Origin of the sequence: Kribbella monticola, from assembly GCF_003261635.1 — a bacterium.
GTDB lineage: Bacteria > Actinomycetota > Actinomycetes > Propionibacteriales > Kribbellaceae > Kribbella > Kribbella monticola.
This window is the reverse complement of the sequence record NZ_QFXK01000030.1, coordinates 342057-397743: the sequence shown is the minus strand read 5'-3', so window position 1 is coordinate 397743 and position 55687 is coordinate 342057. Positions and strand designations below refer to the sequence as shown.

Here is a 55687-nt window from a genome sequence, read left to right as displayed (position 1 = left end):
CGCCGCGACCGGTGAGTACGTGGACCTGATCAAGACCGGCATCATCGACCCGGCCAAGGTCACCCGCTCGGCGCTGCAGAACGCAGCCTCGATCGCGGCGCTGTTCCTGACCACCGAGGCCGTCATCGCCGACAAGCCGGAGAAGGCCTCGGCCGCTCCGGGTGGCGCGCCCGACATGGGCGGCATGGACTTCTGATTTCCTGAAGTCCCGCACGACAACGCAGTACAGCAAGAAGAAGGCGGTCCCGGCTCCGGCCGGGGCCGCCTTTGCGTCGCCCGGCCGGAGCCGGCCGGAGCCGGCCGGAGCTGGGCGGAGCTGGGCGGAGCTTCCCGCGCAGTCCTGACGATTAATCGCTGGACCTCGACCGCGGCAGGGCTCTAAGGTCTGCGACAGCGAGACGATCTCGAGCGGAAGGAGCGACCGATGAAGACCACTGTCTGCATTCCGGCGCGCCTGCCCCGCTCGTTCAGCTCGCACTGAGCGCGGCCGCCGCGCCTCCTTCTGGAGGATTCGTGAAGATCCGCACCACCGTCGAGGCCGACCTCGACTTCATTCGTACCGCGATCACCGAGCAGTCGATCAACACCGTCACCCCCGAGCGATTCAACGAGTACATCGTGTCCGGCTACTACCGGCACGAGTGGTCCTGGGTCGCCGAGCAGGACGGCGAGATCGTTGCCCTCGCCATCTGGTGGGGCATGCCGCAGGCCGAGCATCCGTACAGCATCGACGGCCTGTACGCCGTACCGGGTGTCGACCGTGTCGCTGTCTGGACCGAGCTGATCCGGGCCGGAGCGGCCAGTGTCCCCTCCGGCGGGGACGGACCGGAGTACCACCTCTTCCTTCCCAATGGCTGGCGCGACCAGGCCGACGTGGTGGAGGCGTTCGAGCCCCGGGCCGAGGCGGCCGCGCGGGCCGGGCTTTCCGAGCGCACCGAGCGACTGCGGTACGAATGGCTGCCGGAGTACGGACTGCCGGCGCGGTCGACCCGGCTACGGTTCGAGCCGGGCGACGACGAGGCGTTCCTGGCCGCCTTCCGCCAGGTGATCGAGGGCAGCCTCGATGCGGCGACCGCGCGCGAAGTCGCGAAGGTCGGCGTCGACGGGGCAGCCCGGCAGGACCTGGAGATCTACCAGGAGATGCCGGGGGAGCGTTCCTGGTGGCGCCTCGCGTACGACGAGGCCGGCGCGCTGGTGGGCTTCGGGTTGCCGTCGGCGAACAACGGCGGTCCGGTCGTCGGGTATCTCGGCGTCCTGCCCGAGCACCGCGGTCACCGCTACAGCGATGACCTGCTGGCCGAGATCACCCACCTGCTGGTGGAGACCGGAGCCGACCGGATCAGGGCCGACACCGACCTGACCAACAAGCCGATGGCGGCGAGCTTCGAGCGGACCGGCTACCGCAACCACGCCGTACGGATGGTGTTGTCGTACCCGATCGCCTGACCTGGCGGCCGTCTGCTCCTGGCCGGAAAGAACTTCTCGCCAGGGGCAGACGGCAGCCGATGTGACCCCTATGCTCCCTGACATGTCAGTCACCTCCGGTGATTACCGGAGTCAGGGGAGCCGCTGCGATGCGTGATATCGCGCTGATCCTGCACGTGGTCGCCGGAGTCGTCGCGCTCCTGTTCGGACCACTGGCCATCGTCTTCACCCTCCGTCTTCGCCGGCTCAACTGGGCCGGCGAGAGCTACCACTGGGCCGTCGCGCTGGTCTGCCTGTCGGCGCTGGTGATGGTGCCCTACGACTGGGCCAAGCTCTGGGTGTTCTGGCCGATCGCCGTCGCGACGTACCTCTTCGTGTACTTCGGTCAGCGGGCGGCCGAGGAAGCGGGCGGCCTCTGGTACCGAGGTGTGCTGCGCGGGTACGGCGGCGGCTGGATCGCCTTGTGGACAGCGTTCCTGGTGATCAACGTGCCGGACCACCCGTGGAGCTGGGCCGTTCCGCTCGTGGTCGGCTCGATCCTGGTCGAGTGGCTCTGTTTTCGCCCGGCGGCTGCCTGGACGAGCCAGTAGCTGAACTTGCCGCGAGTTACCGTCGGCTGTGGACTACTCGACGTTCGACGACTTTCTGGCTGTACCGCGCGTCAACAGCCTCGCCCTCTCACCCGACGGAAGCCGCCTGGTGGCGGCGATCGCGGAGTACGACAAAGACGCGAACAAGCTGGTCAGTGCCATCTGGGAGCTCGACCCCAACGGCAGCGCCGAGCCGCGCCGCTTGACGCATTCGGCGGAGGGTGAGAGCCAGCCGGTGTTCGAGCCGGACGGCTCACTCCTGTTCGTCTCCAGTCGCTCGAGCGACGACGGCCCTGCCCTGTGGCGGCTCCCGGTCAGCGGTGAAGCGACGAAGGTGGCCAGTACGCCGGGTGGCATCTCGGCGATCCGAGTGGCAGCCGACGCGGGGACCGCCGTGGTCACCACGAGCGTTATGCCCGGCGCCAAGGATGCCGCTGAGGACAAGGAACTTCGCAAGGCCCGCAAGGACGCCGGGGTCAGCGCGATCCTGCACACCACCTCGCCGGTTCGGTTCTGGGACAGCGAACTCGGCCCGGACGAGACCCGCCTGCAGGTCGTCGGCGAAGGCGGCGAGAAGGATCTGACGCCGGCTCCCGGAAGAGCACTCGACGATGCCGAGTTCACCGTGACACCGGACGGCAAGAGCGTGATCGCGAAGTGGCAGGTCGACCGGGTCGGCTGGCCACGGCCGGTGCTGGTCGCCATCGACACCGAGACGGGCGAGCGGCGTACGCTCGCCGACGCCGAGAACGCCGGCTTCTACGAACCGGCCGTCTCCCACGACGGCCGCTTCGTCGCCTTCACCCGCTGGGTCGACCAGACGCACGACAAGCCGTCGGTGGTCTCGCTGCTGGTGGCCGAGTTGGAGACCGGCGAGACCCGCGACCTGGTCACCGATCCCGACGGCTGGCCGGAGGCGCCCGCCTTCAGTGCCGACGATCGAAGCGTGTTCTTCATCGCCTTCGATCACGGTCACCGCTCGCTGTTCCGGGCCGACATCGCCACCGGCGAGGTCAGCCGGGTGACCACCGAGGGCACGTTCAGCGCAGTACAGGTCTCGCCGGACAACGCATCGCTGTTCGCCATCCGGGCCGCGACCGATGCGCCGCCGCATCCGGTCCGGATCGACCTGGCTTCCGGTGCTGTCACTCGGTTGCTTCCTGCGCCTGAGGCAGAGCTGCCGGGCACCCTTGAGCGAGTCGAGACCACCGCGGCCGACGGGACCACTATCGAAGCCTGGCTGATCCTGCCGCGCAACGCGTCCCCGGCCGAACCGGCTCCACTGCTGCTCTGGATCCACGGCGGCCCGCTGAGTTCCTGGGCCGGCTGGAGCTGGCGATGGAACCCCTGGTTGATGGCGACCAAGGGGTACGCCGTACTGATGCCTGATCCTGCCCTCTCACTCGGGTACGGCGCGCAGATGCTCAAGCGGGCCTGGGATCGCTGGGCCGCCTTGGTCTACGAGGACCTGATGGAGATCACCGACGCCATCGTCGCGCGGCCCGACATCGACGCTGATCGCACCGCCGCGATGGGCGCGTCTTTCGGCGGCTACATGGTGAACTGGATCGCCGGCCAGACCGACCGCTTCAAGTGCCTGATCACCATGGCGGGCAAGTGGAACACGGAGAACTTCTGGGCCACCAGCGACATGCCCGGCTACTTCCGCGCGGAATGGGGCCCGCAGGAGGACTTCCCGGACCGGTACGCCGAACGCTCACCCCGCCGCTTCCTCGACCGGATCACCACGCCCACCCTGATCATCCACGGCACCCTCGACCAACGCGTACCGATCAACCAGACCCTGCACATGTTCACGGACCTCCAGCTGTCCGGCGTCGAGTCGGCCTACCTCTCCTTCCCCGACGAAGCCCACTGGATCCTGAAACCCGGCAACGCCCGAATCTGGCACCAAACAGTCTGGTCCTGGCTAGCCAAACACCTCGACAAGCAGGAGTGGATCAAGCCACCCCTGCTCTGAGCCTGTGGTTCAAACAAGGGACAAGGCTTCAAGGAACAAGAAAACAAAAACGGAAAGATAAGAAAGAAAGATAAGGAGAGCGGCATCGCCCCGGATGGATCGCGCGGGACGACCTAGACTCGCGGCATGTCTGGCTACCTACAGGTCTCGACAGCGACGGCGACCCGTGAAGAAGCGGTACGGCTCGCGGGTTCGGCGGTCAGCGCCGGGCTTGCAGCAGGAGCCCAGGTCGTGGGGCCGGTCGTCTCGGTCTTTTGGCATGAAGGCCAGTACGGCGAGGGTGAGGAGTGGCAGGTGGTCTTGAAGACGACCGAGCATTGTTATGCCGAGCTCGAGGCCTATTTGTTGCAGAACCACTCGTGGGGCAATCCCGAAGTGAGCGCTACGCCGATCACCGCAGGCTCAGCCGGCTATCTGGACTGGCTCGATCGGACGACGAAGAATTAGCCGCGAGCCCGCTCGAGCACAGCCGCGACCTCAGGGCCCCCGAAATGGGACAGACGACTGAGAACACCCCGCAGGCGCTCGCCGGGTCGAACCGAACCGACACCCGAGGCGAGGTCGATAGCGTGCTCAGTGATGTATGCCGCCTGCTCAGGATCGTCGGCATCCATCAGTGCATGGGCAAGCCAGGTGCTGTAGAGGGCCTTGTCACGGGCGTGCGTGTCGTCGTACCGCGACAGGGCCTTGTTCAGCAGCGGAATCGCGCGAGCAGGCCGTAACCCTGGCTGAGGCAGGGCCAGCAGGCAATGCCCGCCACGCGCCCCGCCTCTCTACTTTTTTGTCCTTTCTTTTGTCTTTTGTTTTGTATTTCGTTGTTTTGTCTGTTGGGTGGTTCAGGCCTGGCCGGCTTGTTCTTCGGGGGTTGCCTTGCGGAGTACCAGGCGGGTCCAGGCGCCTACGTAGACGCGGTCGTCGCCGGTTAGTTCGTGGCGTTGGCCTGGGGGGATCGGGTCTTCGGGGAGGGGGTCGGAGGCTTGGCCGACGAAGGTGCCGTTGGAGGACTGGAGGTCCTCGACCCACCAGCGCTGGCCGTCGGTGGTGAGCTGGGCCTGGCGGCGGCTCACGCCGGTGTCGTCGCCGCAGTCGATCTCGGGGGTGATCCCGCGGCTCTTCGACGGCCTGCCGACCAGCACGCTCTTGGCCGTGATCGGGATGACCACCGGCAGCCCGGGGGAGGGGCAGGGGTCGTCGCTCTGCTGTACGGCGTACCAGTCGGGGTCGACCCAGCGTTCGACGACCCAGTCAGCTACCTCTTGCGGCGCGGGTGGCACTGGCGGCGGCGTACCGAGGTCGAGTGGCGAGGCCGGGCGCGGCATCGTGCCGGTGGTGAAGTCGTAGCCACAGTTCTCGCAGAACAAGGCGTCTGCGGCAGCCGGCTCGGAGCAGTTGGGGCACGCCTGGGTCGTCGCCGCCGGTGCCGCCACTGCGGGCGCCGGGACGGACGCTGCAGCCGGGGTGGCCGCGGCGCCGATCGGGAGTCCGCAGACGTCGCAGTAGTCGGTGGAGACGGACGGGTGTCCGCTCGGACAGGTGACTGAGCTCATTTCTTCACCCTGGTGGTCTTGGTGGACGCGGTGTCGAGTGCCATCTCGTCCGCTTTCTCGACGCTGCGCTTGAGTCGCACGGTGCCGGTGTCCTGATCGTCGATCTCGACCACCTTGCGCAGCCGCGAGGTGGCTTCCTCGTTGCCGGTCTGGGCGGCGAGCTGGACCGCGCGGCCGAGCTTGGTGGTCGCGGTCTCGGTGTCACCGGCGGCCTTCGCGGCCAGGCCTTCCTGGATCGCGTCGGCCAACTCCGTCTGGCCGGTGTAGTGCGCGACCTCCGGGCTGATCCGGGTGGTGAGCGCCTCGTCGTTGGACCACAGTGCTTTCACCAGGCCCTGCGCGACGACCTGGTCGCCGACCGCGAGCTGAACCCGGGCGGCGAGCTGCTCCTGCCCGATTCCCTTGGCAGCAAGGCGAATCGCAACGTGGTAGTCGCGCGACTCGTCACCCCAGGAGCCGGTCGGGTACGCACTGGTCAGCGCGTTCACCTCCGTACGCCGGGAGGTCAGATCGTCGACCGTCGGAGCGACTTGGCGCACGAACAGCACCTGTGCGCCCTGCGGAGCCCAGACCCGCATGTCGGCGCCGGCGACACCCTTGCTCATCGCCTGCTTGATCAGCTTGGAGAACTCCGCGGCGAGTTGGTCCGGCGCGGGGATGATGTCGACCGTGCCGAGCAGCGCGGTCGCGATCCGGCGTACCTCGGCGACCTGCCAGTTGACGCCGACACCGCGGCAGTCGCACTGGAACTGACCGGTGACGGCCTCGATCGTCGCGGACAGCACCTCGGGCGTCTCGTGCTGGTTCTCGCCGTCGGTGAGCAGGATCGCGTGCTTCTGCGTCAGCGACGGCACGGTCGCGAAGACCCGGGCGGCGAGCCGCAGCCAGGTGCCCATCGCCGTACCGCCGTCGGCGTAGAAGCGGGCGACGGCGTCCTTGGCGGCCTGCCGGGTGAACTGGTCCATCCTCACCATCACCGGCTCGGGTGACGGCGGGAAGGCGAGCTGGGCCCGGTCGTTGCCGGAGATGACGGCGAACCAGACGCCGTCGAGGATCTGGTCGAGCGCGGTCTGGGCGGCGTACGCCGCGGCCCGGATGCCCTCGGCGCCCATCGAACCGGACGTGTCGACGATGATGATCTCGCCGGCGTCACCGCTGCCGGACTGGCCGGCCGCACCCGCGCCGGTACAGGACACCGTGACGATCGCGTGCACGTCGGTGCCGCCGTCGGGCAGGAACTCGTTCTGGTACACGGTGGCGGAGAACTCGGCCATCTCAGGCGTCCTTTCTACAAAGCTGACGGGCGATCACAGACGAGCCAGTGCGACGGTGATGTTGTCCTGGCCGCCCTGGGCGTTCGCCCAGTCGACCAATGCGGACGCGGTGGCCAGAGGCTCGCCACGGTTGGCCGCAGCGGTCTGACGTACGAGGTCGGCCAGTGGTGCCGCCTCGGAGCAGTAGTTCCACAGGCCGTCGGAGCAGACCACGAGCCATCCCGGCCCGTCGACCTTGACGGTGGTGGTGCGGGGAGTGTGGTCCGGTGCGTCCTTGCCGAGCCAGCGGGTGATGGCGTGGGCCTGCGGACCGGTCTCGGCTTGCTGCCGCGGTACGCCGGTGGCGATGAGCTCGGCGGCCCAGGAGTCGTCCACCGTGAGCCCGACTGGCTCTGCGCTGTCCGGGAACCAGTACGCCCGGCTGTCGCCGACCACGCCGGCCACGAGCAGGTCGCCCTCGACTACGACGGCGACAAACGTGCAGGAAGCCGGATTTGGGCTATCCGGACTGGTGTTCGCCAGTACTGCGTCGTTCGCGGCGTCGGCAGCTGCCTTCAAGCGAGCCACCACTGCACTGTTCCGCGACGACTCGGTGCCCATCCCTTGCGCGTGACCAGCAGCCAGTACTTCGCGAGCGGCACGCGCTGCGGCGAGGCTGGCCACGTCGGAGTCCAGCGAGGAGCTCACGCCATCGCAGACGACGAGCTGTGCCCTGCTACCCGGCTCCGCGTCGGCGGAGACGGCCACGGCGTCCTCGTTGCGGCTGTGCCGGATACCGCGATCGCAGACGGCCGCGACCCACGGCGCCGGCTGCTCGCTGAAGTGGTCGCGCGGCTTGGCTGCCTTGGTCCCACAGGTCTGGCAGTAGCCGTCGTCGCCGACCACGCCGCCACAGGACCGGCAGGGCCCGGGCGCAGCCTCCGCCGAGCGTGCCGCGGAAGGGTTGAGCTCCACCGTCGGCTCGGTGTCGGTGTCGATCGCGGCCGTCGCCGGAGTGGCAGCAGGCGACAGCTCGGCCCCGCAGGCCTCGCAGTAGCGGTCGGCGGCGCCGATCGGCCCGCCACAGCTCGGGCAGGTCGTACTCGTCGTGCCGGTCGTCGAAGTCATCGCAGTGTCCATCCTCGAACCTCGTTGGCCTGGTCGACCAGGGCGATCCGTTCCTCCCGGCTGGGCGCTTGCCCGGCCAGCTCACGGTAGGCCGCCTCCAAGCCGTCCCGCAGTTCCGGTTCGGTGGCGGCCCGTCCGGCGATGTGTACGCCGGGCTGCGGGCCGTTGCCGAGGACCTCGTCCAGCGCGGTCCGGAACACGTTCGCCGACAACTGGGCCCGGTCGGCCGGGTCGATCGTCAGCGACTCGATACTGCCCATGGCCTCCGCGAGGGCGGGGAGTCCACGTCCTGATCCTGCCAGTAGACCAGCTCGCTGGCGACGAGCCCGGATGTACGCGCCGCTGGTCGGGGGTACCAGGTCGACTGCCGCGATGGCGCCGTCCAGGTCACCGCGGGCTGAGCGGATCGCGGCCAGGCCGAACGCGGACGGTGCGATGTAGTTGGCGTCGGTCCGGGCACAGGTGATGTAGAGCCCCTCGGCTACGTCGTACTCGCCACTGAGCTCGCAGGACAGGGCCAGCGCGAGCTTCGGTGCCAGCTCACCGGGAACCTGACCGTAGACAGCGTTGAACGCGGACTGGGCAGCAGCGTTGTCTCCACGGGCCAGCGCGACGAGTCCGGACATCCAGACCGCGCGCCACTCCCACGGGTCCTCCGCGAGCAGGTCCGACACCGCGGTGTCGACCATGTCGTACTGCCCGGACTCCAGCGCCGCCAGGGCGACCTCCAGCAGCACCTGCGGCGACTGCTCGGGTGCGTTGACCAGCAGCTCCAGTCGTGCGGCCGGGTCCGGCACGCTCACCGTCTTCAACCAGCCGGCCTGCTTGTCGGTCTCGTCCGGCAACAGCGAAGGCAGCCGCTGCCAAGGGGGAGCGGCCTCACCCAGCCCGCCGGCCAAGTCACCGGGGCTCCCGAACAGCAGTGACGACGCGGAGTGCTGTGCTGCTCCACTCTTCTGCTGCGAGGCGACCACCTCACGCAGTACGCCGAGCAGCTGGACCCGGAACTCGTCCGCGGACACGAAGCGGTCGGCCGGGTCCTTCGCGCACGCCTTCAGCAGCAGGCGGTACACCGAGTCGTGCTGCTGGAAGAGCGGGACGTCGGCCACCGGCGGCAGCGAGGACAGGTACGTCGACTGGTAGCCGCGGAACTCCATCGCCAGCACGGTCAGCGTGCGGCCGAGCGTGAAGATGTCCGAGGCGACCGACGTACCGACCTCGGGCACCTCCGGCGCCTGGTAGCCGACCGTGCCGTAGATGGCCGAGTCGGCGTCGTCGATACGGCGTACGCCGCCGAGGTCGATCAGCTTCACCGCGTCGCCGACCTGGATGATGTTGTCCGGCTTGAAGTCGCAGTACACCAGGCCGAGGTCGTGCAGGTAGGAGAACGCGGGCAGGATCTCCAGCATGTAGGCGATCGCCTGGTCGATCGGCAGCGCGTTGTACCGGCCGCCGTTGGCCTCCATCCGCTGCTTGAGCAGGGTTTTCAGCGATGTGCCGCCGACGTACTCCATCACGATGTAGCCGGCGCCGTCGTGGCTGACGAAGTTGTAGATCTCCACGATCAGCGGGTGCTCGACCCGGGCCAGGAACTGCTGCTCGGCGATCGCGGCCGCGACGGCGTCGGGGTCCTCGGAGTTCAGCAGGCCCTTGAGCACGACCCAGCGCTTCTGGACGTTGAGGTCACGGGCCAGATAGATCCAGCCGAAGCCGCCGTGCGCCAGCGCGCCGGCCACCTCGTACTGACCGCCGACCAGGTCGCCTTCCTTCAGCTTGGGCGAGAAGGAGAACGGACTGCGGCACTTCGGGCAGAAGCCCTCGGTGCGTCCCGGCTGATCGCCGCGGGACCGGCCGACCGGGTTGCCGCACTTCGGGCAGTTGCGGCGGTCTTCGGGGACCATCGGGTTCTTCAGGATCGCCTTGCTCGCGTCGATCGGCGGGATCGGCGGCACATGGGTCAGACCGGCACCCAGCCGAGCACCGCGCAGCCGGGTGGACGACGTACCGAGGCGGCGGGTCAGCTTCGAGCCGGCCTGAGTCGCGCGGGCAGAGCCGAGTGGGGTGGAGGCCAGCCGGTTGGAGGCGCGTGAGACGGTCGACGGGGAGCTGATCGGCTCGTGCGCCGGTGCAGCAGCGGCTCCTCCAGGAGTGCCGCAGACATCGCAGTAGCCATCGACGATCGTGCCGGAGCAGCCTGGCTGAGCACATGCGCCACTGGCTGGAGCACTGACCGCACTGACCGCGCTGGGCGCACTGGGCGCACTGGCTGGAGCCGCTGCGGCGGGTGAACCGCAGACGTCGCAGTAGCCGTCCACGATCGAGCCGGTACAGCCCGGCTGGGTGCAGGCGATGTTCGTCATGTCGTCCCTCCTGTGGCGCGACCGGAGTGCGGGTCGGCGGCAAGACTGGTGTCCAGATAGGTCTGGTAGGCCGCGACGAGCGCGCCGAGCCGGATGAGGTCCACTGGTTCGGTGTCGATCACGTCGTGGCCGCGCCGGTAGAGCTCGGCAAGGTCCTCGGTGGTTCCGCTGGTCCGGGCGACGCTGCCCGCCTTCACGCTGTACGCGTCCAGCCGCGCAGCCAGCTCGTCGCGGCGTTCCAGCGCGGCCCCATACGCCGACTGCGCCTGCCCGAGCGCACGTCGTACTGCGTCCAGCCGGGTCAGGTACTTCTCCAGCTCAGCAGGCGTATTCGGCACCGGCCCGAGCGCAGTGACATCCGGTACGCCGAGGCGCGGCGCGGGGGTGACCGCAGCGACGCACCGATCAGCCAGAGCCCGTACTGCGACGCCCTGCGCCTCCAGTTCGGTCCGTACTGCGCGGGCGCGGGCCACGTCGGCAGCGCGCTCTCGGCGGGTGGCGCCACCGACGATCAGGTCCCGTTCGGTGCGGGCGGCATCCATCTCGAGCGAGCCGATCAGGCCGCCGACATCGGCACCACGCTTGGCCCGCTCGGTCAGGTCGGTGACCCGGCGGTCCAGGTCGTGATGGGTCGCGATCGCCTCGTTCCGGCTGATCGCCGGCTCGTTCTTCACCAGGTCGCTGATCCGCTCCACCTGCGCGCGAAGCTGCCGCAACCGGGCGGCGAGATCCGCGTCGCCCGGCTCCAGCGCCAACCGGGCCCGCAGGGTAGCGGCCAGCGCGTCCGACAAAGTACACGCCTCAGGCAACGAAACCGCGAGCGAGCCGCTCGCGCCGCCGGTGTCCAGGCCACCCCAGATCAGCGTGGAGATCCGCTCGGTCTCGGTCGCGCCGACCCGGCCGGAGTCCCAGGTGACCAGGATGAGTTCGTACCGGTCCGACACCGCCTTCCAGACCGCCATCGCGAGCACCACGTCGGCGCTGAGCGCGTCGGCGTCCTCGGCCTGCAGGGCGGCCTGGTCGAGCTCGTCCAGTTCGGCCCGCCGGCGGTCCCGCCACGTCCCCAGGGCATCGAGGAACGTCAGCAGATCCTTCGCGGGGATGCTGCTGCCGATCCGCCCTGGCGGCGGAGGCGCGACTGCTGTCGGAGTACGAACTGTCATTCGGGGACTCGTCCGTAGACGGGCTTCGGCGGGGCGGGCGCGGGGCCGAGGTCGGCCGCGAACCACTTGTTGTACGACGCCTTCCAGCGACCGTCGGCTTTGATCTGCTCGAGCACGCCGTTGACGAACTGGACGAACTCCGGGTGCTTCTTGGACATCCCGAGGCCGTACGGCTCGTCACTGAACCGCTCGCCCTTGATCACCCGGGCATACGGGTCCTGCGCGGCGTCACCGGCGAGCACGGTGTCGTCGCCGCTGATGCCGAAGACCTTGCCCTGCTGGAAGAGCACCAGGCAGCCGCCGTCCGTGTCGGCGGTGACCGCCTTGAGGAGCCGGAAGTTCTTGCGCAGGTTCGTGTAACTGGTCGAGCCGGTCGGGGTACAGATCGCCGTGCCCGGGGGCAGGTCGTTGAGGCTCTTGGCATTCGAGCTCAACGGCACCAGCGACTTCTGGCCGGAGCGGTAGTACTCCGCGGAGAAGGCGATCTGGCTCCAGCGATCGCAGTTGATCGTCATGTTGCGGGCCACGATGTCGACCGAACCGTCGATCAGGACGGGCAGCCGCTGGGGACTGGAGATGACCCGGAGTTCGAGCTCGACGCCGAGGGCCTGGGCGACGGCCTTGACCATGTCGATGTCGAAGCCCTCGATGTCTCCGCTGATCGGGTTGCGGGAGCCGAGGTGCAGGCTGTCGGCCGAGACACCGGCGATCAGCCGGCCGCGCTGCTTGATCTGCGCCATGTACGAGCCGGCGGGGAACTGGCCCGGCGCGGGCAGCGGACCATCGGGAGCGTAGGAGGCCAACGCGTTGTCGCACTTCAGCGGCAGCGTGCCCGGCGCCGGAGGCGTTTCGACCGGAACCGGCTTGGTCGGCACCGGCGTCGCCTCGTAGTTGCTGGAGCCGCAGGCCGTCAGGGCGAACAGGGCAGCGGCCGCACCGGCCGCGATCAGCTGCTTCTTCATCGGTATTCCCCCAGTCGCTGCGACATGCCCCAGGCCACCAGCAGAGCGGCGACGATCCCGATCGGCAGGCCCAGCCAGCCGATCGGCGGCAGTCCGTGGCGGGCGTCGGACAGTTCGGTGCTGACCTTCGTGCTGGTCGCGCCCAGGCTGGCCGCCGACGCCTCGTCGAAGTCGCCGAAGATCGTGCCCGCATCGGTGCCGGTGTTCGTGCCGACCGACCTGGCCACCGCGTCGCCCCACTTGCCCTGTTTGGCGTCCAGATCGCGGATCGTCGCGTGGATGGCCTTGTACTGGGTCCAGGGCGTCTGCACCGCGGGGCTGGTCGCAGCGACGATCGCGAGCTGCTTGTCGACCTCGGCCGCGGACTTGGTCCAGGCGGTCTGGAAGGCTTCGCCCGAACCGCGGGCGATCAGGGTGAGGCTCTCGTTGGACTTGGCGTCGTACGCCGCGATCCGGGCTCGCGACAGCGCCAGCGTGTCGGCGTACGCATGCCCTCTGGTGTCCTTCGCCTTGCTGCCCGCGCTCGACAGCGCGGCACCGCCGACGACCATGGTCAGCAGCACGAGTGCGGCTGCGGCGGCGATCGGCAGGTTCAGGTAGCGGTGCGTCCGCTTCGCCAACCACCACAGGGCGTAGGCGAGCACCAGCAGCGTGACCAAGCCGCCGATGATCAGCCAGTAGCTGCCGTTGCCGATGCCGTCGAACTCGGTACCGACCCGGGACTCGTTCGCCTTGACCAGTGCGTCGAGCAGCGGCAGTGAGTCCTCTTGTAGGGAGGCGCTGGCGTCCTTGAGGTACTGCGAACCGATCGGCAGGCCCTGCCGGTTGTTCGCGCGGGCCTGCTCGACCAGGCCCTGGTAGGTCAGGAGCGTGGTGTTCAGCTGGCCGAGTGCGGCCTGGTCGGCCGGCTGTGCGGTGGCTGCCTCGGTGATCAGCTTGGAGGCCTGCGCCATCGAGTCGACGAAGTGCTGTCGCTGGGCGGGCGGCTCGAGGCCGCCGACCAGGAAGGCGTTGGTGGCGTCGGCGTTCGCGCTGACCAGGTTGGTGTGGATCCCTTGGATCCGGACCAGTTGGGCAGTGTTCGCCTCCGCGCGCTTCAGGGCGCCGTCGGACTCCCGGAACCCTTGCGCGGCGGCGAGGCCGAAGAGGACGGCCATCGCGGCCGAGAGGATGAGGACGAGCCGCATCCGGCCCGGCGTACCGGCGAACCAGGCCTGGATCGCGCCGCTGGGGCGCGAGCGCCGCGGCGTACCGGCCGGGGCGGTGGCCACGGACGGTGGAGGCGGCGGCGACCAGATGACTGGGGGCGCGCTGGTGGTTTGGGTCACGCCTGCTCCTCTTGCTCGGCCTCGACCGACTGCTCGGGGTCGACTGGTTCAGTGGATACAGCTGCTTCAGCGGGCCCGACCAGCTCGACCGGCTCGGCGACGTCGGCTGCCTGGGCTGCTTCGGCGGGGGCTTCGTCGGTCAGGGCTTCGTCGGTCAGGGCTTCGTCGGTCAGGTCCTCAGGGAGGATCTGACGCAGCTGGTCGGTACTGGGTGCCGTCACGTCGCGAAGTCGCCAGGCATGGCGGCCGATCGCCGCCTCCAGCATGTTGCGCGCGAACCGGCCGTTGCCGAACGAGCGGTTCCGTGGCGTCGAGGCCAGGATCACCTTGAACTGGTCCAGCGCGTTCGGCGTCAGCTCGTAGTCGGCGCCCTCGGCCAGCCCGGTCAGGATGTCGGTCAGTTCCTCGTCCGTGTAGTCCTCGAACGCGATCGTGGTCCGGAACCGGCTGGCCAGTCCGGGGTTCGCGGCGATGAAGTCCTCCATCGGCTCGGGATACCCGGCGACGATGACGACCAGGTCGTCGCGCCGGTCCTCCATCTCCTTCACCAGCGTGTCCACGGCCTCCCTGCCGTACTGGTCGGCTCCCAGCTCACCAGCGGTCAGGCTGTACGCCTCGTCGATGAACAGCACCCCACCAGCGGCAGAGGCGACCACCTCGGCGGTCTTCGTTGCCGTCTGCCCCAAATAGCCGGCCACCAGCTCGGAGCGGTCCACCTCGACGAGCTGGCCCTTGGAGAGCAGGCCGAGCGCCTTGTAGATCCCACTGACCAGCCGCGCGACGGTGGTCTTGCCGGTGCCGGGATTCCCCACGAACACCAGGTGCCGGGTGATGGTCGGGCTCTTGAGCCCCGCTTCGGCACGGAGCTTCTCGACTCGCAGTACGGCGACCTGCCGGTGCACCTCGCGCTTGACGCTCGCCAGACCAGTCAGCTCGTCCAGCTCGGCAAGCAGCTCCTCGACAGTGCGCTCCGGCTCCGCCGGTGCCGCTTCGGTCTTCGCTTCAACCTGTACTGCGGCGGCAGGCGCGCTCGGCCCTGTGCTAGCAGTGGGGCTGCTGCCCACCTGGAGCTGCCGGGCACCTGCTGCCTGGAGTTGCGCGGCAGCTGCGACCGACGCGTTGCCGATGACGCGCATGGTCGGTTCGCCAAGGCTGCAAGCAGCAGAGGCGAGCTCGGCGAGCGCTTCGGCGTACGGGATCTTCTCTGCTGAACCCTGTGCGATCAGATCAGTCAGTACTGCGGTCGGCGCGCCACGCCATCTCCGGCCACGTACTGCGGCGTCGAAGAAGTCCTGCGTGTCGCTCCCGGGTGTCACGGCGGCCCAATCGGCAGCGGCTCCGGGTGCGGACTCGGCGAGTGCAGCGGCGAGTGACAGCCCTTCCGCTCTTGCCGACTCCTCCTGCACCCCAGCACGAGCTGCGACGGTCAGCAGGGCCGACAGCGCTTCCTGCAGCGAAGTACCCCCCACGCTGGTCATGCCCCTCCTCGTCCTGGTGGTGGTTGCAGTGGTCCTGAACCGGGTGGCAGATCCGGCGCCGGTGTCGACGGAGTGTCGCCGAGGGCAAGACTCCCGCCGGTCGAACCGGTGCCGAACTTCTCCTGCAGGAACCGGCCGTGGGCGATCAGCGCCGCCGCGTCGGCCCGGTTGACCGCGTCGAACACCTTGTCCATCGTCGCGCCCAGGAGGTCCAACTGGTCGATCAGGATCATCAGCGAGGTCTTACCGCGGTCCACCGGCCGGCTGTCCGCCCACTGCCGGGGGAGTCGCAGGTACCCACCGATTGCCTCCGGCAAATAGTCCGTCGCGGTCGCCATCACGTTGTACGCCTGGACGCTGCCGCCGAGGTTGCCCAGTCGCGGGATGGTCTCCCGGACGATCCGCACGACGCGGCCGACCCGGGAGGCGACCACGGCCGGAACGGCGCCGTCGGCAACGAGTTGCTCCACCCGGACCAGCGCCGCGAGCAGATCGTCGTTGGTCGGTGCGCGCGGGATCGGGGCAGGCTCGGGCTCCGCCTTGCGGCCGGTCAGCCGCGCGAAGAAGTCACCCAATGCCATGCAGTACCGTCCCCCGCTTCACGGTCTCAGGCTCTCAGCGACCGAGGTCGAGGGTGCCGGCGACGACCCGCTGGTCCTGCTGGGCGACCCGGTCCAGGTAGCTGCGGGACTTGGTCACCTCGTTCTCCAACGTGCCGATGGTGGCGGCCATGTTGTCCAGCGCCTCGACCTTGAAGGTGTCGATCGCGTCCATCGTGGCGTAGATGTTCGCGAACGCCGCCTGCAGCTGGGGCAGCCCGATCGTCGCCGACGCGGCCTGCTGCTGGATCGCGACCGAGTTGTCCCGCAGCATCTGCGAGGTCCGCTCGATCATGCCGCTGGTGGTCGTGTTCAGCGCGGTGATCTGGTCGAGCACCAGCTTCTGGTTGCCGAGCGCCTGGGCCACGATGACCGCCGTACGGAGTGCGGAGACCGTGGTGGTGGAGGCGCGGTCGACGCCCTTGATCAGCTCGATGTTGTTCTTGATCACGATGTCGATGGCCAGGTAGTTCTGGATCGAGACGGCCAGCTGGGTGAGCAGGTCCTGGTGCTTCTGCCGGACGTAGAAGAGGACGTCGTCGCGCAGCGCGCGGGCCTTCTCCGGGTCGGTCGCCTCCAGCTCCGCGATCGTCGCGGACAGCCGGGCGTCCAGCCGCTCGGCGACGTACACGTACTGGTTCAGCCGCCCCATCGCGTCCCAGAGCTGCTGCTTCTCCAGGTTGAGTGCGGCGTTGTCCTTGCCGAGCTCGTCCTGGCCGTCGCGCAACGAGTGCAGAATGCCTTCGAGGTGGCTCTGCGCGCTCTGGTACTTGCGGAAGTAGTCCTCGATCTTGTCGCCGAACGGGATCATCCCGAGCAGCTTCTTCGCGCCGGTGGCTTCCTTCGGGTCCAGGTTCTCGACCGTACGGCGGAGTTCGAGCAGCGTCTTGCCGACCGTCGACCCTTCGGACAGTCCACCGCTGGTCAGCGCCTTCACCGGCGACTGCAGCAGCCGGTTCGAGCTCTCGGCGGCGTGCCGGATGTCGACGTCGCCCATGCTGCGGACGTCACCGGCCTTCTGTGCGAACTCGGGCGAACGCGGCTCGGCCGACATCAGCGAGGTCAGGAACGAGTCGACCTTCGAGTCGAGACCCGGCAACGCGGCCGGGTCGACCGCGGGCGCCAGACTCGGCGCAGCGGTCGCGGCGACCGGCTGTGTCGGCGCGGGCGCGGTCAGTATCAGTCCAGGTGCGGTAGCCGTCGGCGGCTGCAGTGGCGCCTGCACGGGTGCAGCCTGTGCTGCCGCGGCGCCCTGCGTGTTGTCAGCTTCGGTCATCGTCGTTCCCCTCCGGTGGCCTACTCGCGAGCCGGCGCCCGCATCCCCTGTCACACCCGTGACGCGCACACAATCTACGCGGTTCCCGGTCCTCAGGGCACTAACGTCCTGTGACCGTTATCAGGCCCTGTCGTAGGTGACGAAGGTGAAGCCGTCGTGGGGGGTGCGGGCGGTCTCCGTCCAGTCGGCCGGGTGGAAGGCCGGGAAGGTGACGTCGCCGGTGGGGGACTGGGCTACCTCGGTGAGTTCGAGGCGGTCGGCGTACGGGAGGGCCTGGCGGTAGATCTCGCCGCCGCCGGCGACGTAGACGTCGCCGTCGTGCTTGAGCGCGGTCTCGACGTCGTGCACCACCTCGACGCCGTCGGCCGACCAATCAGGCTGCCGGGTGACGACGACCGTACGGCGGCCTGGCAGCGGGCGGCCGATCGAGTCGTAGGTCTTGCGGCCCATCACCAGGGTGTGGCCGAGCGTGAGCTGCTTGAAGTGCAGCAGGTCTTCGCGGATCCGCCAGGGCAGGTCGTTGTCGCGGCCGATCACGCCGTTCGCGCCGACCGCGGCGATCAGGATGATCGTCATACCGCGATGGGCGCCTTGATCCCCGGGTGCGGGTCGTAGCCGACGAGCTGCACGTCCGCGATCTCGTAGGCGTCGATCGAGTCCCGCTTGGTCAGCTCCAGTGTCGGCAGCGGACGTGGTTCGCGGGTCAGTTGCAGCTTCGCCTGGTCGAGGTGGTTCAGGTAGAGGTGCGCGTCGCCGAGGGTGTGCACGAAGTCGCCGACCTCGAGACCGGTCTGCTGGGCGACCATGTGCGTGAGCAGCGCGTACGACGCGATGTTGAACGGTACGCCGAGGAAGATGTCGGCCGACCGCTGGTAGAGCTGACAGGACAGCCGCCCGTCGGCCACGTAGAACTGGAACATCGTGTGGCACGGCGGCAGCGCCATCTGGTCCACGTCGGCGACGTTCCACGCGTTGACGATGTGCCGGCGCGAGTCCGGGTTCTGCTTGATCGAGGTGATGACGGCCGCGATCTGGTCGATGTGCCGCCCGTCCGGGGTCGGCCAGGAGCGCCACTGCGAGCCGTAGACCGGCCCCAGCTCGCCGTCCGCGTCGGCCCACTCGTCCCAGATGCTGATGCCGTTCTCCTGCAGCCACTTCACATTGGTGGAGCCGCTGAGGAACCAGATCAGCTCGCCGACCACGGACCGCAGATGCAGCTTCTTCGTGGTCACCGCGGGGAATCCGGCGCTCAGGTCGTACCGCGCCTGGTGCCCGAACACGCTCAACGTGCCGGTCCCCGTCCGGTCCCCCTTCTCGACACCGTTGGTCAGGACGTGATCGAGAAGCTCGAGATACTGCCGCATGCGGTCAAACTAACAGCCACCCGAAGGCCCGCCCGGGGCGGCACGACGGACGCCGCGGCAGGTGTCCGCTGAGCGGGCGCGGCGGCCTTGAGACACTCACAGCGTGGAATACGTACTGACGTTGGTGGTGCGGGTCGAGAAGAGTGCGCGGCCGGCGCAGACCGATGCGCTGGAGACGGCGGCGCGCGCGGTGCTCGCGATCTTGTCCGACGAGCGATCGGTGGGGGAGGGCGAGTGGGCCGGGGCGATGACCGGCTGGCAGGACGCCCGGATCAGGAAGGTCGTACGGCGTGCTCGCGGTGCCGAGTGGCGTCGGGCCGAAGCATTGCCGGGAATCACCGTGACGGGACGAGCGGCCGGGGACTCGGGGAGCGCGCCGGCCGAAGTACGAGTGTTCCCGCCGGTACCGCTGGACGCCGTACCGAAGGATCTTGCCAAGTTGCAGGTGACCGGGACCGACTTCGAGGATCCCGACGAGGTGCCGGCGCCCGAGCCCGGGTTGCCGGTGTTGTGGATGAATCCGGGCCTGGAGATGTCGAGCGGCAAGGCGATGGCGCAATGCGGCCACGCGGCACAGCTCGCCTGGTGGGAACTGTCAGCCGAGGAGCGCAAGGAATGGGCGGCGGCCGACTTCGCACTCGCCGTACGGACCGCGAGCCCTGATCAGTGGCAGAACCTGCTGGCCGGCGGCCTGCCGGTGGTCCAGGACGCGGGCTTCACCGAGGTGGCGCCCGGGTCCCGGACCGTGATCGCGGCTCATCCCCTGCTGATCCGGTAGTGCAGGTGGGTGACCCGGTCGCCCTCGATGACCTTGGGGTCGTCCAGCAGGATTTGGTCGCCCGCGTAGTCGCCGAAGAAGCTCTTGCCGGTCCCGAAGATCACCGGTACGAGGTTGTACGAGAGCTCGTCGACCAGCCCGGCCCGCAGCGCCTGGCCGGTCAGGTTGCCCGCCGCGAGCGAGATGTCGCGGTCACCGGCGAGCTCCTTCGCCTTCGCGACGGCCTCCTCGATCCCGCTCACGAAGGTGTACGGCGCATCGGGGAACGGCCAGTCGGTGGGTGGCTGATGCGTCACGACGACGACGTGCTCGCCGAACGGCGGGACGCCTTCCCAGCCGTTGGTGAGGTCGAACAGGTGCCGCCCGCACACGGCGACCCCGACCTTCTTCCAGGCAGTGTTGATGTAATCGGCGCTGGCCTGGCTGACCTTGAAGGGCCGGCCGGGGTCGGTGCCGTACACCTCGACCGTGCCGTTGTTGTACCAGTCGAACAGCGGACCGACCTGGTCCTCGGTGTCCGCGACGAAGCCGTCCAGCGAGACGACGGCCGCTGCGATGACGTTGCCCATGGCTACTTCTCCTTCACGATGTTGTAGGTGAGGTGTTGCGCGGTCGGGGTCGACACCGACTCGGCCAGCTCCAGCCGTACGGCTTCCGACGGCTCGGCCGGGAACAGCCGGGTACCGTCGCCGAGGACGACGGTTGCCACGTGCAACCGCAGTACGTCGGCCAGCCCGGCGGCGAGCACCTGGTGGCAGATCTGCCCGCCGCCCATCACCACGACATCCTTGCCGTTGGCAACTGCTCGGGCCTGCTCGACGGCGCTCTGGACTCCATCGGTGACGTAGTGGAACCGGTCGCCGAGCCGGGGGCTGTCCGGCGCGGAGTGGGTGACCACGAAGACGGGTGGATTCACCTCGCCGGTCGGCTTGGCGCCGTACCCCAGCTCGTCGCTCCAGCCGCCGGGAGCGTCGATGATGTCGAACAGGTTCCGGCCCTGGACGACCGCGCCGGTGTTTTCGAAGCCGGCATCCAGGACGACCTGGTCGTCGGCGTTGCCGTGAAAGACCCAGTCGTGCAGAGCCATGCCGCCGTCGCCCAGGCCGTTGCCGATCCCGACGTTGGGGCCGGTCACGTAGCCGTCCAGCGACATCGAGATTTCCACCACCACCCGGGTCATGACTGCTCCTTGCTGATCAGTTCGGCGAGGCGGTCGTAGGAGTCGCGGATGCCGTACTCCATGCCCTGCTCGACAGCGGCGTCCCGGCTCTCGACGGAGGGAAACACCGTCTGGGTGTGCAGGCGGACCCCGGTGTCGGTCTTGGTGTAGCTGGCCCGCTCCAGGCAGACCTCGCCCGGAGCGCCTTCCCACTCGAAGGTCTGGATCACCAGCGCGTCCTGCTCGACGGTGTGGAAGACCCCGCGGAACGCGTACTCCGTGCCGTCGGCGGCACGGTGGATGTAGCGGTACCGTCCGCCCGGGCGGACGTCGTACTCGACGACCTCGGCTTCCAGGTCGCGCGGGCCGAGCCACTGGGTCACCAGGTCGGGATCGGTGGCGACCCGGAACAGCTGGGCGGGGGTGGCGTCGAAGTCCCGGGTCACCTCGATGAACGGGAGTCCGGCCGGGGCGGTGATGGTGGTGGGGTTGGTGCTCACGAGTCTTGCTCCTTCACGGTTTCGAGGATGGCGTCGATGCGGCGGAACTGCCGCTCGGCGGTCAGCCGGTAGTCGTCGATCCAGCTGGTCAGCGCTTCGAGGGCGGCCGGGTTGAGCCGGCAGGGCCGGCGCTGGCCGTCCCGGCTGCGGGTGATCAGGCCGGCGGTCTCCAGGACCTGCAGGTGCCGCGAGATCGCCTGCTTGGTGATGTCGAACGGCTCGGCCAGCTCGTTCACCGTTGCCTCGCCGCGGGACAGCCGCGCGATCAGCGCCCGGCGGACCGGGTCACCGAGTGCCGCGAAGCCCCGGTCCAACTGCTCACTGTCAACCGACATCTTTATCAACCATTCCGTTGATCAACTGATGTGTTGAATATAGCCATCGAGTTCCGGCGTGGTCAAGAGGCGGGTTTGAGCAACTCAGGTTGACATTAGTCAATTGTCAACCTAAGTTGCTTATATGGAGAAGCTGATGGATCCCACGGATCCCGCTGCCGGGCTGGCGGCGGTGGTGGCGTTGCGGCGGCTCGCCGACCGGCTGGAGGACAGTCAGGTGGAGCAGGCGATGCGAGCCGGCTGGAGCTGGTCCGACGTGGCCGAGGTGCTGGGAGTCACCCGGCAGGCAGTGCACAAGAAACATGCCGCGCGGCTGATCGCCGCCGGTGTCGCCCTGAGGAGGCGCTGATGACGACGAAACTGAAGGACGTCCGGACGCTCCTGGTCCAGAACGCCCGCGAGGAAGCCGAAATGGATGGTTCGGCCATGATCGAGGCCGAGCATGTGCTGTTGTCGCTGGCCAGCCCGATCGGGGGTGACGCGGCCCGGTTGCTGGCGGAGGCGGGGCTGACCAGGGATGCGATCCGGGCGGCGCTCGACCAGGAGTGGGAGCAGAGCCTGGCGGTGGCCGGTGTCACCGTCACGGTCGCGGAGTTGCCCAGGGCAACATCTGAGCGGGGCCGGAATCCCAAGTTCGGCGAATCGGCCAAGCTCGTGCTCAAGCGGGCCGCGGAGCGGGCCAAGCGACTCGGTGCCAGCCGCATGTCGCCGGCCCATGTGCTCGTGGGGGTCCTCGACACCAAGCTCGGCCGCGTCCCACGCACGCTGGAGCTGGCCGGCGTCGACCGGACGGCCTTGTATGCGAAGGCGATCCAGCTGATCGACTAGGTGGTCCTGAAGGCCGCCATCATCGCCATGTCCTCGTGTTCGAGATTGTGGCAGTGGATCAGGTACTTGCCCTTATGGGCGGTGAATCTGACCAGTACCTCGACGACCTCGGCAGGGCGGATGTCCACGGTGTCCTTCCAGCCGCCGTCGTACGGACCCGGTTTCTTCCCACCGCGGCGGAGCACCTGGAACGGCGCGAGATGGACGTGCACGGGGTGGTGCACATCGGTGACGAACGACCAGACCTCGTACTGATCCAGCTTCACCTCGGCCTGCATGACGTCCGGGTCGAACGGCTTGCCGTTGATCGTCCAGCCCTGGTGGCCGCCGGCATCGCCCCGGCGAAAGGCCCACTTGCGGCGGACGACGCCGGCCGGCTCGCGCACCTCGGCGTACGACGAAAGCTTGCTCGGGATGCTCGTGTCGTCGCTCGCGTGGGCGGTGACCCGGAAGCGCATCACCTGGCCGGTGCGATCCTTTCCGAGCTTGTTGAGCAAGGTGACCTCGGTGCCCGGCTGGTACTTCGAGAAGTCCACGATCACGTCGAAGCGCTCGGCCGGAGCGATCACCAGGCTCGCGTGCTCCACCGGCGTACCGAGCAGTCCGCCGTCGCTGCCGATCTGGACCAGTGGCTGTCCCGGGTCGAGGGCCAGCTCGTACCGGCGGGCGTTGGAGGCGTTCAGGATCCGGAACCGATAGCGTGCGGCGGCCACTTCGAGGACGGGCCAAGGGGCGCCGTTGACCAGGACGACATCGCCGACAACGCCTTCCATATAAGCCGATTCGACGCCCGGCCCGTCCTTCGCGGCGGGATAGCGGAACGATCCGTCGGCGGCGAACGCGCGATCTGCGATGAGCAGTGGGATCTCGCGATCGCCACGCGGCAAGGGGAGTGCGTCTTCCTCGTCGTCCCGGATCAGATGCATCCCGAACAGACCGCGATAGACCTGTGGGGCGGTGTAGTCCATCCGGTGGTCGTGGTACCAGAGTGCGGCGGCCCGCTGGGTGTTCGGATACGTGTAGGTGCGGCTCCCTGTCTTCTGGTCTCCACCGGACATCTGCATGTGGTCATGATGGTGGCCGCCGTTCGGCAGGAGGAGATCCAATGGCCAGCCGTCGCTCGCAGCCGGGGTGTGGCCACCGTGCAGATGCACCACTGTCGGTACGTCGAGTTGGTTCACCTGCTCGATCACAGTGGTCCGCCCGCTGCGCACGTCGAAGGTCGGGCCGGGGAACAGACCTTCGTACCCCTGTACTTCGGTTCGCAGGCCCGGCAGGATCTCCAGGCTCGCCTTCCGCTGCACCACTCGATAGTGATCGGCGCCGGACTCGGTTCGCACAGGCTTCTTCACAGGCGGGATCGGCAGTGGCACCTTGAAGGCTTCCGGGAGGGGGACTTCGCTGCGGAGCAGCTCGGCTGTCTGGCCGGGCGACGACTCCAGGCCGCAGTCGGCCAGCGTCGCGGCGAGACCGGTGCCGCCAGCAACAACCAGGAACGTGCGTCGGGACAGGCTCATTGCGCAACCTTTCTGCGGCCACGACGAGCGGCGGGCCGGAAGGACCAGATGGTCAGTGCCACCACCGCGATGACGATCGCGCTGCCGAGCGGCACGTGGATCGCCAGGTTCTGGGAGTGACCGAAGATCATCTGGAGGAACTCGGCGACGAACAGCAGGAGTGTCAGGCCGGCCGGCCACAGTCGGCCGCCACCCGGCCGCCAGTAGAGCAAGGCCGGCACGAGTTGGATCATCGAGATCATCCAGAGGGTGGAGCCGATCGGGCTGTGCATGTCCATCGCGTCGGAATCGCCGGACAGGTAGTAGCCGGCCAGAATCGGCTGGGCCACGACCAGGGCGGTGTGCAGCAACAGCACGAGCCGCAAGGCCCACAAGGAGACGCGCGGACGCCGTACCGGCTGTCGACTCGTGGTTTGCAGTTGGTCGGTCATGCGGCGACCTTCTCCGTACGGCGGGTGGCCGGCCGGCAGACCCAGACGGCGACCGCGAGGCCGGTGCCGACCAGGGTGATGCCGACCGGGATGTGCAGGAGCAGGTTGCGGGTGTAGCCCATGGCGACCTGGAGCACCTCGCCCGCCAGCATCGCCGCCGTCAGTCCGAGGGCGAGGGCGCGACCTCCGGTCCGCCACCAGATCGTTGCTATCAGCAACTGACCGAGACACAGGAACACGACGGCCAGGCCGATCGGTTCGTGAATCCGCACCGCGGTTCCGGAACCGTTCAGGTAGACACCCGCGAGCACGGGTTGCAGGCAGAGCGCGACGGCGTGCACCACCGCGACCACCCGGAGAACCGCCAAGGACTTCATCTGGTCATAGTAGTAGCCTGTCTACATGTAGCGCGGCAGGTTATTCCCGGACGCGACCCTCGGTGGGCAGGCGAAAATCCCCGAGTGGGCCTCGGGGTGCGTGGGTCGAGCCTGGGTCAGGTGAGGTGGCCGAGGGGGGAGACGCTGATGCCGGCGCGTTCGCAGACCCAGTGCGGGTCGGGGCCGAGCTCGGGCTCGATGCGGAGCTCGTGGTCGTTCAGGTCGTCGCACGCCGTACAGCGGGGCCAGCGGATGCCGGAGTCGACCAGGCGGTCCTGCAGGTCCTGGGCGACCAGGCCGGCGATGTGCTCGGCGCCGTCGGGCCATTGGTCGAGCCACCACTGCCGGCCGGCCACCACGTCCTCGAGCAGGGACACCATCACGGCGTCGTCGAATCCCCGCGCGGCCAGGTCGTGAAGGACCATCGCGCGGGCGGTCAGCAGGATCCCGGGCTCACTCATCGCCCTTCAGAGTGCCAGACGGAACCGACAAAACCCCACGCCTGGTCGGCATGGGGTCTCATCGCCTCGGGAGAGGTCTTCACGGAACCGGTCTTCGAGTGGTTCGCCTCGGTCTCCAGATGTTGCGTTGGAGGGGCCGGTCCTGGGTTTCTGTCCAGCGACTGAACGGTCAGCTGGAGGCGGCTTCGCACCGGGGTTGCGGGGCGATTCGGTCGGCCAGCTTGAGTTCCTGGGCGGCCGCGGTGCGGAGGAACGCGCTGAGCCGGGCGCGGACGGCGTACGAGCGGCGCGGGGCCGGCTCGTGGTACTCCTGCTGGGGAGCGTTCGGTAGGGCGGACTGGGCGACGGCCCGCGCGTTCTCCACTGCGGTGTTGCCGGCGATGAAATAAGTCATGGTCGTGCTGCTCCCTTCCGGTGAGCGTGCTTGTCGGAACCAGCGGCCGGACGGCCGTGGTCGACGATCTGCGGTTGTGTCAGCTGCGAGGTGCGGGACCGCTGCTCGAGCGGACGATCAGCTCGGTCGGCAGCAGGACTTGGTGTTCGGCGAAGCCGGGGTCGAGCAGGACCCGGCCGACCATCCGGCCGCGGTCCTTGATCGGCTGGCGGATCGTGGTCAGCCCGGCCTGCTCGGCGGCAGGGATGTCGTCGAAGCCGACCACGGTCAGGTCCCGGCCGGGGACCAGTCCGCGGGTCTTCATCGCCTCCATCGCGCCGAGCGCCTGGACGTCGCTCAACCCGACGATCGCGGTCGGCCGGTCCTGCGAGTCGAGCACCCACTCGGCGCCGGCCAGTCCCGAACTGAAGGCGTTGTGGCCGCCGGAGACCAGCCTGATCCGGGCGTCCGGCATCTCCTTCTGCAGGCCGCGGATCCGCAGCTCGCAGTCGGCGTACCCGACCTGGTCCAGGCTCAGTTCGACCGGCCGGCTGCCGGCCGCCTCGGTGTTGTCGACCAGTACGACGAGGTCGCGGTGGCCGAGCCGGGCCAGGTGCTTGCCGAGCTTGGCCGCCGCCTCCATCTCGTCGATCGCGACCCACGAGGTGTCCGGGTGGGCGCCGCGGTCGGTCGAGACGGTCGGGATGCGGCGCTTGCGCAGTACGTCGAGGCCGGGGTGACCGGGGGCGACGCAGAAGATCGCGGCGCCGTCGATCGCGGCCTGCCGGACCGCATCGGTGCCGCCTTCGATGTCCGAGGAGTCGAGCGGCATCAGCAGCAGGCTGGTGACGAACTCCTCGGCCACCTCGGCGAGGCCGGCCAGGAAGCCGACGGCGTACGGATCGGAGAAGGCGTAGGCGAGCTTGTCGGTGAACAGGACGCCGACAGCGCCGGCCTTGCCGCTGCGCAGCGCCCGGGCGGAGGCGTCGGGCCCGGCGTACCCGAGCTCGGCGGCCTTGGCCAGGATCCGCTCGCGCATCGTCGCGGAGAGCTGGTCGGGCTTGTTGTAGGCGTTCGAGACGGTCGACGGCGACACCCCGACGGCCTGCGCCACGGTCTTGATGGTGACTCCCGGGGCCATCTCCGCACCTGCTTTCTGAATCGTTCTTCTAAATCGTTCTAGAAAAACGATACAGAAGCCGATGGGAGAGCGCAACACCTATTTCTGACCGGCCCGCGGGGCGCGATGCAGGATGATGTCCTGCATGGGTTCGTTGCTGGAGGTCATCGCTCTGCATCCGGCCGATGCGGAAGCGGCGCAGGAGGGCGGCGCGGACCGGCTGGAACTGTGCGCGTCGATGGAGGCGTCCGGCCTCTGTCCGTCGGTGTCGACGGTGAGCGCGATCCGCCGGGTCACGGATCTGCCGCTGCGGGTGATGCTGCGGCTGACCGACTCGTTCGCGACCGACGGCGCCGAACTGAACCGGCTGACCGCGATGGCCCAGTCCTATCTGTCGGCGGGCGCGGACGGGTTCGTGTTCGGCTTCCTGACCCCGGACAACCAGGTGGACACCGAGTCCGTCGCCGCGCTGGCGAGCACGTTCGCCGGTACGCCGTGGACGTTCCACCGGGCGATCGACGCGGTGCTCGAACAACGGCCGGCCTGGCGTGCTCTGCGCAGCCTGCCCGGACTCGACTGCGTACTCACAGCCGGCTCGTCGCTGGGCGTCGGTCACGGGCTCGACGAGCTCACCGGGCTGGCCAAGGAGGACCCACAGGTGGCGAAGGTGATGATGGCGGGCGGCTCGCTCCAGCCCGAGCACGTGCCGTGGCTGTACGGCGCCGGCGTACGGCGGTTCCACGTCGGGTCGTCCGTGCGTCAGGACGGCTCGTGGACCAAGGCCTACGTGAACTCGCGCTTCGTCCGGGCCTGGCGCAACCTGCTGGACGCCCAGGACAGCAAGGAGCAGAACGCGTGATCCTGATCGACCCACCGGTCTGGCCGGGCTGGGACCGGGTCTGGTCGCACCTGGTCAGCGACGAGTCGCTGGAGGAGTTGCACGCCTTCGCGCGACAGGCCGGCATCCCCGCCCGCGCCTTCGACCGCGATCACTACGACGTCCCGTCCGACAAGTACGACGAACTGATCGCGGCCGGCGCCACTCCGGTCGCCAGCCGCGACCTGGTCCGCCGCCTGATCGCCTCCGGCCTCCGCCACCGCAAGGGCACGTAGTACCGGGACCTCCACCGCAAGCGGGACGTAGTACTAGATCTCGACGTCTACGTGGGTCTCGCCTTCGGCCGGGACCGAGCCGGGGAGCGGAGAAGTGTCGACGTACTTGATCTCGTAGCTGCGTTCGGCGAACTTCCAGCCGTCCGGGGTCCGCCGGTAGCGGTCGTGGTAGACGGCGTAGTTCGAGTACGACTGGCCGTCGTGGAAGCGGCCGAACTCGTAGATGTAGGCGCGGCCGGTCGCGGTGTCACCGTCGACCACGACCGTGCCGGGGTGCACGTTCTGGACGAAGTACTCCCACACGCTCTTCATCCGGACGATGCCGGCCCGGATCTCGGCGCGGCTGGTGAACTCGACGGCGCCGGGGATCCGGAAGATGCCGTCCTCGGTGAACAGCTCGGCGAAGCGGTCGTAGTCGTGCATCATCCCGGCATCGGTGAATTCGGCCGGCAGGGTGCCGATCTCGAACCGGTCGACGATGCTCTGCAAATCGGTCATGGGTCGTCCTCTCATCGGGTCATCTGCACGACGAGACGGCGGCCGGGAATGTGAGCCTCACATTTCCGGCCGGTGCTTCGTCGGACAGGATGAGAGGGCAGCCGCGGACGTTGGGAGTGGACAGGTGAGCATCGAGACCGGAGGCGACCAGAGCCTGGGCGCGATCATGAGCGAGCGACGGCAGTTGATCAACGTCGCCTACCGGCTGCTCGGCTCGCTGGTGGACGCGGAGGACGTCGTACAGGAGACGTATGCCCGGTGGTATGCGATGTCGTCGGAAGAGCAGGAGGCGATCAAGTCGCCGGGTGCCTGGCTGACGACCGTTGCCAGCCGCATCTGTCTCGACCTGCTCGGTTCGGCGCGCTCGCGGCGTGAGAACTACGTGGGGGAGTGGATCCCGGAGCCGCTGCCCGGGCGGACCGAATGGGTCAGCGGACGAACCGGCGGTACGACGACGGACCCGGCCGACCGGATCACGCTCGACGAATCCATCAACATGGCATTTCTCGTAGTACTCGAATCGATGACCCCGGCCGAGCGCGTCACCTTCGTCCTGCACGACGTCTTCCGCTACCCCTTCAAGGAGGTCGCCGAGATCGTCGGTCGTACGCCGGCGGCCTGCCGCCAGTTGGCCACTTCGGCCCGCCGGCGGATCCGAGACGCCGAGGCGCCGGTGACCACGCCGGCCCAGAAGGCCGAGGTCGTCCGGGAATTCAAGCTGGCCTGGGAGGCCAAGGACATCAACGCCCTGATCGGGCTCCTCGACCCCGACGCGACGTCGATCGCCGACGGCGGCGGCCTGGTCCCGGCTTTCCTGGAGCCGATCCGGGGTGGCGAGGAGGTCGCGCGGCTGATGCTGGAGGTCGCCAGAAGGGTGCCCGTGCTCGGACTGGTCGAACGCACGGTCAACGGTCAGCCGGGCCTCGTCGCCCTGCAGAACGGCGCGATCGTCTCGGTCTTCGCGTTCGACGTCGTCGACGACCGGATCAAGCACCTGTGGATCATCCGTAACCCGGAGAAGCTGCGTCCCTGGACCGCATGAGGGCGCATCCCTGATCCGGATGACCAGAAGGCCCCCACAACAGGTTTGTGGGGGCCTTCGTTCAGTCGAGCAGTTCGGTCACGGTGCCGGCGGCGACCGTGTGGCCGCCTTCGCGGACCGCGAAGCCGAGGCCGACGTCCATCGCGACCGGCTTCTCCAGCTCCACGCCGAGTTCGATCGTGTCGCCGGGCATCACCAGGGTGATCTCACCGAGGTCGATGCCGCCGGACACGTCCGTCGTACGGAAGTAGAACTGCGGCCGGTAGTCCGCGGCGAACGGCGTGTGCCGGCCACCTTCGGCGGTGGACAGCGCATGCAATTGGGCCCGGAACTTCCGGTGCGGCCGCACGCTGCCGGGCAGAGCCACCACCTGGCCGCGACGGACCTCGTCGCGCTTGACGCCACGCAGCAGTACGGCGGCGTTGTCGCCCGCCTCCGCGGACGCCAGCGACTTGCCGAACGTCTCCATCCCGATCGCCACGCTCGCGACGGTCGGGCCGAGACCCACCACCTCGATCGCGTCGCCGACGCGCAGCGAACCGCGCTCGACGGCACCGGTGACGACGGTGCCGCGGCCGCTGATGGTGAGGACGTTCTCGATCGGCATCAGGAACGGCTCGCCCAGCTCGCGGTCCGGGATCGGCACGTAGTCGTCGACGGCGTCGAGCAGGTCGCCGACCGCCTTCATCCACTCGGGGTCGCCCTCGAGCGCACGCAGACCCGACACCCGTACGACGGGTACCTCGTCACCCGGGAAGCCGTACTCCGACAGCAGTTCCCGGACCTCCAGCTCGACCAGGTCGAGCAGTTCGGGGTCGTCGACGGCGTCCGCCTTGTTCAGCGCGACCACCAGATACGGCACGCCGACGCGCTGCGCGAGCAGCACGTGCTCACGCGTCTGCGGCATGGCGCCGTCCTGCGCCGACACGACCAGGATCGCGGCGTCCACCTGGGCGGCGCCGGTGATCATGTTCTTCACGTAGTCGGCGTGCCCGGGCATGTCGACGTGCGCGTAGTGCCGGTTGGCGGTCTCGTACTCGACGTGCGAGATGTTGATCGTGATCCCGCGCTGGACCTCCTCGGGCGCCCGGTCGATCCCGTCGAACGCGACGAACGAGTTGAGGTTCGGGTAGCGCTCGGCGAGCACCTTGGTGATCGCGGCGGTCAGCGTGGTCTTGCCATGGTCGACGTGCCCCATGGTGCCGATGTTGAGGTGCGGCTTGGTCCGCACGAACTGGCTCTTGGCCATGATGTGTGTTTTCCCTTGCTGGTCAGAGGATTCTTCCTGTCCAGGACCCCCGGCCAGACACCTTCGGACACAGCTGAGCGCTGCGGTGAAGGGGGCCGGTTTGCCGAGCCACCCTCCTCCGCGGGTCCTGCTTCAGCAGGAGGAGGGTCGGCTTCGCGCGCCGGTGAACAGATCCTCTGAAGTCCACGCGACAGCGCCCGTCAGGGTCAGCCCTGACAGGTACGCACCAGAAACCACGCGGAACATGTCGATCACGGTAGAACTCAACGCTGCCTTGGGCAACGGAATTCCCCGGCCGTTCAGAGAGGTCTAGTTCAAGGCGAAGAGGCGGGTGTTGTCGGAGAAGATCGGGCGGCCGTCGGCGACCGTGACGGCGGGTTTGTCGCAGGTGACCTTCTTGGTGTCCGCGACCGAGGCCGCGGTCGGGCCGGCGACGATCGGGCGGGGGAGGATGCCGGTGGTGCCGACGAGGACGGGTGAGCAGGTGCCGTCGGGTTGGGGCATCAGCGTGACCACGCGGCCGTCCGGCAGCATTCCGAAGCCGTCCCGTGGGTACTCGGGCCGCTGCAGCTTGGGCGGCACCGGCAGCAGGTGGTGCCACTGCGTCGTACCGTCTGCTGGGCTCGATGCCGACACGTCGTAGTTCTGGATCTGGCCCGCCTCGTTGTCGGTGCGGCAGGTGACCAGGACCAGGGACGCGTGAGTCGCCGCCAACTGCGCGTCGCAGGACGAGGCGCCGAGCCGCGGCCTCGGCGTACCGGGGACGGGTGAGGTCCACAGCACACGGCCCTCGCCGACGTCCACTGCCCACTGGTAGAGCGTCCCGCCGGCCGCGCCCGTCCACACCAGTCCGGTGACCTCGCGGCTGTCCGGCACGGCCACCATGTCCCCGACCCAGGTCGTCGGGTCGAGCTCGGCGCTCAGATCGAACCGGATACCCAGATCGACCTCCCAGCGCTGCTTGCCGTTGGTCAGGTCGAGCCCGCGCACCACGGCGTGATTGTCGTCGCAGGCGTCGACCACGACTGCCTGGTCGGCCAGTAGCACGCCCTGCGTCACAGTGCACTGCAATCGGGTCCGCCAGTGAGTCGGGTTGCTGACGCCGTGCGCGACGACGTACTTGCCCTCTGCAACGAGCAACTGGTTCGCATCAACGGCCAGCGCGGTGCCGTCGGTGTGCACCTCGGTGAGCGGCTTACCGGTACCAGCATCCAGTACGGCGTACGTCGGCAGCTCGATGCCGCTCGGTGCACGGTCACCGGCGTACGGAAGGTGTGCCGCCAGCGTCCGGCCGTCGCCGGAGACCAGAAGGCCACGGGAACCAGCAGAGGCGGCGTCGTCGACGTCGGCGCGGGCGTAGCGCCACCTGATCTGTCCGGTGGTCGCGTCGGACATCACCACGCCGTCGGAGCGAAGCTCGGCTACGCCGCCGGCGGTGCCCGCGATCGCACCGGTCGCTGGTACTTCACGGCTCCAGGCGAGCTCACCATCGAGCTGGACCGGCAGTACGCCGGGCGGCACCGTCGTGGTGGTGCTCACCGTGTTCGCTGTCTCGAGCCGGGCCTGGACGAACGGTTCGCCGGCCGACACGACGATCCAGGCCAGCAGGGATGCGCACACGAGGGTGACTCCGAGGCCTAGCGCACGCGGTGGCGCCAGAGCGTACGGCGGTGCGAGGCGGAGGCGCCGGGCCAATGCAAGAAGGGCTCCGGCGAGAACCAGGGCGACAGACGCGAGCATCAGGTAGGGCCAGCGCTCGCTCATGGCAGCGCCCGGCTGGGCGGCGGGCCAGCGCCACCAGCACACGCCGATCGCGATCACACCCAGGCCGATCAACGCGAGAGCAGGAACGGTCACCAGCCGCGGCTGAGCTCGCCGGAACCACGCGCAGGTGAGGGCGGCGGCTACCGCAGTACCGGCGATCGGTGCCCAGACCGGGAAGCCGGTGGACTCGTCGGGAGCGGCGGGCCAGTGTGCGGCAGCGCCGAGGCCGCGGCCGAGCAGGACGGAGGCCGCCACGATCACCCCGAGCGCAGCGCCCAGGTAGATCATCGGGATCAGGCCGGAGATCGGACGGGCCGCCTTGGGCGCCCAGGTGGACAGCTCGCGGCTCACGTTCGCCCTGGCGGCGGCTTCCCACATCTCGTGACCCCGGCTGGTCGCGTACAACGCCGTACCGGCCAGGCCCTGCAGGAACGTCATCCGGCCGCGGGCGAAGTCCCGGTCGCCGATGTGCCCGTACTCCTCGCGGATCCCGGTCGCGTACTCGTCGTACCGGTCGGCGGGCAGGCTGAGGATGCGCAGGTCCGCGTCGCACAGGACCGCGCCGTTCGCGTCGTCCGGGTCGCAGTCGTGCTTGGCGGTGAGCCGGATCAGCCGGCCGACCTCGTCGACCTGCTCGGCCGGTACGCCGTACGCCGACAGTTCGAGTTCGGCCAGTTGCGCGGAGAGTTCCTCGTTCTCACCCGGTGCGGCCGTCGGCTCGTAGATGGCGTCGTGGAACCATGCCGCGAGCCGCACGGTCTCCGGGTCCGCGGCCAGGTCGGCGAGTTCGTCGACGGCCTCGAGCATCTCGGTCAGGTGCCGCTGATCGTGATAATGCCGATGTTGCTCTGCGTAACGAGCCAGCAGATCATCGCCTAGCGGCTGCGCGTGCGGCAGCAGGCGATTCCACTGGTCGCGCAGGTCCATGGCTGGGAGTCTCGCACCCAGGACAGGCCTGTACCGACCGATCCGGGGCTCGGGGTTAGGGTCGTGGCCAAAGCGATATCGCCTCGTCACCAGACCGGTGCGGGAGCGTCGGATCCGCAGGTTCTGCCGGGTGGAAGGGGAGCGTTCGATGCGATTCGGTCTGGTCGGTACCGGTCACTGGGCGCGGGTCACACACGGGCCGGGGCTCCGCGCGGCCGAGGGCGTCGAGCTGGTCGGAGTCTGGGGACGCAGTGCGGACAAGGCGTCACAGTTAGCGACCGAGCTGGGCACGACGGGGTACGACGACTACGCCGAGTTACTGGAGGTCGTGGATGCCGTCGCGTTCGCCGTACCGCCGAAGATCCAGGCGACGATGGCGCTCGAAGCCGCTGCCGTCGGCAAGCATCTGCTGCTGGACAAGCCGGTCGCCGACTCGCTCGACGACGCCCGGGCGCTGGCCGACGAGGCGACCGCCGAGGGCATCGCGTCCGTGGTGTTCTTCACCGGCCGCTTCGCGCCGGAACTGCGGTCCTTCTTCGCCGAGGTCGAGGAGACCGGCGGCTGGCGTGGTGGCTGGTGCCGGATGCTCGCCTCCTTGGACGCCCCCGGCAACCCGTACGCCGAATCCGCGTGGCGCCGCGAGCAACGAGGCGCCCTCTGGGACGTCGGACCGCACGCGCTGTCCAACCTGACCGCCATGCTCGGCCCGATCGCCTCGCTGCAGGCGGTCGGCGGCGCAGGCGACCTGGTCCACCTGGTCCTGACCCACGAGTCCGGTTCCACCAGCACCGCCAGCCTTTCCCTCACCGCGCCACCCGACGGCACCAGCTTCGAAACCGGCCTCTGGGGAGAGTCCGGCACCACGCTTCTCCCGCGCGCCACGACGCCCGCCACCGACTCCCTGACTCGGGCGGCCGAGGAGTTGGTAGCCGCCGCCGAGTCCGGCGACTCGCACCCCGTGGACGTCGTCTTCGGCACCCACATCGTCGAACTTCTGGCCTCCGCCGAAGCCCAGCTCCACTAGCCCGGCAGCTGCTCACGAACTGTGGCGCGTGGGGTGTCAGTGGAGGGCGATGACTGTGCCGTCGCCGGAGGTGAGGAGGAGGTTGCCCAGGGCTCGGGGCGCGCGGGTGCAGGTGATGCCTTCGGGGAGGCGGGCCTGGCGGTAGCCGTTGCGGGTGATGATGTTGGCTACGCAGCCGGTGCGCGCTTGGGCCAAGGAGATGACGCGGGCGTCGGCGGTGACGGCTACTCGGGTGCGGGGGTTGACGGGAGCCGTGCTCTGCCAGGCGGTTCGGCCGGTGGTGGTGTCGATCGCGGTGACGATCGTCTTCGTGTTGACCTGTGTGGCCGGGCCCGGGCAGTCGACGACCACCAACAGGTTGCCGGCCGCGTTCAGCAGCGTTCGGCAGGCCCAGTTGCGGGGAACCGGCCAGCGCCACAAGGTGTCGCCGGTGCGCGGCTCGATGCCGACCAGCGCTGCCGGTACGTCGGAGTCGCCGCCCGGCTCGGCGACGACGACCAGACCACCCACCACGATCGGCCGGCGGTACATGTCCGCGGGCGACTTGGTCCACAGCTTCTTGCCGGTCGTGAGATCGAGCCCGGTCATCTCGTCCGGCCGGTCGCCGCAACTGTGTCCGAGGAAGGCGACCACGGTCTCCGCAGTGGCGACCGCGCCGATGTCCGTGCACCGGCCGGGCTCGAACGTCCACCGCTCGTGCCCATCCGGGTTGGCGCCGCGCAGTTTGTCCGAGCCCCTGCTGACCTCCTCGCCAGTCAGCAGCGGATCGGCCTGCTGGATCGAGTGGTCCCTGGTGTGACCGGGCCAGGCCGCCTTGCGCTTGCCGGTGTTCGCATCGAGCAGCAGGTATCCGATGTCGGAGAATTCCGCGACCAGCAACTCGCCGTTCGCGGTGGCGTAGATGTCGGGCTTCTCGTCCGAGTCGGAGCGGGTGTAGCGCCAGCGCAGTTCACCAGTCGCCGCGTCGAGCATTTCGACCACACCGGTCTGCCGGGGGACGGCAATCCCGTACTTCGTACCAACGGCCTCCTCGGCCCCGGCGCCCGACAGTGCCCTACTCACCCAAGTGACAGTGCCGTCCAGCGTCGACCGCGGGAACTTTCCGGCCGGGCGACGGCCGCCCTCCACTCGTTCGTTGGAACCCAGCACGTAGTTGCGTGCCAGCGGCTGCACGACCAGCAGCAACGCCAGAGCGATCACTCCCGGTACTGCGAGCCAGGCCAACTGCTGACCCAGGTTTCTCGACGGCAGGAACCGCGCGGTCCTCGTGCGAAGCAGTGAACCCACCAGCGCAGCACCTGCGGCCACGAGGAGCAGCAGTAGTGCAGAGATGAGCAGTGGCACGCGCAACCCGACACCAAGCGCAGGGTTCGTCACTGGAACCTGCGCCCACGCCACCAACAGCCCTGTTACTGCAACCGCCACCACGGCGCCAGAGATGAGTCGAGCTCGCTGACTGCTGCTACGCGCACAGCGGAACAACACAGGCGCGCTGAAGAAGGCAACCGCAGCTAGAACGACCGGCGGCCAGCTGGCCTCGGATTCCAGAGCGGGCACCTGCCAAGGCGCACCGGCCGCAGCGATGGAGACTACTGCGGCCGCGATAGCGCCGAAGGTAGCCAGTGCCGCCAGAGCAGCTTGTTGCCAACCACGCCAAGGAGCAGGGAGTTCACTGTCGAGCCCGGCGAGCTCGGCTTCCAGGTTGGCGCGGGCCGTTGTTCCCATCCGCTGTCGTGCCAGTTGAGTCCGGTACAGATGACCGTCCAGGAGTTCGCGAACCTCGTCGTACCGGCGTTCGGTGGCGGTTGCCCGGTCGCCACCGTCACGGCGTACTTCGGAGGCATGGGCGGCGTAGCGGCTGGGGGCAGTGGCGAGTGCCGCGTTGACGGCGTCGAGCAGGACATCACCGTTCGCGTCGCGGCGAGGCGGAGCGTAGGAGTCCGTCGGCGGGGTGGACAGTGAGCCGGTCAGCCGGATCAGCCGGGCGACCTCGGCGATCCGGATCGGGTCCACGCCGTACGCCGGGAGGGTCTGCTCGGCCAGGCGCGCCGAGGCTTCCGCGTCCTCCTCCGCGCGACTGCCTGGTTCGTGCACGGCCCGATGGAACCAGGCGGCGAGCCGGACCGAAGTCGGGTCGGTGCTCAACTGGATCAGCGAATCGAGGCCGGTCAGCACGGTGTCGAGGTACTGGTCGCGGTATGCGCGGCGGTTCCGGCCGAGATAGCGGGCGACCAAGTCGTCGGCCAGCGCGGTCGAGCCAGGGATCAGCTCGTTCCACCGTTCGCGCAAGGCCACCACCGCCACAGTCTGCCAGCCCGCCCACACGTCCGCCGCTCGATCTGGGCACCATCGGCTTGCGGTTGCCGAACACCGGCCGAGATATCCGGCCCGGCGGACGGCTCAGCGCGGAGCGGCCAGGACGCCGGGGAGCAGGCCGGGGTACAGGTTGTCGAGGTCTTCGCGCCGCAGGCTGCTGATCCGCCGGGTGCCCTCGGTGTGGGTGCTGATGACGCCTGCCTCGCGCAGGATCCGCAGGTGGTGAGCCCGGGTCGACGGCGTCACCTGGAGGTCGATCTCACCGCACGCGATGCCGTCCGGCTGGTCGGCGAGCAGCCGGACGATCTGCAGCCGGACCGGCTCGCCCAGGGCCTGCAGCACTTGCTCGATCCGAATCTCCTCGCGATCGGGCTGCGGCAGGGCTTTCGAGGTGCTCATGCGTCCACCTTCTCCTTCTTCATGCCTTCATTCTACGACCGCTATCGAACTTCGATGAAGATCGTAGTACGATCAACGTCGAACTAATCATTTCCGTCGGAAGGTCCCCTGATGTCCGCACGCATCTACCTGCTGGCCGCCGGTGCCTTCGCCGTCGGCACCAGCGCGTACGTCGTGTCCGGCGTGCTCCCCGCCGTCAGCTCCGAGCTGCACGTCTCGCTCACCGCAGCCGGCCAGCTCGCGACGGCTTTCGCTCTCTCGTACGCCGTCGGCGCGCCGCTGTTGTCCACGTTGACGGGTCGCTGGGAGCGCCGCACGTTGTTGCTCGCGGCACTCCTTACTGCCGCGCTGGGCAACCTGATAGCCGCGCTGGCCACGGACTACTCCGTACTGATCCTGGGACGCGTCGTGGCGGCCTTCGGTGCTGCTGCCTACACGCCGGCCGCCACACTGTTCGCCACTGGATTCCTGCCGCCGGAGGAGCGGGGTCGAGCGGTCGCTGTGGTCTTCGGCGGGCTCACGTTCGCCCTCGTGCTCGGAGTGCCGGCGGGCAGTCTGCTCGGTGGAAGTCTCGGCTACCGCGGGGTGTTCGGGCTGATCGCGGCCGTGGCAGTCCTGATCGCGCTGGCCGTTCAGACCGCGCTTCCCAAGGTGGACGCGCCGCCGGCGATCAGCTTGCGTGAGCGGTTCGCGGGAGTGACCGACAGGCGGGTGCAGATCGTGCTGGCGATGACAGTGCTCGCAGTGCTCGCCACCATGAGCGTCTACATCTACGTCGTGCCGCTGCTCGCCAAGACTGCTCACCTGAAGGGCGGCACAGTCGGTGTGCTCCTGCTGGTCTACGGACTGGGCGCCGTGGTCGGCAACCTGATCGGTGGCCGTGCAACGGACCGCTTCGGCAGCCTTCGGACGCTGGGCGTAGTGCTGACCGGGTTCACCGTGGTGATCGCGACGCTGACGCTGACCGCGGCCACTGTGGTGGGTGCAGGGATCGCCTTGTTCGTATGGAGTCTCTTCACGTGGGCGTTCAACCCGCCGATCCAGAACCTCCTGCTGGAGCTGGGCTCAGGCGGCGGACTGCTGCTGGCGATGAACGCGTCCGCGATCTACCTGGGAGCAGGGCTCTCGGCCGTGGTCGGTGGTCTGGTGATCAAGTTGGTCGGCGTACAGCTGCTGCCCCCGATCGCAGCCGCGCTCGGCGTCGTAGTACTCGCGCTGCTCGTCGTCCTGCGTCGTAACCCCGCACTGGAAGCGATTGAGCACCTCGAGCCGCTCGAGGCAGAGGAGCGGCTGCCGGTGGCTCTCGCCGACTGACGTTGGGAGGCTGTGGCCTGCCCTAACACCCCGTTAGGGCAGGCTTGCGCCCATGCGTTTTCTGGCTGCCCTGCTGCTTGCCGTCTCCTGGGCGGCTCCACTGCCTGCGTCGGCGGCCCGGTCCGCCACTCCGAGCGACGTGGTGGAGGGGTGGAAGAACTCGCCCGTGTACGTCGACCCGTCGCAGCGGTCGCTCGTTCCGGAGCAGGACTCCCAGCGCTTGGCTGCCCGGGTCGACGGGCACACGCCGGCGATCCGGATCGCTGTGGTCCCCGCTGCGGCACTGGCCACAGGAGACCGCGACCAGGCGGCCCGGGCGTTCGTCGATCAGGTGGTGGATCTGCAGCAGGCCGACGGGATCTACCTGGTGGTCTTCGGCGGGGCGGTGACCTGGGGGAGCGCAGTGGGCGTGGATACGCCGATCGCGCGAATCCTCACCGATGAACTCTCGAAGCACAGCCGGTCGGACCCGGTGGGGACGCTGGACGGCGTACTGGATCAGCTCGACGTTCCCAGCTCTTCCCAGGGAGCGCCGGGCTGGCTGTGGCCGGTGGGGATCGTGCTGGTGCTTCTGGTTGCTGCCGGGCTCGGCTTGCGCTGGTGGAAGCGGAGGCCGGGCAAGGACGAAGGCCCCGCGCTCTACCGGCCGTCGTACCAGGTGCTGCCCGACGAGGCGGACACGTTGGAAGAGCGGCAGAAGCTCGCGCTGGAGGACGTGACCCGCTTCGGCGAGGAACTGGACCGAGCCGACGTGCGTCTGGACGGCGTGGAGACGACAGCGGACGTGCAGGCGGCGATGGACGCGTACGCCGACGCGGGCCGCGTCGTCGACAACAAACCGGACGACCAGCAGTTGCGCGCAGTACGGGCCACTGTCGAGTACGGCCGCTGGCGACTGGCTTGTGCCCAGGCCCGGCTCGCCGGTACGCCGGCGCCGCCCCGGCGCGCTGTCTGCTTCTTCGATCCGGCGCACGGCACCTCCGTGACCGACTGGATGTACACGCCACCGGATGGAAAGGCCCGGGAGATCCCTGTCTGTGCTGCCTGCCAGAACCGCCTCGCTGGAGGAACACGATGACCCGCTACCTTCGCCTGCTCGGCACACTCGCACTGGTTGCCGCACCGGTACTTGCTGCGTCGCCCGCGCATGCCGCGACTCCGACGCCCACACCGAGCAAGCCGCCGACCAGCAGGCCGACGTACAAGTACACCCAGCCTCGCTACACCCCGCCGGACTTCGACGGCGACCGTCAACGCGCGCAGGCCGCCGCGGAGACGTACATGAACGGCGTCGCCGCCAAGCTGGGTGATCCGGGCGTCTGGGTCGATCCCGACGTGACCCGGCTCAGCACTTCGGAGGTGGCTGAGCTGAACCGCGCAGTGAGGTCGGCTGCGGCACCGATGCGGATCGCCGTCATTCCGGCATCGGCGATCGACATCGGCTACAAGGGCTCCTACAGCTCACGGGTTCAGCTCGCCTGGACCGGCGAGGAGATCGCCAGTCAGCTGTACGACCGGGTCGGCGTAGAGGGCGTGTACGCCGTACTGGTCGACGCGACCTCGGAGTCGAAGGGCCGCGGATTCCACGCCGTACAGCACGCAGACAAGGGACCGACGTACCACGTGGGTGACGCCGTCGACGAGGCGGTCGACTGCTGTGCGCCTGACTACGACGCGATCCTCACCCGGTTCATCCAGCGTGCGCAGGTGATCGACAAGCCGTTCTACATCGACGCCGCCCCGTACGCCGGAGGTGTGGCCGGCCTCGCGGTGCTGTGGTGGGGCGGTATCACGCTGAGCGCTCGCCGGGCCCGCAGGTCGGACGAGAAGAAGCACCTCGAGGTCTCGGTACCGGTCCTCAACGAGGAGATCATCGGGCTCTCACAGCAGGTGTCGGCGCTGCCGGCGACCTCGGACCCCCAGCAGGCGAAGCTTTCCCAGGACGTGCTCGACGCTGTGGAGAAGGCCCGGCATCGGCTCGACGAAGCCAAGGGTGACGACGACACAGCGGCTGTGGCCACACTGCTCGGCTCTGCGCGGTACGGCTTGGTTTGCCTGGCTGCAGTGCGCGCAGGCAAGCCGATTCCTGAGCCGACGCCGCCCTGCTTCTTCGATCCCCGCCACGGGCCCAGTACTACGGCAGTCCAATGGGCACCCGAAGGCGGTACGGAGCGGCAGGTGCAGGTGTGCGCCGCGTGCGCTGCGAAGGTGGCGGCCAAGCAGGAGCCGGAGATCCGGATGGTGACGCTCCGGGACCGGGCCCGGCCCTACTGGACGCTCGGCGAGGAACTGGCGTCGTACATGGACGGCTACTGGACCATGGGCGACGGCACGCGCTGGTGGTTCCCTGACCAGGACGCCCGCCGGGCCGGAGAGGCGATGCGGTCCCGCTGGGGCTCCCGCCGCGCCGGTGCTCGCCTCAGCCGCTTCTCCGACGACCTCAGTACCGCGATGGCCAGCCGCTCCTCCTCGTCCAGCTGGAGTAGCTCGGACGACGACGACAACGACAGCGGCAGCAGCTGGAGCTCCGGCTCGTCCCGGCGCCGACGGTCGTCGTACTCGTCCCGGACCCGCTCCAGTGGCGGCGGCTCGTCCCGGCGCTCCTCCCGCCGCTCCGGTGGCTCCCGAGGCTTCTGACCCGCCGGCTCAGCGCAGTACGTCGGGAAGGTCGTCAGTGTGCAGGATCGCGAGTGAGGTAACCGCACGGGTCAGGCAGACGTAGAGGCGGCGGAGGCCGGTGCGCTCGTCGGCCTCACCGGCCACGATGCCGGCCGGCTCGACCAGGACGACGTGGTCGAACTCGAGACCCTTGGCGAGCCCGGCCGGTACGACGTCCACGTGCGCCTCGACGTCGTCCTCGTCGCCGAGCACGCTGAAGCTGATTCCCTTGTCCTGCAAGGCTTTCCGGGCACCAGGGACCAGTGCGTCGGGAACGATCACGCCGATCGACCCGGGCCGTTCGGTGATCTCCTGCACGGTCTCGACGGCGGCGGCCAGACTGTCCGGTACCTGGGTGATGGCGAGCTCGCCCCGCGCGCGTCGTACTGCGGTCGGTGGCGTCAGGTGCGGTGCGATCTGCGGCAGCAGGCGTGCGGCGTACTCGATCACCTGGCCGGGCACGCGGAAGCCGGCCGTGAGCTCCTCCGTATGCGCGCCGCTCTTGCCGAGATGCTTCAGTGCCTCGTCCCACGACGGCGTCGCCCACGGTGTCGTCCCCTGCGCGATATCGCCGAGCACGGTCATCGACCCGGTCGAGCACCGCCGCCCGACGGCGCGCAACTGCATCGCCGACAGGTCTTGCGCCTCGTCCAGTACGACGTGGCCGAGGCTGGGCGTCCGATCGACCAGATCCGCGAGCTCGTCGATGAGGGTGGCATCGGCAACAGACCACTTCGCGGCGCCCGCGGACCGGGGCGCCTTGTCCCACAGCAGCAGCGCCTGCTCCTCCTCGGTCAGGATCCCGTCGGCGTGCTCGGCCAGCAACTCGGCGTCCGTGAACAACCGGAACAGCAACTTCGCCGGATCGACGGCCGGCCAGAGCGCATCGGCGTACAGCTTGACGGGACGGCTGCGCGCCACCGAGTCCTGCACGCGATCGTCGGGCGAATCACCGCCGGTCTCCATCCTGAGCAGTACCGCGTGCGCCAGCCGCTGCGGCAACATCGCCCGGCCGGCGCCGTACCGGATGCCTCGGGTGCGGAGCTCGTTCACCAACTCCTCGGCCTCGTACGCCGGTACGCGCCACCGGTGCGATCCCCGCGGTACGACCAGCGCTTCCTTCGGGAGCTGCACCTGCGACCACACCGCGCGGCGCAGTACCTCCGCCATCCGCGCGTCACCCTTCAGGATGTCGACCGGGGCCGGGCCGGGTCCGGCGATCTTGACCCGGGCGACCATTTCCTCGACGGTCGTCTGCTTCGCCTCGATCTCGCCCAGCGCGGGCAGCACGTCGCCGATGTACCGCAGGAAGCTCGCGTTCGGCCCGACCACCAGGACGCCGGCCCGGCTCAACTGGTCGCGGTAGGCATAGAGCAGGTACGCCGCGCGGTGCAGCCCGACAGCCGTCTTCCCCGTTCCGGGCGCACCCTGGACACAGATCGTCTCGTCGACCCCGGCCCGGACGATGACGTCCTGCTCCGGCTGGATCGTCGCCACGATGTCGCGCATCGGGCCGGAACGCGGGCGCTCGATCTCCGCGTCGAGGATGTCGCTGTGCTCGGCGACCGGTGCCGAGGTGGTCAGGTCCTCGTCCTCGAACGCGGTCAGCTCGCCGTGCGTGAACCCGAACCGGCGGCGGATCCCGACGCCCATCGGCTCGGTCCGGCTGGCCCGGTAGAACGGCACCGAGATCTCGGCGCGCCAGTCGACCACCAGCGGCTCGCCCTGCTCGTCGTTCACGTGCCGGCGGCCGATGTGGAAGGTTTCCTCGGTGGGTTCGAGATAGTCCAGCCGGCCGAAGAACAGCGGTACTTCGGGGTCGTCCTCGAGTTCCTGCATCCGGCGGAAGATCGCCGCCTTGAGGAACTCGGCGTTCACCGGGTCGGCGCTGTAGATCTTCAGTGAGCCGGTCTTCTCCCGCATCAGCGCGAGCGCGGCGCGGGAGGTCCGCAGGTAGTCCTTCTCGGCGTGCAAGGTGGACGGCGTCGGGTCGGAATGCCGCGTGGGGGCGGGATGCGTGGAGTCGGAATGCGTGGGGCCGGGATCAGGGGGCACGACAAGACCTCCGCAAAGCGGTCGACGGTCGGGGAAGCCCCGCTACGTTACTTGAGCGCCGGCTCCGGGGCGACCGAATTATCCGCGGACCTGTCGACGGCAGCCGTCTTGTAGCTGCGCAGTCCGGGGCGGAGCAGCAGCGGCAGGCTGATACCGATCAGCAGCAACGCCACGATCCCGTCCAGCCAGTAGTGGTTCGCTGTCACGACCACCACCGAGAACGTGATGATCGGGTGGGCCAGCCACAGCCAGCGCCACTTGGACCGGGTGATCAGGATCATCGAGAGCGCGATCAGGGCAGCCCAGCCGACGTGCAGGCTCGGCATCGCGGCGAACTGGTTCGCCACGCCGCCGGAGTTCTCCGGGCCGTAGACGGACTGGCCGAACTTGAGGCCGGTGTCGACGAAGCCGGGCATCATCCGCGGCGGTGCCAGCGGGAACAGAATGTGGCCGATCAACGCGAGACCGGTGACGGAGACCATCGTCCAGCGGACCAGCGGGTAAGCCTTGGGGCGCCAGATGGACAGCCAGAGCAGGACCGCGCCCGTCAACGGGGCGTGCACCGACGCGTAGTACAGGTTCGCTCCCTGGACCAGTTGGGGGAGCTGGAGGGCGGCGTGCTGGATCGCTGCCTCGTCCGGGAGATGTAACCAGTGCTGCAGGGAGAGCACTTCGCGGGCGTGGTCGAACGCCGAGCCGGTGTGTTTTCCGGCGAACTGCCGGCCCGCGCTGTAGACCAGGAACATGGTGGCGAGCAGGACTGCTTCCCGCACCACCCGCCAGACCACCGGCCCCGCCCCGGTGGAGCTGCGCGGCCGTTCCCCAGTCAGATCCACCCGCTCGAGTGCCTGTGTCCCCATACGTCTCGACGGTACCGGTCGAAGTCTCGGGATTCGCTCAGGTTGAACCCTGATGTTGCCCTGGGCAATCCCCGATCCACCCTCTGTGACCGAACCGTCACCCCCATTCAGCTGCTCGGCAACCTGTCCCTCTCTGCGCAACTCCGTCCACGGCTGCCGCATTCCCTGGCCGGCCGACCGAAGATCAGCTGTGACAAATGCGGCATCACAGACTGGCAAAGTAGCTGACGAGCCGAAGTCAGGCGAAGAGGTTTTCCGCGTCGACGATCGTGTAGGCGTAGCCCTGTTCGGCCAGGAAGCGCTGGCGGTGGGCGGCGAACTCGGCGTCCACCGTGTCGCGGGCGACGATGGAGTAGAAGCGCGCAGTACGGCCGTCACCCTTCGGGCGCAGTACGCGACCGAGCCGCTGCGCCTCCTCCTGGCGGGAGCCGAAGGTGCCGGAGACCTGGACGGCGACCGACGCCTCGGGCAGGTCGATCGAGAAGTTCGCGACCTTGCTGACGACGAGCATGTTGATCTCGCCGGTGCGGAACGCCTGGAACAACCGCTGGCGCTCCTTGACGGTCGTCTCGCCCTTGATCACCGGGCATTCGAGGCGCTCGCCGAGTTCGTCGAGCTGGTCGATGTACTGCCCGATCACCAGCATCGGCTCGCCTTTGTGGTGCTCGGCGATACGCCGTACGAGCCGGGACTTGGCCGGGGTCGACGCGGCCAGCCGGTAGCGGTCCTCGGGCTCGGCGGTCGCGTACACGAATCGCTCGGTCTGCTCCAGATCGACCCGTACCTCGACGCAGTCGGCCGGCGCGATCCAGCCCTGCGCCTCGATGTCCTTCCATGGCGCGTCGTACCGCTTGGGCCCGATGAGCGAGAACACGTCGCCCTCGCGGCCGTCCTCGCGGACCAGCGTCGCGGTCAGCCCGATCCGCCGCCGGGTCTGCAGATCGGCGGTCATCCGGAAGATCGGGGCGGGCAGCAGGTGCACCTCGTCGTACACGATCAGGCCCCAGTCGCGCGCGTCCAGCAGTTCGAGGTGCGTGTAGACACCCTTCCGCCGGGTCGTCATCACCTGGTACGTCGCGATCGTGACCGGCCGGATCTCCTTGCGCGCACCGGAGTACTCGCCGATCTCGTCCTCGGTCAGCGTGGTCCGCTTGAGCAGCTCTTCCTTCCACTGCCGTGCGGACACGGTGTTCGTGACGAGGATCAGCGTGGTCGCGGACGCCTGCGCCATCGCGGCCGCGCCGACGATCGTCTTGCCGGCGCCACAGGGCAGGACGACGACGCCCGAACCGCCGTGCCAGAAGGCATCGGTCGCCTGCTGCTGGTACGGACGGAGGTCCCAGCCGTCCTTGACCAGGTCGATCTTGTGCGCCTCGCCGTCGACGTACCCGGCGAGGTCCTCGGCCGGCCAGCCCAGCTTCAGCAGGGTCTGCTTGAGGTGACCGCGCTCGGACGGGTGGACGATCACCATGTCGTCGTCGATCCGGGCGCCGACCAGCGGCTTGATCTTGGCGCTGCGCAGTACCTCTTCGAGCACAGGCCGGTCGGTGGTGATCAGCACCAGCCCGTGCTCAGGGTGCTTCTCCAGCCGCAGCCGGCCGTAGCGGTCCAGTGTCTCGGCGATGTCGACCAGCAGCGAGTGCGGCACGGGGTAGCGGCTGTAGCGAAGCAGTACGTCGATCACCTGCTCGGCGTCGTGCCCGGCGGCCCGGGCGTTCCACAACCCCAGCGGGGTCAACCGGTAGGTGTGCACGTGCTCCGGAGCGCGCTCCAGCTCCGAGAACGGCGCGATCGCCTTACGGCAGTCGGTCGCATCCGGATGAGCGGTCTCCAACAACAGCGTCTTGTCGGACTGCACGATCAACGGCCCGTCGGTCACTACACATCCCCTGTCACCAGCCTTCAGGCGAAGTACTCCGCCCGACCCTCCATTGTGCCTCCTCCCACCAAACACCCCGGGGGACCGCTGGGTCAGCTACTCCGGCACCGGGCGGGCGGCGGCTATGCGGTGGAGGGCGTAGGTGCGGGGCTGGTCGGCGCCGTCGTCGTATGCGGTGAGCCAGCCGTCGGCCACCCGGACCGGTTCGACGATGCGTTCGGCCGCGTTGCCGTTGTGGTCCACGTAGGAGATCCACGTGGGGCTGCCCGCTTCGGCCGCCTCGGCGAGGACGCTGATGGTTTCGGCGGGCGCGGTGGCGTCGCCTGAGGTGTGCTCGGCCGGGCGCTCCGCCGCTACCCGGTCGCCGGCACGGACGCGTTCGATGACGGCCTTGACCTGGTCCTCGGTGAGCTCGATGGTGCTGTCCGCGAAGTCCCGGCTCGTACGCCGACGCGGTGGCTGGCCTCGCCGGTTACCTGCGGTCGTCACGTGCACCACGCCGTCGAACGACTCGCCCAGCGGAGCCAGCCCGGCCTCGCGCAAGCGGGAGAGCACCATGTCCGGCGGCGACGGAGAAACGACCACAGTGGGCGCGAGGCGGCGGAAGCGGATCCCCGGCAGGTTGGAGCTGAGCAACTGGGTCAGCACCGACTCGTCGTCGCAGCGCAAGTACGTCGACGCCGCGCCGATCCGCAGTACGCCGTGGCGGCGGGCGACGTCGTCGATGAGGTAGCTCAGCGGCTGCGGCACCGGCGTACGCGAGTGCTCCACCAACCACGAGTGCAACTGCTCAGCAGTGCGCCCGAGGTCGAAGGCGCGCCGGATCGAGCTCTCACTGAACCGGTAGACGCCACCACCGCCATGCGACTCGGCGTCGGCCATCACCACAAGGTCCTCTTGAACTGCGCGCACCAGCGGCCCAGGTGCTACAGCAGTGAGGTCCGCCTGGAGCAGCACCTCCGACACCGGTGCCGGGACGAGTGGCTGAATGGCAACAGCCAGATCCTCGGCAGCAGGCTCGTCACCGAGCAGCACTCGAGCGTGCGAAGCCAACGCGCCAAGACCGGTCAAGCCGAGCAGTGCCGCTTCGGTGATGGTCCAGTCGACCAGGTCGTCGCGGAACTGACCACCGCGACGCGGGCGATGCCAGGCGACCCAGGTGACCACAGACTCGACTGCGGGCGCAGTACCGGCTCCTGCTTCCGCCAGAGCCTGCAACGTGAGCTGCCTGACCTCCGGCGCCAGCAAGCGCTCCAGGTCCGGCGCGAGCGCATTGACCAACCGCTCGCGCGCAGCAGCGGTCGCCCCGCCACTGTCCCGCCTCCCGATCAGACCGATCGCACGTAACCCGCTGTGCCAGGCCAGCACGAGCTGAGCCCACCGATGCGCAGTGTCGAGCTCCAGCCAGTCGTCGTACGACGAAGTCGGCAGCCAGAGCTCTCCCGTACCGACCTCGGCAGCAGCAACCAGCCCAGCGGCGTACGCGATCTCCAGTACTGCGCCCGCCGCCTGCTCGTCGGCACCGATCTTCGTGGCCAGGCTGCGAAGCTCCCGTACGCCGATGCCGCCAGTCCGCAGTACGGGCGGGGGATCGGTGCCCAGCTGCTCCAGCGCACCGTCGACAAGGCGAACCAGGTCGAGAGCCGCACCAGCCGCAGCGCGGTCAGCGATAGTCGCGGACACCTGCTTGCCACCAAGCGGTGGCGGTGTCGGCCTCGTGGACGCCAGGACGCGCCCACCGCGCAGGTGCAGCCCGATCTGCCGCGGCAGCACGACAGTGTTGGCATCCTTCGGTACTACGAGTCCGCGGGCGAGCAACTGCTCCACGGGCGTCTTGGCGGAGGCGATCGTGACCGGCCGCTCCGCCTTCTCCACCGAACCGGTCGGCGGGCCCCACGTGAGCTTGTCGAGCACCTCGCGCGCCTCGGGCCCGGCCTCTTCGATCAGCTTGTCCAGGTCACCGAAGTGCCTGGTGGTGATCGGCCCCAGGCCGGCCGGCGTCGGCCCGAGGAGCTCGTGGACTGCGCGGATCGGGCGCAGGTCGTCCTCGTTGCCCCAGACCAGGGCCAGGGCCAGCAGCTCGGTCACCCGCGGCTGCACGACCTCCACCGGCTGGTCGACGCCCGCAGCGAGCGCCTGCAGGTCCACCGGCTCAGGCAGTGCCGACAGTGCCTCCAGCAGGTCGACACTGAACTCGTCGAGCCGGTTGATGGCTCTCGCCGCCGAAGCGTTGCTGGTCGCGCGGGCAGCGAGCTGACTGGTGTCGGCAGGGATGGGCGTAGCCAGGTCGGGACGGTTCTGAAGCAGCTGGCCGAGGGCAGCATCGTCCCAACCGCGTAATGCCTCGGCGAGGGTACGTGGGCGGGTCCGCTCGGTATTGCTCATCCCTCCAACGGTACGGCCCCGCACCCAGCATCCACGACCCGCAGCCCGACTCTTGTCACGCTGATGACGTCAGCCGGCGCGGGTGGTCATTCGCTGTCGGGTACTTCGGCGGCGCCGGCGTGACCGATGCGGCGGAAGCCGATGCGCTCGTAGACAGCCGCCACCGCGTCCGACTCCGCCGAAAGCAGGAGCAGCGTGACCCCCATGCCGAACGCGTGCTCGGCGAGGCAGCTGGTGACGGCGGCTCCGAAGCCTCGGCGCCGCATCGCGGGCAGCGTCGCGACGCCGACGATCTCGCTGGCCTTCCCGACCGGCTGGTGCACCCCACTGGCGACCAGTCCGTCCGCAGTGGCAGCGCCGGCAGTGATGGAGTACCCGGCCTGGGCGCGGTCGAGCAGGAACTTGAGCATCTCAGGCGAGATCTCGGCGGCCTTGGCGTCCCTGTCCTCGATGCCGCCACTGCCGACCGCCGTACCGGGGTCGCCGAAGGCAACGTTGGCGACGGCGCGAGCTTCCCGTAGTACGGACTCGACCGCGGGCAGCACAGTGCAGTTCGCGTCGGCCGTCGCGGGTTTGAAGTTCGCCTGGTCGAGGACGAGCAGCGGGTGCTCGATGACCTCCAGGCCGGCGGCGGCCGCGGCGGCACTGAGCGATGGGCAGGTCTCCACGACCCACTCCAGGTTGAGTGGAAGGTCAAGCTCGGTGCAGCGCTTCCGCAGCGCCTCCAGGTCGGCCGCCTCGATCGTCTGCTCGCCACCAGGCCGCGGACGCGCGTAGTACGGCCAGGGACTCGTACTGCGGAACAGCGTGAACGGGCCGACCTCCTCAGGCGTGGCACCGGACAGCGGCGCGGCGTGCAGGTAGTCGTCGACCTCGTTCAGCAGGCTCATCCCGGGAGAGTCCCAGCCCAGCGGGTCACCGGCAACCCCAATTTGCCGCGCCCTTACAGAGTCCGTACCAATGGCAGACTGGCGGGCATGGACTCTGGGATCACTGTGGTGGGCACCGGGCAGGTCACTGCACCGGCCGACGTACTCCGTCTGACGCTGAGCGTGGGACACGACGCGAAGGACGTGGCGGCCGCCGTCGCGCAGGTCGCGGAGCGGACCGACGCGGTGAGCGCCGCGCTGCGCGACCAGGGTGTCGCCGAGAAGGACATCCACACGAGCTCGGTGAACGTCTATCCGCAGTACGCGGACTCGATGCAGATCGCCGGGTACCGCGCGTCGCACTCGATGACGGTCTCGACGACGGACCTGACCGGGTTCGGCCGGCTGCTGAACGCCGCGGTGGGTGCTGTGGGCAACGATCTCGGGCTGGACGGGCTGCAGTTCGACGTCGCCGACAAGGCACCGCTGGTGCAGCAGGCGCGCGAACTCGCCTTCGCCCAGGCCCGGCAGAAAGCCGATCACCTGGCCGGGCTGACGGGGCAGACCATCGGAGCCATCGCCGGCGTCGCCGAGACCTACGGACACGTGCCGATCCGGGCGATGGCCGCCGCCGGGAAGGGAATGGCGCCGGGATTCGACGCGGAAATGGCCGTCACACCGGGCGAGCAGACCATCGAGGTCTCGCTCGAGGTGTGCTGGTCGTGGGCCTGATCCTGGACTGATCTGTCTCAGAATCAGACCGGATCCCCTTTTGTCCCCGGCTTCGGACACACTTCTCCCATGTACGCACCGGCCCCGCTCCGACGGCAACTGAACCGATCAGGTCTGTTGCTGCTCGGTCCCGCCTTCGTGGCGGCGGTCGCGTATGTGGATCCGGGCAACTTCGCGACCAACATCGCCGCGGGCGCGAAGTACGGGTATCTGCTCTGCTGGGTCGTCGTCGGGGCGAACCTGATGGCCGTGCTGGTGCAGTATCTGGCCGCCAAGGCGAGTATCGCGACCGGCCGGACGCTGCCCCAGCTGTGCCGGGAGCACTTCGCGAGGTCGACCTCCACCGGGTTGTGGGCGCAGGCCGAGCTGGTGGCGGTGGCGACCGACCTGGCCGAGGTGGTCGGCGGCGCGATCGCGCTGAACCTGCTGTTCGGGATCCCGTTGCTGCTGGGCGGGGCGATCACCGGTGCCGTCTCGTTCGGGCTGCTGATCTACCAGTCCAAACGGGGGCAGCGGCCGTTCGAGGCCGCGATCATCGGGTTACTGGCCGTAGTACTGGTCGGTTTCGTGGTGTCGACGATCCAGTCGCACCCGTCCGGATCGGGCATCGTCGGCGGCCTGGTGCCCCGCCTGGACGGCACTCAGTCGCTGGTGCTCGCGGCCGGAATGCTGGGTGCGACGGTGATGCCGCACGCGATCTGGTTGCACGGAGCCCTGGTCACCGACCGGCACTGGAAGTCGATCCGGTCCGCCTCCGGCAAGCAACGCGTACTGCGGGCGACGCGGCTCGACGTCGCCGTGGCGATGGCGCTCGCCGGTGCCGTCAACCTGGCCATGGTGGTGGTCGCCGCCGCCGCGCTGAAGGGCAGCGGGGCCGATTCGCTCGACGCGGCGCACACGGCCATCGGCGACCGGATCGGCAGCCTGCCGGCCCTGTTGTTCGCGTTGGCCTTGCTGGCCAGTGGGTTCGCCTCGTCGTCGGTGGGCACCTATGCGGGATCGGTCATCCTGGAAGGGTTCTGGCAGCGGCACATCCCGCTGGCGGCGCGCCGGCTGGTGACGTTGCTTCCGGCCCTGATCATCCTGGCCCTCGGCATCGATCCGAGCCGCGCGCTGGTGATTTCGCAGGTCGTGCTGAGCTTCGGGATCCCGTGCGCCCTGTGGCCGCTGGTCCGGTTGACCGCTTCCCGGCGCGTCATGGGCGACCTTGTCAACCGCTGGCCGACTACTCTCACGGCATGCCTGGTCGCAACCGCCGTCACGGCCCTCAACGTCGTACTGATCGTGCTGACGCTGCGAGGGTGAGTTCCGCATGACCGCGACGTACGCGGTCAGCGACATCCACGGCCATCCCGAGAAGCTGACCGAGGCACTCACCGCGGCCGGCCTGATCGACGCCGAGGGCAACTGGGCCGACCACGACGTCCGGCTGTGGTTCCTCGGCGACTTCTTCGACCGCGGCCCGGACGGCGTCGGCGTGCTGGCGCTGGTTCGCCGACTGGCGGCCCAGGCGGCGGCCGGCACCGGCGAGATCCGGGTCCTGCTCGGCAACCACGAGATCCTCGCGCTCGGGATGCGCAAGTTCGGCGACACCTTCGTCCCGCACGACGGACTCACCTCGCGCAGCTTCGAACGCAGCTGGGCGCTGAACGGCGGCCAGGACCGCGACCAGGAGCTGCTCACCGACGACGACGTGGCCTGGCTGATCGAGCAGCCGCTGGTCGGACTCGACGCCGACCACCTGCTGCTGCACTCCGACACCGAGGAGTACCTCGAATGGGGTGACTCGATCGACGAGATCAACCAGGCCGCCTGGTCCGACCTGCACAGCGACGACATCACCGTCTGGTGGGAGGTCTGGCGCCGGATGACGTCGCGGTACGCCTTCCGCGGCGAAAGCGGCCCGGCGGTCGCGGCCGACCTGCTGAACCGGCTCGGCGGCCGCCGGATCGTCCACGGTCACAGCATCGTGGCCGATCAGCTCGGCATCGACCCGGAGTACCTGACCGGTCCCTTGCTGTACTCCGACGGCCTCGCCCTCGGTATCGACGGCGGCATCTTCGACGGCGGCCCCTGCCTGCTGATCAAGCTCCTCCCGGTCTGAGCCGGGCCGGAAATGCTCGCAGAAGTGGGAATGCGGGCGCGGCGGTGGAGGTTGCTGACATCGGAAGAGTCGATCGTTGGGAGCTGACACTATGTCTGACAAGCCGGTAAAGGTTCCGGGACCGGATCACCCGATCACCGTCGAGAAGAACCCCGACCGCGTGGTCGTGAAGGTGGCCGGCCAGATCGTCGCCGACACCCGGGACGCCTTGTCGCTGCAGGAGGCGAACTACCCGGCGGTGCAGTACATCCCGCGCAAGGACGTCGATCTGACGCAGCTGGAGCGCACCGACCACGAGAGCTACTGCCCGTACAAGGGCGACGCGTCGTACTACAGCATCCTCCCGGGCGGCGAGAAGACGGTGAACGCCGTCTGGACGTACGAGAACCCGTACGCCCCGGTCGCCGACATCAAGGATCACCTGGCGTTCTACCCCGACCGGGTCGACTCCATCGAGATCCTGGCCGACTGACCTCGGCCGGTCGCCCGGCGCGTTGGGGTTGTCGGGCGACCGGTGGGGAGTGACGATGGCGGCATGAGCCAGCCTTCGTATGCGTCCGGAGTGTCCGAGGTTCCGTTGCTGGGCGAGACGATCGGGCAGAACCTCAGACGGACGGTCGCGACGTACGGCGAGCGCGAGGCGATGGTCGAGGTCGCCAGTGGGCGGAGGTGGACGTACGCCGAGTTCGGGGCCGACGTCGACGAGTTCGCGCGCGGACTGATGGCTCGCGGGATCGCGAAGGGCGACCGGGTCGGGATCTGGGCCCCGAACTGCGCGGAGTGGACGATCACGCAGTACGCGACGGCGGCGATCGGCGCGATCCTGGTGAACATCAACCCGGCGTACCGGACCCATGAGCTGGCGTACGCGCTGAACCAGTCCGGTGTGAAGCTGCTGATCTCCGCGACGGAGTTCAAGACCAGCGAGTACCGCAAGATGATCGAGGAGGTCCGGCCGGACTGCACCGCGCTCGAGGACGTCGTCTACATCGGTACGCCGGACTGGGACTCCGTGGTCTCAGCCGCAACCGGTGTGACCGCCGACCAGTTGGAGGAGCGCGCGGCGGAGCTCAGCTTCGACGACGCGATCAACATCCAGTACACCTCGGGGACCACCGGCTTCCCCAAGGGCGCGACTTTGAGCCACCACAACATCCTGAACAACGGGTACTTCGTCACCGAGACGATCGCGTTCGGCCCGGACGACCGGCTGTGCATCCCGGTGCCGTTCTACCACTGCTTCGGCATGGTGATGGGCAACCTCGGCTGCACCACGCACGGCGCCTGCATGGTGATCCCGGCGTCGGCTTTCGATCCGGCGGCGACGCTCAAGGCCGTCCAGGACGAGCGCTGCACCGGCCTGTACGGCGTACCGACGATGTTCATCGCTGAACTGGGACTGCCCGACTTCGCGTCGTACGACCTGAGTTCGCTGCGGACCGGGGTGATGGCGGGCTCGCCGTGCCCGGTCGAGGTGATGAAGCGCTGTGTGGCCGACATGCACATGGCCGAGGTGGCGATCTGTTACGGCATGACCGAGACCTCGCCGGTGTCGACGCAGACCCGGCGTGACGACGACCTCGATCGCCGTACGTCGACCGTCGGCCGGGTGATGCCGCACGTCGAGGTGAAGCTGGTCGACCCGGTGACCGGGCTCGTCGTACCGCGTGGCGAGCCGGGGGAGCTGTGCACCCGCGGGTACTCCGTGATGCTCGGCTACTGGGACGAGCCCGGGAAGACCGCCGAGGCGATCGACCAGGCGCGTTGGATGCACACCGGCGACCTCGCGGTGATGCGCGACGACGGCTACGTGAACATCGTCGGCCGGATCAAGGACATGGTCATCCGCGGCGGCGAGAACGTGTACCCCCGCGAGATCGAGGAGTTCCTCTACACCCACCCCGACATCGCCGACGTCCAGGTGATCGGCGTACCGGACGAGAAGTACGGCGAGGAACTCTGCGCGTGGATCAAGCTTCGCCCCGGCGCCGGCGAACTGGACGCCGCCGGACTCCGCTCCTTCGCCACCGGCAAACTCGCCAACTACAAGATCCCGCGCTACGTCCTCCTCGTCGACGACTTCCCGATGACCGTCACCGGCAAGATCCGCAAGGTCGAGATGCGCGAGAAGTCGATCGCCCTGCTCGGACTGCGACCACCAGCCCCGACAAGCTGAAGGTTGCCTCCAGCAACGGGTCAGCGGACTGCGGCGAGGGCGGCGGAGTCTTCGGCGCCGAAGGTGTCTTCGAGGTTTTCGGGGGAGTAGTCGAGGTCGATGCCGGCGACGTCGGCGCCGAGGGCTGACTCGATGGCGCCGAGGCGGCGGGTGGCGCGGTCGCCGGCGTACGTCATCAGGGCGGTGGGGTCGATCTCCGGTGGGATCTCGGGCGAGTTCTCCAGGGCCCACTGGATCTGGACGAGGGCGTGCGGGAGCAGTTCCTCCATCGTGTCGGTGACGACCTTCCAGTTGGACTCGTCGGCCGCGACGTGGCGGCGGCAGGTGAACGTGCCCCACGCCATGTGCCGTCGTTCGTCGTCACCGATGCGGCGGATCAGTTCCTGCATGCCGGGCAGGACACCGCGGCCGGTGCACAGCAGGTTCCACGAGTGGTAGCCGGTGAGAGCCAGAGTTCCTTCTACTACGTGGTTGTAGGTGACCGAAGCGCGCACCTGGTTCGCCGGAGACGGGTCGTCGGCGAGGGATTTGAGTGCCACCGGCAACGCTTCGTAGAAGATCGCGCGGTAGCCGGGGTTGTTCTCGACGTACCGGTGCAGGTCCTCGGTGACGCCGACCGCGTCGAGCCACATCCGGAAGACCGCGGTGTGCTTGGCCTCCTCGAAGCAGAACTGGGTCAGGTACATCTCGTCGCCGAACCGACCCTCCGCGGCCATTGCCTGCAGGAACGGCTGCAGGTCCTCGGTGACGGCTTCCTCACCGGCGATGAACTGCGCGCACAGCATCATCGCGTTGTCCCGCTCGTTGTCGGTGAAGTTCTCCCAGTCCTTGGCGTCCTGGTTGAAGTCGATGTCGCGCGGGTTCCAGAACTTCCGGTTGCCCTTGTCGAAAAGGCGGAGCGGCAGGGCGTCCCAGTTCAGCCCACCCGCCTGCAACGAGCTGAAACCCTGCCGGTGAAGAGGATTCGTCATCACTACCTCCTGCTGGTGGCCAAGAACGGACCGAGGACGTGGGCTATTTGGCCGGCGACGGCGGCTGGGGGCGGGCCGGGGTTGACGATGTGGCTGAGGACTACACGCAGAGCGATGTCCACGCAGGTCGCCGCGTCGTCGGCGGCGATCTCGGGCCAGTGTTCGCGGACATGGGCGTCCAGCCGCTGGTGGCTCAACTCGAGCACCTGCTGGCCGCGGGTGGTGAGGAGCTGACTGGCCTGGTCCGACCCAGGAGCGCTGAGCGCGGCCTTCACGAGCGGGTTGTCGGAGGCAAGCGTCAGCGCCCGTTCGACCGCGGCGCGGAGCCCGTCGATCGGGTCGGTGTGCCCGGCGAGCGCGGCGTTCACCTCGACCAGGAACCGCTCGGTCTCCCGCGCCGCGACCGCCTGCAGCACACCCCACTTGTCCCCGAACTCGTTGTAGACCGTCTGCCGCGACACCCCGGTCCGCCGCCCGACGTCGGCCATCCGCAACCCGTCGTACCCGCCGGTGACGATCGCGTCGTACGCCGCGTCGAGCAGCTCCTCCCGCAACCGCCGCTTGGTCCGCGCACCAAAGGAATCCACACACCACAGGGTTTACATCCAACGCCTTGATGTCAAGGGCTCGGACATCAGGCCATCAAATGTCAAACGGCAGAGTAGTGCGAGGCATCCCCGGTGCGGGCAGTACTACGTACGCCGTCGACACTCACCGGGACATCTCCGGCCAGCGTGATCCGGTGCAGCCGGCGCGGCTGGTCGTCGTAGTCCGCAACCCCGTAGTGCTGCGTCGCCCGGTTGTCCCAGATCGCCAAGTCGCCCGGCTGCCACTGCCAGCGGACCGTGTTGTCGAGGTTCGTCACCCGGTTCTGCAGCAACTGGAAGAGCTGCCCCGACTCCGCTGCGCTCAATCCGACGAACCGCCGGACGAAGTGGCCGAGCACCAGCGCCCGCTCGCCGGTCTCGGGGTGTACCCGGACCACTGGGTGCTCGGTCTCGAAGAGCTGCGAGACGAAC

At 68.8% G+C, this 55687-nt stretch carries 55 protein-coding genes (2 of these 55 only partly in view); 20 read left to right on the top strand and 35 right to left on the bottom strand.

Going from position 1 to position 55687, the window contains the following annotated elements:
- The 5 genes from groL to cutA form a co-directional block, all read left to right on the top strand.
- Positions 1–196 carry the final stretch of a chaperonin GroEL gene (groL, locus tag DIZ26_RS18255; RefSeq protein WP_112242887.1) on the top strand. 1430 nt of this gene lie to the left of the window's left edge, so the window shows 196 of its 1626 coding nt (coding positions 1431–1626); its start codon lies off the left edge, out of view; the stop codon is at positions 194–196.
- 317 nt (positions 197–513) lie between these two features.
- Positions 514–1446: a GNAT family N-acetyltransferase gene (locus tag DIZ26_RS18250; RefSeq protein ID WP_112242885.1), complete on the top strand. Its 933-nt coding sequence runs from the start codon at positions 514–516 to the stop codon at positions 1444–1446.
- A gap of 128 nt (positions 1447–1574) precedes the next feature.
- Positions 1575–2015 (top strand): hypothetical protein, encoded by a 441-nt coding sequence (locus DIZ26_RS18245; RefSeq protein ID WP_112242884.1) that lies wholly within the window; start codon positions 1575–1577, stop codon positions 2013–2015.
- 28 nt (positions 2016–2043) lie between these two features.
- Entirely contained in the window at positions 2044–3996 is a 1953-nt protein-coding gene (locus DIZ26_RS18240; RefSeq protein ID WP_112242882.1) for a S9 family peptidase, read from the top strand.
- A 126-nt stretch (positions 3997–4122) separates the two neighbouring features.
- A complete protein-coding gene (gene cutA, locus DIZ26_RS18235; RefSeq protein WP_112242880.1) occupies positions 4123–4443 on the top strand; it encodes a divalent-cation tolerance protein CutA in 321 nt (106 codons plus the stop codon).
- 389 nt (positions 4444–4832) lie between these two features.
- Here the strand turns inward: cutA and DIZ26_RS18230 are convergent, their stop codons facing one another.
- The 12 genes from DIZ26_RS18230 to DIZ26_RS18175 form a co-directional block, all read right to left on the bottom strand.
- Complete coding sequence (locus DIZ26_RS18230; protein ID WP_112242878.1) at positions 4833–5543, bottom strand: FHA domain-containing protein; 711 nt, start codon at positions 5541–5543, stop codon at positions 4833–4835.
- Positions 5540–6817 carry a vWA domain-containing protein gene (locus DIZ26_RS18225; protein WP_112242876.1) on the bottom strand — a complete coding sequence of 426 codons (1278 nt, stop codon included), beginning with the start codon at positions 6815–6817 and terminating at the stop codon, positions 5540–5542. The genes DIZ26_RS18230 and DIZ26_RS18225 overlap by 4 nt, the downstream gene beginning before the upstream one ends.
- 33 nt (positions 6818–6850) lie before the next feature.
- The gene (locus DIZ26_RS18220) at positions 6851–7924 is read right to left on the bottom strand and encodes a PP2C family protein-serine/threonine phosphatase (protein ID WP_232828427.1); all 1074 of its coding nucleotides are present in this window, start codon (positions 7922–7924) and stop codon (positions 6851–6853) included.
- A complete protein-coding gene (locus tag DIZ26_RS18215) occupies positions 7921–10284 on the bottom strand; it encodes a serine/threonine-protein kinase (protein ID WP_112242872.1) in 2364 nt (787 codons plus the stop codon). The genes DIZ26_RS18220 and DIZ26_RS18215 overlap by 4 nt, the downstream gene beginning before the upstream one ends.
- Positions 10281–11447, bottom strand: a complete 1167-nt coding sequence (locus tag DIZ26_RS18210) for a hypothetical protein (protein WP_112242870.1) — start codon at positions 11445–11447, stop codon at positions 10281–10283. Before DIZ26_RS18210 ends, DIZ26_RS18215 begins: the two co-directional genes overlap by 4 nt.
- The gene (locus tag DIZ26_RS18205) at positions 11444–12409 is read right to left on the bottom strand and encodes a glutamate ABC transporter substrate-binding protein (protein WP_112242868.1); all 966 of its coding nucleotides are present in this window, start codon (positions 12407–12409) and stop codon (positions 11444–11446) included. Before DIZ26_RS18205 ends, DIZ26_RS18210 begins: the two co-directional genes overlap by 4 nt.
- Complete coding sequence (locus tag DIZ26_RS18200) at positions 12406–13737, bottom strand: hypothetical protein (RefSeq protein WP_112242839.1); 1332 nt, start codon at positions 13735–13737, stop codon at positions 12406–12408. The genes DIZ26_RS18205 and DIZ26_RS18200 overlap by 4 nt, the downstream gene beginning before the upstream one ends.
- The gene (locus DIZ26_RS18195; protein WP_112242837.1) at positions 13734–15215 is read right to left on the bottom strand and encodes an AAA family ATPase; all 1482 of its coding nucleotides are present in this window, start codon (positions 15213–15215) and stop codon (positions 13734–13736) included. The genes DIZ26_RS18200 and DIZ26_RS18195 overlap by 4 nt, the downstream gene beginning before the upstream one ends.
- Entirely contained in the window at positions 15212–15796 is a 585-nt protein-coding gene (locus tag DIZ26_RS18190) for a hypothetical protein (protein ID WP_112242835.1), read from the bottom strand. Before DIZ26_RS18190 ends, DIZ26_RS18195 begins: the two co-directional genes overlap by 4 nt.
- A gap of 34 nt (positions 15797–15830) precedes the next feature.
- Positions 15831–17090, bottom strand: coding sequence for a toxic anion resistance protein (locus DIZ26_RS18185; protein WP_112242833.1), 1260 nt, complete (start codon positions 17088–17090; stop codon positions 15831–15833).
- Between the two features lie 120 nt (positions 17091–17210).
- Positions 17211–17666, bottom strand: a complete 456-nt coding sequence (locus DIZ26_RS18180) for a dihydrofolate reductase (protein WP_112242831.1) — start codon at positions 17664–17666, stop codon at positions 17211–17213.
- Complete coding sequence (locus DIZ26_RS18175; protein WP_112242829.1) at positions 17663–18454, bottom strand: thymidylate synthase; 792 nt, start codon at positions 18452–18454, stop codon at positions 17663–17665. The genes DIZ26_RS18180 and DIZ26_RS18175 overlap by 4 nt, the downstream gene beginning before the upstream one ends.
- A gap of 103 nt (positions 18455–18557) precedes the next feature.
- Between DIZ26_RS18175 and DIZ26_RS18170 the strand changes: the two genes are divergently transcribed.
- Positions 18558–19232, top strand: a complete 675-nt coding sequence (locus DIZ26_RS18170) for an aminoacyl-tRNA hydrolase (RefSeq protein ID WP_112242827.1) — start codon at positions 18558–18560, stop codon at positions 19230–19232.
- On the opposite strand, the gene DIZ26_RS18165 is transcribed toward DIZ26_RS18170, so the two are convergent.
- Genes DIZ26_RS18165 through DIZ26_RS18150 form a run of 4 tightly spaced genes read right to left on the bottom strand, consistent with a single transcriptional unit; the run spans position 19211 to position 21226 of the window.
- A complete protein-coding gene (locus DIZ26_RS18165; RefSeq protein WP_112242825.1) occupies positions 19211–19801 on the bottom strand; it encodes a dihydrofolate reductase family protein in 591 nt (196 codons plus the stop codon). The genes DIZ26_RS18170 and DIZ26_RS18165 overlap by 22 nt on opposite strands.
- Positions 19802–19803: 2 nt before the next feature.
- On the bottom strand, positions 19804–20412 hold the full coding sequence (locus DIZ26_RS18160; protein ID WP_112242823.1) for a dihydrofolate reductase family protein: 609 nt from the start codon (positions 20410–20412) through the stop codon (positions 19804–19806).
- Positions 20409–20891: an SRPBCC family protein gene (locus DIZ26_RS18155; RefSeq protein WP_112242821.1), complete on the bottom strand. Its 483-nt coding sequence runs from the start codon at positions 20889–20891 to the stop codon at positions 20409–20411. The genes DIZ26_RS18160 and DIZ26_RS18155 overlap by 4 nt, the downstream gene beginning before the upstream one ends.
- Positions 20888–21226 (bottom strand): ArsR/SmtB family transcription factor, encoded by a 339-nt coding sequence (locus DIZ26_RS18150; protein WP_112242819.1) that lies wholly within the window; start codon positions 21224–21226, stop codon positions 20888–20890. Before DIZ26_RS18150 ends, DIZ26_RS18155 begins: the two co-directional genes overlap by 4 nt.
- Before the next feature lie 124 nt (positions 21227–21350).
- Here DIZ26_RS18150 and DIZ26_RS18145 point away from each other — a divergent pair, with 124 nt between their 5' ends.
- Both DIZ26_RS18145 and DIZ26_RS18140 read left to right on the top strand, forming a co-directional pair.
- On the top strand, positions 21351–21575 hold the full coding sequence (locus DIZ26_RS18145) for a hypothetical protein (protein WP_198676149.1): 225 nt from the start codon (positions 21351–21353) through the stop codon (positions 21573–21575).
- A complete protein-coding gene (locus DIZ26_RS18140; RefSeq protein ID WP_112242817.1) occupies positions 21575–22054 on the top strand; it encodes a Clp protease N-terminal domain-containing protein in 480 nt (159 codons plus the stop codon). Before DIZ26_RS18145 ends, DIZ26_RS18140 begins: the two co-directional genes overlap by 1 nt.
- Here DIZ26_RS18140 and DIZ26_RS18135 read toward each other — a convergent pair.
- The 6 genes from DIZ26_RS18135 to DIZ26_RS18110 all read right to left on the bottom strand — a co-directional run bounded on the left by DIZ26_RS18135 (position 22051) and on the right by DIZ26_RS18110 (position 26354).
- Complete coding sequence (locus DIZ26_RS18135) at positions 22051–23571, bottom strand: multicopper oxidase family protein (protein WP_112242815.1); 1521 nt, start codon at positions 23569–23571, stop codon at positions 22051–22053. The two genes, DIZ26_RS18140 and DIZ26_RS18135, sit on opposite strands and share 4 nt — an antisense overlap.
- The gene (locus tag DIZ26_RS18130; RefSeq protein WP_112242813.1) at positions 23568–24002 is read right to left on the bottom strand and encodes a hypothetical protein; all 435 of its coding nucleotides are present in this window, start codon (positions 24000–24002) and stop codon (positions 23568–23570) included. Before DIZ26_RS18130 ends, DIZ26_RS18135 begins: the two co-directional genes overlap by 4 nt.
- The gene (locus DIZ26_RS18125; RefSeq protein ID WP_112242811.1) at positions 23999–24379 is read right to left on the bottom strand and encodes a hypothetical protein; all 381 of its coding nucleotides are present in this window, start codon (positions 24377–24379) and stop codon (positions 23999–24001) included. The genes DIZ26_RS18130 and DIZ26_RS18125 overlap by 4 nt, the downstream gene beginning before the upstream one ends.
- A 116-nt stretch (positions 24380–24495) precedes the next feature.
- Complete coding sequence (locus tag DIZ26_RS18120) at positions 24496–24840, bottom strand: hypothetical protein (RefSeq protein WP_112242809.1); 345 nt, start codon at positions 24838–24840, stop codon at positions 24496–24498.
- 169 nt (positions 24841–25009) lie between these two features.
- Positions 25010–25234, bottom strand: a complete 225-nt coding sequence (locus DIZ26_RS18115; RefSeq protein ID WP_112242806.1) for a hypothetical protein — start codon at positions 25232–25234, stop codon at positions 25010–25012.
- 79 nt (positions 25235–25313) lie between these two features.
- Positions 25314–26354 carry a LacI family DNA-binding transcriptional regulator gene (locus DIZ26_RS18110; RefSeq protein WP_112242804.1) on the bottom strand — a complete coding sequence of 347 codons (1041 nt, stop codon included), beginning with the start codon at positions 26352–26354 and terminating at the stop codon, positions 25314–25316.
- A 124-nt stretch (positions 26355–26478) separates the two neighbouring features.
- On the opposite strand from DIZ26_RS18110, the gene DIZ26_RS18105 reads away from it, so the two are divergent.
- Both DIZ26_RS18105 and DIZ26_RS18100 read left to right on the top strand, forming a co-directional pair.
- The gene (locus DIZ26_RS18105) at positions 26479–27192 is read left to right on the top strand and encodes a copper homeostasis protein CutC (RefSeq protein ID WP_112242802.1); all 714 of its coding nucleotides are present in this window, start codon (positions 26479–26481) and stop codon (positions 27190–27192) included.
- Positions 27189–27446: a DUF4031 domain-containing protein gene (locus DIZ26_RS18100; RefSeq protein ID WP_112242800.1), complete on the top strand. Its 258-nt coding sequence runs from the start codon at positions 27189–27191 to the stop codon at positions 27444–27446. Before DIZ26_RS18105 ends, DIZ26_RS18100 begins: the two co-directional genes overlap by 4 nt.
- A gap of 33 nt (positions 27447–27479) precedes the next feature.
- On the opposite strand, the gene DIZ26_RS18095 is transcribed toward DIZ26_RS18100, so the two are convergent.
- A complete protein-coding gene (locus DIZ26_RS18095; protein ID WP_112242798.1) occupies positions 27480–27944 on the bottom strand; it encodes a nuclear transport factor 2 family protein in 465 nt (154 codons plus the stop codon).
- 124 nt (positions 27945–28068) lie between these two features.
- Between DIZ26_RS18095 and sigJ the strand changes: the two genes are divergently transcribed.
- Positions 28069–28986, top strand: coding sequence for an RNA polymerase sigma factor SigJ (gene sigJ / locus DIZ26_RS18090; protein ID WP_232828426.1), 918 nt, complete (start codon positions 28069–28071; stop codon positions 28984–28986).
- A 61-nt stretch (positions 28987–29047) separates the two neighbouring features.
- On the opposite strand, the gene tuf is transcribed toward sigJ, so the two are convergent.
- Both tuf and DIZ26_RS18080 read right to left on the bottom strand, forming a co-directional pair.
- On the bottom strand, positions 29048–30235 hold the full coding sequence (gene tuf, locus DIZ26_RS18085) for an elongation factor Tu (RefSeq protein WP_112242795.1): 1188 nt from the start codon (positions 30233–30235) through the stop codon (positions 29048–29050).
- Between the two features lie 309 nt (positions 30236–30544).
- Positions 30545–32926: an outer membrane protein assembly factor BamB family protein gene (locus DIZ26_RS18080; protein ID WP_112242793.1), complete on the bottom strand. Its 2382-nt coding sequence runs from the start codon at positions 32924–32926 to the stop codon at positions 30545–30547.
- 148 nt (positions 32927–33074) lie between these two features.
- Here DIZ26_RS18080 and DIZ26_RS18075 point away from each other — a divergent pair, with 148 nt between their 5' ends.
- Positions 33075–33950, top strand: a complete 876-nt coding sequence (locus DIZ26_RS18075; RefSeq protein ID WP_112242791.1) for a Gfo/Idh/MocA family protein — start codon at positions 33075–33077, stop codon at positions 33948–33950.
- Positions 33951–33986: 36 nt separating this feature from the next.
- Here DIZ26_RS18075 and DIZ26_RS18070 read toward each other — a convergent pair whose 3' ends face one another.
- Both DIZ26_RS18070 and DIZ26_RS18065 read right to left on the bottom strand, forming a co-directional pair.
- Positions 33987–36248, bottom strand: a complete 2262-nt coding sequence (locus tag DIZ26_RS18070) for an outer membrane protein assembly factor BamB family protein (protein ID WP_232828425.1) — start codon at positions 36246–36248, stop codon at positions 33987–33989.
- A gap of 102 nt (positions 36249–36350) precedes the next feature.
- On the bottom strand, positions 36351–36665 hold the full coding sequence (locus DIZ26_RS18065; RefSeq protein WP_112242789.1) for an ArsR/SmtB family transcription factor: 315 nt from the start codon (positions 36663–36665) through the stop codon (positions 36351–36353).
- A 111-nt stretch (positions 36666–36776) separates the two neighbouring features.
- Here DIZ26_RS18065 and DIZ26_RS18060 point away from each other — a divergent pair, with 111 nt between their 5' ends.
- The 3 genes from DIZ26_RS18060 to DIZ26_RS18050 are packed head-to-tail and all read left to right on the top strand — an operon-like array spanning position 36777 to position 40616.
- Positions 36777–37979, top strand: coding sequence for an MFS transporter (locus DIZ26_RS18060; protein WP_112242782.1), 1203 nt, complete (start codon positions 36777–36779; stop codon positions 37977–37979).
- Positions 37980–38031: 52 nt separating this feature from the next.
- Complete coding sequence (locus tag DIZ26_RS18055) at positions 38032–39057, top strand: hypothetical protein (RefSeq protein ID WP_157979751.1); 1026 nt, start codon at positions 38032–38034, stop codon at positions 39055–39057.
- On the top strand, positions 39054–40616 hold the full coding sequence (locus DIZ26_RS18050) for a hypothetical protein (RefSeq protein ID WP_112242778.1): 1563 nt from the start codon (positions 39054–39056) through the stop codon (positions 40614–40616). Before DIZ26_RS18055 ends, DIZ26_RS18050 begins: the two co-directional genes overlap by 4 nt.
- A gap of 9 nt (positions 40617–40625) precedes the next feature.
- Here DIZ26_RS18050 and DIZ26_RS18045 read toward each other — a convergent pair whose 3' ends face one another.
- The 5 genes from DIZ26_RS18045 to DIZ26_RS18025 all read right to left on the bottom strand — a co-directional run bounded on the left by DIZ26_RS18045 (position 40626) and on the right by DIZ26_RS18025 (position 48706).
- Positions 40626–42692 (bottom strand): HelD family protein, encoded by a 2067-nt coding sequence (locus tag DIZ26_RS18045; RefSeq protein ID WP_408610242.1) that lies wholly within the window; start codon positions 42690–42692, stop codon positions 40626–40628.
- 47 nt (positions 42693–42739) lie between these two features.
- Positions 42740–43552: a phosphatase PAP2 family protein gene (locus DIZ26_RS18040; protein ID WP_112242776.1), complete on the bottom strand. Its 813-nt coding sequence runs from the start codon at positions 43550–43552 to the stop codon at positions 42740–42742.
- Between the two features lie 238 nt (positions 43553–43790).
- Positions 43791–45431, bottom strand: a complete 1641-nt coding sequence (locus tag DIZ26_RS18035) for a DNA repair helicase XPB (protein WP_112242774.1) — start codon at positions 45429–45431, stop codon at positions 43791–43793.
- A gap of 96 nt (positions 45432–45527) precedes the next feature.
- Positions 45528–47816, bottom strand: coding sequence for a helicase-associated domain-containing protein (locus DIZ26_RS18030; protein ID WP_112242772.1), 2289 nt, complete (start codon positions 47814–47816; stop codon positions 45528–45530).
- A gap of 86 nt (positions 47817–47902) precedes the next feature.
- Positions 47903–48706 (bottom strand): GNAT family N-acetyltransferase, encoded by an 804-nt coding sequence (locus tag DIZ26_RS18025; protein ID WP_112242770.1) that lies wholly within the window; start codon positions 48704–48706, stop codon positions 47903–47905.
- Positions 48707–48793: 87 nt separating this feature from the next.
- On the opposite strand from DIZ26_RS18025, the gene DIZ26_RS18020 reads away from it, so the two are divergent.
- The 5 genes from DIZ26_RS18020 (at position 48794) to DIZ26_RS18000 (ending at position 53697) form a co-directional block, all read left to right on the top strand.
- Positions 48794–49417: an SIMPL domain-containing protein gene (locus DIZ26_RS18020; RefSeq protein WP_112242768.1), complete on the top strand. Its 624-nt coding sequence runs from the start codon at positions 48794–48796 to the stop codon at positions 49415–49417.
- Between the two features lie 69 nt (positions 49418–49486).
- Positions 49487–50722 (top strand): Nramp family divalent metal transporter, encoded by a 1236-nt coding sequence (locus DIZ26_RS18015; RefSeq protein ID WP_112242766.1) that lies wholly within the window; start codon positions 49487–49489, stop codon positions 50720–50722.
- A gap of 7 nt (positions 50723–50729) precedes the next feature.
- Entirely contained in the window at positions 50730–51521 is a 792-nt protein-coding gene (locus DIZ26_RS18010; protein ID WP_112242764.1) for a metallophosphoesterase, read from the top strand.
- Positions 51522–51612: 91 nt separating this feature from the next.
- Positions 51613–51993 carry a DUF427 domain-containing protein gene (locus tag DIZ26_RS18005; RefSeq protein WP_112242762.1) on the top strand — a complete coding sequence of 127 codons (381 nt, stop codon included), beginning with the start codon at positions 51613–51615 and terminating at the stop codon, positions 51991–51993.
- Between the two features lie 63 nt (positions 51994–52056).
- Positions 52057–53697: an AMP-binding protein gene (locus DIZ26_RS18000; protein WP_112242760.1), complete on the top strand. Its 1641-nt coding sequence runs from the start codon at positions 52057–52059 to the stop codon at positions 53695–53697.
- A 20-nt stretch (positions 53698–53717) separates the two neighbouring features.
- Here the strand turns inward: DIZ26_RS18000 and DIZ26_RS17995 are convergent, their stop codons facing one another.
- The 3 genes from DIZ26_RS17995 to DIZ26_RS17985 form a co-directional block, all read right to left on the bottom strand.
- Positions 53718–54668, bottom strand: coding sequence for a R2-like ligand-binding oxidase (locus DIZ26_RS17995; protein ID WP_112242759.1), 951 nt, complete (start codon positions 54666–54668; stop codon positions 53718–53720).
- Positions 54669–54670: 2 nt separating this feature from the next.
- Positions 54671–55255: a TetR/AcrR family transcriptional regulator gene (locus DIZ26_RS17990; RefSeq protein WP_112242757.1), complete on the bottom strand. Its 585-nt coding sequence runs from the start codon at positions 55253–55255 to the stop codon at positions 54671–54673.
- 62 nt (positions 55256–55317) lie between these two features.
- Positions 55318–55687, bottom strand: partial view of a TauD/TfdA dioxygenase family protein gene (locus DIZ26_RS17985; protein WP_112242755.1) — the final stretch only. Its footprint extends 566 nt past the window's final position; only the last 370 of its 936 coding nucleotides appear in the window; its start codon lies off the right edge, out of view — the gene reads right to left on this strand; it ends in the stop codon at positions 55318–55320.

Coding starts and splice junctions, on each gene's coding strand:
- DIZ26_RS18215 (WP_112242872.1), bottom strand. CDS start 10,284: ATGACGAACATCGCCTGCACCCAGCCGGGCTGTACCGGCTCGATCGTG.
- DIZ26_RS18015 (WP_112242766.1), top strand. CDS start 49,487: ATGTACGCACCGGCCCCGCTCCGACGGCAACTGAACCGATCAGGTCTG.
- DIZ26_RS18060 (WP_112242782.1), top strand. CDS start 36,777: ATGTCCGCACGCATCTACCTGCTGGCCGCCGGTGCCTTCGCCGTCGGC.
- DIZ26_RS18150 (WP_112242819.1), bottom strand. CDS start 21,226: ATGTCGGTTGACAGTGAGCAGTTGGACCGGGGCTTCGCGGCACTCGGT.
- DIZ26_RS18010 (WP_112242764.1), top strand. CDS start 50,730: ATGACCGCGACGTACGCGGTCAGCGACATCCACGGCCATCCCGAGAAG.
- tuf (WP_112242795.1), bottom strand. CDS start 30,235: ATGGCCAAGAGCCAGTTCGTGCGGACCAAGCCGCACCTCAACATCGGC.
- DIZ26_RS18180 (WP_112242831.1), bottom strand. CDS start 17,666: ATGACGATCATCCTGATCGCCGCGGTCGGCGCGAACGGCGTGATCGGC.
- DIZ26_RS18120 (WP_112242809.1), bottom strand. CDS start 24,840: ATGAGTGAGCCCGGGATCCTGCTGACCGCCCGCGCGATGGTCCTTCAC.
- DIZ26_RS18145 (WP_198676149.1), top strand. CDS start 21,351: ATGGAGAAGCTGATGGATCCCACGGATCCCGCTGCCGGGCTGGCGGCG.
- DIZ26_RS18050 (WP_112242778.1), top strand. CDS start 39,054: ATGACCCGCTACCTTCGCCTGCTCGGCACACTCGCACTGGTTGCCGCA.
- DIZ26_RS18065 (WP_112242789.1), bottom strand. CDS start 36,665: ATGAGCACCTCGAAAGCCCTGCCGCAGCCCGATCGCGAGGAGATTCGG.
- cutA (WP_112242880.1), top strand. CDS start 4,123: ATGTCTGGCTACCTACAGGTCTCGACAGCGACGGCGACCCGTGAAGAA.
- DIZ26_RS18110 (WP_112242804.1), bottom strand. CDS start 26,354: ATGGCCCCGGGAGTCACCATCAAGACCGTGGCGCAGGCCGTCGGGGTG.
- DIZ26_RS18005 (WP_112242762.1), top strand. CDS start 51,613: ATGTCTGACAAGCCGGTAAAGGTTCCGGGACCGGATCACCCGATCACC.
- DIZ26_RS18220 (WP_232828427.1), bottom strand. CDS start 7,924: ATGACTTCGACGACCGGCACGACGAGTACGACCTGCCCGAGCTGTGGC.
- DIZ26_RS18055 (WP_157979751.1), top strand. CDS start 38,032: ATGCGTTTTCTGGCTGCCCTGCTGCTTGCCGTCTCCTGGGCGGCTCCA.
- DIZ26_RS18020 (WP_112242768.1), top strand. CDS start 48,794: ATGGACTCTGGGATCACTGTGGTGGGCACCGGGCAGGTCACTGCACCG.
- DIZ26_RS18105 (WP_112242802.1), top strand. CDS start 26,479: ATGGGTTCGTTGCTGGAGGTCATCGCTCTGCATCCGGCCGATGCGGAA.
- DIZ26_RS17995 (WP_112242759.1), bottom strand. CDS start 54,668: ATGACGAATCCTCTTCACCGGCAGGGTTTCAGCTCGTTGCAGGCGGGT.
- DIZ26_RS18000 (WP_112242760.1), top strand. CDS start 52,057: ATGAGCCAGCCTTCGTATGCGTCCGGAGTGTCCGAGGTTCCGTTGCTG.
- DIZ26_RS18130 (WP_112242813.1), bottom strand. CDS start 24,002: ATGACCGACCAACTGCAAACCACGAGTCGACAGCCGGTACGGCGTCCG.
- DIZ26_RS18190 (WP_112242835.1), bottom strand. CDS start 15,796: ATGGCATTGGGTGACTTCTTCGCGCGGCTGACCGGCCGCAAGGCGGAG.
- DIZ26_RS18230 (WP_112242878.1), bottom strand. CDS start 5,543: ATGAGCTCAGTCACCTGTCCGAGCGGACACCCGTCCGTCTCCACCGAC.
- DIZ26_RS18125 (WP_112242811.1), bottom strand. CDS start 24,379: ATGAAGTCCTTGGCGGTTCTCCGGGTGGTCGCGGTGGTGCACGCCGTC.
- DIZ26_RS18160 (WP_112242823.1), bottom strand. CDS start 20,412: ATGACCCGGGTGGTGGTGGAAATCTCGATGTCGCTGGACGGCTACGTG.
- DIZ26_RS18025 (WP_112242770.1), bottom strand. CDS start 48,706: ATGAGCCTGCTGAACGAGGTCGACGACTACCTGCACGCCGCGCCGCTG.
- DIZ26_RS18135 (WP_112242815.1), bottom strand. CDS start 23,571: ATGAGCCTGTCCCGACGCACGTTCCTGGTTGTTGCTGGCGGCACCGGT.
- DIZ26_RS18040 (WP_112242776.1), bottom strand. CDS start 43,552: ATGGGGACACAGGCACTCGAGCGGGTGGATCTGACTGGGGAACGGCCG.
- DIZ26_RS18185 (WP_112242833.1), bottom strand. CDS start 17,090: ATGACCGAAGCTGACAACACGCAGGGCGCCGCGGCAGCACAGGCTGCA.
- DIZ26_RS18115 (WP_112242806.1), bottom strand. CDS start 25,234: ATGACTTATTTCATCGCCGGCAACACCGCAGTGGAGAACGCGCGGGCC.
- DIZ26_RS18140 (WP_112242817.1), top strand. CDS start 21,575: ATGACGACGAAACTGAAGGACGTCCGGACGCTCCTGGTCCAGAACGCC.
- DIZ26_RS18205 (WP_112242868.1), bottom strand. CDS start 12,409: ATGAAGAAGCAGCTGATCGCGGCCGGTGCGGCCGCTGCCCTGTTCGCC.
- DIZ26_RS18245 (WP_112242884.1), top strand. CDS start 1,575: ATGCGTGATATCGCGCTGATCCTGCACGTGGTCGCCGGAGTCGTCGCG.
- DIZ26_RS18175 (WP_112242829.1), bottom strand. CDS start 18,454: ATGCGGCAGTATCTCGAGCTTCTCGATCACGTCCTGACCAACGGTGTC.
- DIZ26_RS18165 (WP_112242825.1), bottom strand. CDS start 19,801: ATGGGCAACGTCATCGCAGCGGCCGTCGTCTCGCTGGACGGCTTCGTC.
- DIZ26_RS18075 (WP_112242791.1), top strand. CDS start 33,075: ATGCGATTCGGTCTGGTCGGTACCGGTCACTGGGCGCGGGTCACACAC.
- DIZ26_RS18210 (WP_112242870.1), bottom strand. CDS start 11,447: ATGACAGTTCGTACTCCGACAGCAGTCGCGCCTCCGCCGCCAGGGCGG.
- DIZ26_RS18030 (WP_112242772.1), bottom strand. CDS start 47,816: ATGAGCAATACCGAGCGGACCCGCCCACGTACCCTCGCCGAGGCATTA.
- DIZ26_RS18225 (WP_112242876.1), bottom strand. CDS start 6,817: ATGGCCGAGTTCTCCGCCACCGTGTACCAGAACGAGTTCCTGCCCGAC.
- DIZ26_RS18095 (WP_112242798.1), bottom strand. CDS start 27,944: ATGACCGATTTGCAGAGCATCGTCGACCGGTTCGAGATCGGCACCCTG.
- DIZ26_RS18080 (WP_112242793.1), bottom strand. CDS start 32,926: ATGGACCTGCGCGACCAGTGGAATCGCCTGCTGCCGCACGCGCAGCCG.
- DIZ26_RS18195 (WP_112242837.1), bottom strand. CDS start 15,215: ATGACCAGCGTGGGGGGTACTTCGCTGCAGGAAGCGCTGTCGGCCCTG.